The organism is Kribbella sp. NPDC055110, assembly GCF_053607525.1.
The window spans coordinates 112,432-158,737 of the sequence record NZ_JBSGTS010000017.1; the positions used below are offsets into that span (position 1 = coordinate 112,432).

Here is a 46,306-nt window from a genome sequence, read left to right on the forward strand (position 1 = left end):
CAACCAGAATGTGTCGAATGAATGAGGAACGGCGGGGGGTCTACCCGTTCTGTGCACCATGTACGGCGTCCTCGCAGGCCTGGGCAGCCGAGACAGCAGGGCCGATGGGCAGCCGGTTCTACGGCCACCGCGACGTGTGCGAGAACTGCGGGTCGTCGGTGCGGACGCTCTACAACACCGTGCTGTGGTTGCCGGTCTCGAAGGTCGGCCAGTTCCGGATCATCCCGACCGGCGGGCGCACGTACGTCGGCCGGAAGGTGGTCACGCTGCCCGTGCAAACCGTCGTACGGCGGGAGCCGCTGTCGGCGATCGCCGGTCATCCGGAGCTCGACGCGGACCCGGCGTACAAGCAGGCCGAGGCGTTCTGGGACGAGCACGAGCCGGGCCAGGCGCTGCCGTTCTACCAGTCGGCTCTGACCGAGCGCGAGAAGGTGCTGGCGGCCGACGACCCGGCCACGTTGCGGGTTCGGCTCCGCGTGGCGCAAGGGTTGCTGGCTACCAGGAACTACGGGCGCGCGATCGCGTGGTTCGAGCTGCTGACGCCGCAGCTGACGGAGGTGTTCGGGACTCATCACGAGCTGACCCGGGCGGCGACCGAGGCCGCGACCGGTGCGCGGCTGATGGTCGGCGGACCGCGGTCAGAGGCACAACTGCTCGCGGACATCGTTGCCGTCGACGAGGACAGCCTCCTGGCCCGGGATCCGCAGGTGGTGCGCGACCGTGCCGCGTTGGGCCGGGCGTTGCTCGCGTGCGGCGACATCTCGGAGGCGCTCGAAGCGCTGACGCAGGTGGTTCGCGACGCGACGCCCGGGCATCCGGACACAGCGGTCTATCGCGCGGCGCTGGCGGAGGCGTGCGAGCTCGCCGAAGGGCGCGGGAAGAAGCGCGAGGTGCAACTCGCCCAGGTGGCACGCCGGGTGCTCACCGGCGAAGGCGCACCGACAAGCATGTGACGCATCCTTCGAGCTTCTCGAACTCACTGATGTCCACGACGACGGGCGTGTAGCCGAGCTCCGCGAACAACTCCGCGGACCTGGGCGCCGACGCGGCCATCAGCAACTGATCCTCTCCCAGCAGTACGACGTGCGCGCCGGCCTCCTCGGGCACGGGCCGGAAGCTGTCGAATGCCGACGGGTCGTCGACGAGCGGTTCGTACCCGATCACCGTCCCGTCGGGCAGCGCCGTGACAGCCGACTTCAGGTGCAGCACCTTCCGCACCGGCACAGCGCGTACGTCGGCGCCGAGTGGAGCGAACGCGTCGCGCAGTTGCTCGATGCCGTGGGCGTTCGTCCGTCCGCCCTGTCCGACATAGATCGTCGAGCCGATCTTGAGTACGTCGCCGCCGTCGAGCGTGCCGGGATCGGTGACGTGAGCGATCCGGTAGCCCTGCTTCGCAACGGTCTCCTCGGCGGCCGCGGCCTCGGGGCGCCGTTCGTCGGCGCCGGCGCGGGCGATCACCGCGAGGTCGCCGTACACCACCATCGTGTCCTCGACGAAAACGCTGTCCGGGCACTCGTCGATCGGCGGTACCTCGACCGTGGACCAGCCGCTGCGGTGCAGCGCGTCGACGTACTGCTGCCACTGCGTCGCGGCGAGCTCGAGGTCGACCGGCGTGCGTTCGATGTGTGTGACGAGGCCCTCGGCCAGGCGCGGGCTCGGACGGCGGATGAGGGCGGTCAGCGACCTCACGCGAACGGCTGGTTCGTCGGCACGATGTGCTTGCCGAGCGGCACCAGCGAGACCGGGATCAGCTTGAAGTTCGCGACGCCGAGCGGGATGCCGATCACCGTCAGGCACAACGCGATACCGGTGCTCAGGTGGCCGAGCGCCAGCCACCAGCCCGCGACCACGATCCAGATCAGGTTGCCGAGCAGCGCGCCCGCGCCGGCGCTGCGCTTGTCCACGATGGTCCGCCCGAACGGCCACAGCGTGTACGCCGCGATCCGGAACGACGCGATCCCGAACGGGATCGTGACGATCAGCACGCAGCAGATGATCCCGGCGACCGCGTAACCGACCGCCAGCCAGAACCCGGCCAGTACGAGCCAGATCAGGTTGAGGAGCGTCTTCATGTCTCCCAGCGTGCCACCTGGCCGGTGTGTTCCAGCACCAACTGGGCGACAAGTCCGGGATCGTTCCGGGGCATCCAGTGGCCACCCCTGATCACCTTGACCGTGAGGTTCGGGGCCCAGCGTGCGACGTCGGTCTGTAGCGGCGTGGTGACGAACGGGTCGGCATCTGGTGACACCGCCAGCACGGGTACGTCGGTACGCCGTTGCGCCGGGCGGAGGAGCCGTGGGAGGACGTTCGCGCGGTACAGCTTGATGCCGTTCACGTAGTCGCCGAGAGAGCGGTTGTCGTCCGCGTGCTGCTTCTCGAGGCGGTTGAACGCGCGGTGCGCCCAGCCCTTGCGCCAGCCGAGCTCGGGGAGCCACGGGATGTGGAAGTAGAAGATGTACCAGGAGTGCAGCAACTGCCTGAGAGAGGCGAGAGAGCGTTTTCTGAGGAAGAAACCGGCGTGATCGAGTGACGGTCCGGAAATGGACGTGAAGGAGGCGATGCGGGGTTGCAGGTCCGGGGCGGTGACGAAATGCCAGGCCTGGATGGAGCCCCAGTCGTGGGCCAGGACATGCACCGGCTGGTCAGGCGATACCTGGTCGATGACCGCACGGAAGTCCTCTTGCAGGCGATCCAGTGCGTACGCCGCCGTGCTGGTCGGATGGTCCGAGTCGCCGGCGCCACGAACGTCGTACGCAACCACCTGGAATTCGTCGGCCAGCAACTCGGCCACCGGCTCCCAGAGCGACGCATTGTCCGGGTACCCGTGCACGCAGATCAGCACCGGTCCGCCGCGGTTGGCGTAGTTGTAGACGGCGAGGGTGGTGCCGTCGGGGCTAGTAGCTGTCGACTTCGAGGGTGGCAAAGGTCAGCCCCGCTTTCACCAGACGCTCGCGCAGAGCGGGGCCCATGGCCGCGGCCGTCGTGGTTTGGCCGGCGGTTTCCGGCAGGTCGTCGAGCGCCAGACACAGCGCGCTCTCTCCGAGCATCTTCGCGGTCTCGTCGTACCCGGGGTCCCGGCCTGCGACCTCCGTGATCACCTGCTTGCCGCCGCCGCGTCCGACGAACCGCACGTTGAACCAGGACTGCGCCCGCCGTTCCGCGCTCGGTCCGTCACCAGGCAGGAGCCGGCTCAGCAAGGCGTTCCGAACCGGCGGGATCTGGGCGGCCGCGATCAGCAGACCGACCCCACCGATGCCTGCGGCAACAGTCGGGAGATGCTTCACGGCGGCGTAGTGCGAGTAGCGGAAGTCCGGCCCGTAGCGCTCGAGCAGCCGGCCCGAGTACCCGACGATCTGCGGATCGATCGTCGGCAACGGAACCGCCCAGAACCCTTGCTGGCGGTGGATCCTGCCGGCAACCCCTCGCGCCCTCCGGTCCGCCGGCCGAGGCTCGGCCGCGCGCCGCGCGCGATGTGCGTCCAGGTTCTGCTTCGGCCGCGAGAACGCGGTGATCGCGGTGTGGAACGTGCCACCGGACGGCCGTCCACCGGCGCGGAGCAGCCCGTCGACCTGGATGAGCACGTTCTCCGGAAGTTGCTCGACCGTGTACTGCACGCCGAGGTCGTAAGGGATCGAGTCGAAGCCGCACGCGTGGATGATCCGCGCGCCGGTCTGCGTCGCGCGCTCGTGGTACCGCACGTACACCCGATCCAGGAACTCCGGCTCACCGGTGAGATCGAGATACCCGGTCCCGGCCTCCGCGCACGCGGCGACGAGCAGCTCGCCGTACTCGACGTACGGGCCGACCGTGGTGGCGACGACCTTGGTGGACTCGGCGAGTTCCCGCAGCGAGTTCGGGTCGGTGACGTCCGCGACCAGGATGTCCCGGCCGAACCGCTCGAGCTTCTGTTTGTTGCGTCCGGCAACAGCCCAGCGCAGCCCTTCCGGCGCGTTCTTCTCCAGATACTCTGCAGTGAGCGCTCCCGTGAACCCGCTCGCGCCCAGCAGAACAACGTCGTACTCGCGGCTCATCTCGGCGTTCACTTCTGCGCTCACTTTTGCGCAGCCTCAGCGTCCGCGAGCCCGCCAGCGCCGCTCGGTCGCGAGGACTCCGCGGCACCACGCGCCTGGACGTCGGCCAACGCGGCCGCGTCCGCTTTCGGCACACTGAACCGCGAACCGGCCTCGATGACGTGCGGGATCACCCAGCGGAACACCTTGAGCGCGCCGATCCAGCCCGGCACGTGAACGGTACGAGAGCGTTTTCTGATGCCCTCGACGAACTTGTCCACAGCGAACTCCAGCGAGTACGTCTTGCCCACTCCCGGGATCCCGGTCCGGACCTTGCCGAACACCGGGTGCGCGTCGACCCCGCGCACCATGTCGGTATCGACGAACGTCATGTGCGCGACGCCGACCCGGACGCCGAGGTGCTTCAGCTCCGGCCGCAGCGTGTCGCCCATCGCCTCGACCCCGGCCTTGGACACGTTGTACGACGCGAGGCCCGGGATGTGCACGATCGCGGCGAGGGACGAGACGAGCAGCAGATAACCCTTGCTCTCCAGCAGGTACGGCAGCGTCAGGTGAACTGTGCGCCAGACGCCGATCAGGTCGACGTCCAGAACGCGCTCCCAGACCTTCGGGTCCATGCTCCGGCTGAAGCCCGGCGCGGCGATCCCGGCGTTCGCCATCACCACGTCGATCCGGCCGTAGCGCTCGGCGATCGCCTCGACCGCAGCCTGCAGCGAGTCGGTGTCGGTGACGTCCGCCTCCCACCAGCCGGCGTCCGGCCCGCAGTCCTCCGCGACCTTCTTCAGCTCGTCCGGCTCCAGACCGACCAGCGCGAGCTTCGAGCCGTCCTGCGCCAGCTTCCGGGCGACCGCGGCGCCGATCCCCCGGGAGGCGCCGGTGATGAGCACGACTTGACCGGCCAACGGACGCATCGGGAACCTCCAGCTTGTTGAGTGGATACTCAACAGTAAGTGCTTATTGACCGAATACTCAATAGACTGGCCGCATGAGCCAGACCACCTCCTCCGGTGCCCGGCTGCGGCCCGACGAGCGGCGCGCGCAGATCCTCGCGGCCGCGCGCCGGGTGCTGCTCGCCGACCCGCACCGCGAACTCACGGTCGAGCTCGTCGCCGTCGAGGCCGGCGTCTCCCCCGCCCTGCTGTTCCACTACTTCGGCTCGAAGAAGAAGTTCCAGTACGCCGTGATCGAGGAGGCCGCGGCCGAGGTCATGCTGCGCACCGCTCCGGACCCGTCGCTACCTCCCGACGAGCAACTGCGCGCCGGGATCCGCGCGTTCGTCCGCGCCGTACTCGAAGCTCCTCAGCTGTACCGGGCGACGCTGCTGATGTCGGCCGCCGGCGACCCCGACGTCAGAGCGCTGCACTCCGATCTCCGCCGGGTCTTCAGCCAGTGGGTGATCAAGGCGGTCGCTGAGCGCGGCATCGAGATCACCCCCGTCGTCGAGCTCGCATGTCACGGCTGGCAGGGTTACGTCGAACAGACCCTGCTGGTGTGGATCGACAACCCGACCGTCTCGCCGGAAGCCCTTGAGCATCTGTGCGAGCAGTCCCTGGACGCGATCCTCACGACAACGTCCGATTGAGAGCTATGAACAAGTTCTTCCTGACGGTCCATGTCCTCGCTGCGATCCTCTGCGTCGGTCCGGTGACCATCGCGGCCGGCATGTTCCCGCCGATCGCGCGCAAGCTGCTCACCGCGGAGACGCCGGCCACGGGCGGGCTCGACGTGCTGCACCGGATCACCCGGGTGTACGCGTGGGCCGGCCTCGCCGTTCCGGTCTTCGGGTTCGCGGTCGCGGGTGGCATGCAGGTGATGGACGAGGCCTGGCTGATCATCTCCATCGTCCTGACGCTGGCCGCCGCACTCGTGCTCGCGTTCTTGGTGGTGCCGGGGCAGACGGCCGTACTCGCGGCTGCTGACGCATCGGCCGAGGCGCGGAGCGAGGTGCTCCCGAAGGCGAAGCTGTTGTCGATGACGAGCGGGATCTTCAGTCTGCTCTGGGTGGTCGTCCTGGTGCTGATGGTCGTCAAGCCAGGGCACACAGGAGGGTAAGGTTCCGCCCGTGCTGACGGTTGCCACGGTGAATGTGAACGGGATCAGGGCCGCCTTCCGGCGCGGGATGCAGCCGTGGCTGGACGGCACGGACCCCGACTTGTTGCTGATGCAGGAAGTCCGCGCGTCCGACGACGTACTGCGGGAACTCCTCGGCGGCGACTGGAACATCGCGCACGCGGAGCCGGCCATCGACGGGCACAAGGGACGCGCAGGCGTCGCGGTCGCGAGCCGGCGTCCGATCAAGGACGAGCGCGGCGAGATCGGTCCCGAGCGGTTCGCCGGGACCGGGCGCTGGGCCGAGGCGGACGTGGTGCTGGACGACGGTACGACGTTGACCGCGATCAGCACGTACGTGTTCACGGGCGAGTTCGAGACACCGCCGCGGCAGGAGGAGAAGTACGCGTTCCTGGACGCGATCACCGCGCGGCTGACCGAACTGCGGGCGGACGGGAGGCACGTACTCATGTGCGGCGACCTCAACATCGCGCACCGCGAGGAGGACCTGAAGGCCTGGAAGGCGAACCGCAAGAAGAGCGGTTTCCTGCCCGAGGAACGCGCCTGGCTGGACCGCCTGTTCGAGGCCGGCTGGGTAGACCTCGGCCGCCGCTTCGGCGGCGAAGGACCCGGCCCGTACTCCTGGTGGTCCTGGCGGGGCAAGGCCTTCGACAACGACGCCGGCTGGCGCATCGACTACCAGATCGCCTCGCCGGAGTTGGCCGCGGCCGCCACCACCTGCGTCGTCCACCGAGCCCCGACGTACGCCGAACGCTGGAGCGACCACGCCCCGGTCGTCGCGACGTACAACCTCTGACCCGGACACACCCCGGCCGCTGCCACTGCCGTCGGAAGACCGGCTTCATCCCCGGGCCACCACATGAGGGGTTCTCCCCTGGTCTTGTGGGTTCTCCCTTTGCATACCAACGGAGAACCCCCAACACGAGGAAATAACCCACCACGAACGACCCACCCCGGGGGAACCCCCGCGGGTATCACTTCCGTCGGCGGTTGAGCGCCCCGGCCCGGCTCGGGCTGACTATGTGCACCGGATCCGCCCGTTCAGCACCCAACGGCACGGATCCCGTGCACAAAGCCACACGCGAGGCGACCACCCCAACTCCACCCCGCACGGCACATATCTCACCCACACACGTCACAGCAGCGCCGGATAACCGGTCCTTGTGCGCGTGGGTCATCGACGCGTACAGCGTCCCGCCGGTGCTCTACCTGTCGAGCTCGCACACCATCCGGCCGCACCGCACCCACACCGGTACCCGTCACGACCCGCTGCCCCTTCGGCCCGGGCGGCTTGCTGGAGAGTTTCGAGTACGTCAGTGGAGAGATTCTGGCGCTATCGCAGGAAAACCCTCCCACCAACCTCCGGCGTGCGGGGCGCGGGTAGTCTCGCGGCATGTCTGAGAGTTCTGCTTCCCCGACGCCGCCGGTGGCGGCGCGGAAGCCTGTCGAGCGGACCCATCACGGCGACACGTTCGTGGACGACTACGAATGGTTGCGGGACAAGACCGACGACGAGGTACTGGGGTACCTGCGCGCGGAGAACGCGTACACCGAGGCGCGGACCGCGCACCTGGAATCGTTGCGTGAGGCAATCTTCAAGGAGATCTCGGACCGGACGCTGCAGACCGATCTGAGCGTCCCGGCGCGGTACGGCGGGTACTGGTACTACTCGCGCACGATCGAGGGCCGGCAGTACTCGCTGCACTGCCGGGTCAAGGTGGACGGCGACGAGCCGCCCGCGACCGACGGCGAGATCGCCGGCGAAGAGATCATGCTGGACGGGAACGAGGTGGCGGGCGACTCCGAGTTCTTCTCGCTCGGCACCGTCGACGTCTCCCCCGACGGACGGCTGCTGGCGTACTCGGTCGACCTCAAGGGCGACGAGCGGTTCACCCTGCGGATCAAGGACCTGAGCACCGGTGAGCTGCTGCCCGACGAGCTCCCCGAGGTGCACTACGGCTCCGCGTGGTCGGCCGACGGTACGACGATCTTCTACACGAAGGTCGACGACGCCTGGCGTCCGTACCAGGTCTGGCGGCACACGCTCGGCGCCACGGACGACGTCCTGGTCATGGAAGAGCCGGACGAGCGGTTCTGGGTCGGCGTCGACCTGACCCGCAACGAGCAGGCGATCATGATCGCGCTCGGCAGCAAGCTGACCAGCGAGGTCTGGCTGCTCGACGCCCAGGACCCGACGGGTGACCCGGTCGTCGTCGCGCCCCGCCGCGAGGGCGTGGAGTACGACGTGGAGCACGCGGGCGACCAGCTCCTGATCACGCACAACGCGGACGCGGCCAACTTCTCGCTCGCCTCCGCGCCGCTCGACTCCCCCGGCGACTGGACCACCCTGATCGAGGGCGACGAAACCAGCCGCCTGCTCGGCGCGGACGCGTTCGCCGACCACGTGATCCTCTACCGGCGCCGCAACGCGCTCACCGAGCTGGCGATCATGCGGCGCACGGACGATGGGTTCGGGGATCCTGAAGTACTGGAGTTCGACGAGCCGATCTACACGGTCTCCCCCGGCCGCAACGACGAGTGGCACGACACCCGGTACCGCTTCGGCTACACCTCCCTCGTCACGCCGGGTTCGACGTACGACGTGGATGTCGCAACCGGTGAGCGGCGACTGCTCAAGCAGCAGCCCGTGCTCGGCGACGTGGACCTGACCGCGTACACGCAGTACCGCGAGTGGGCGACCGCGCCGGACGGGACGCAGGTACCGATCTCGATGGTCGCGCGCAAGGACGTCGCGAAGGACGGGAACGCGCCGGTCGTGCTGTACGGGTACGGCTCGTACGAGACGTCGGTCGACCCGTGGTTCTCGATCCCGCGGCTGTCGTTGCTCGACCGCGGCGTGGTGTTCGCGATCGCGCACATCCGCGGCGGCGGCGAGCTCGGCCGGCACTGGTACGACGACGGCAAGATGCTCACCAAGCGGAACACGTTCACCGACTTCGTCGCAGCCGCGGAACACCTGGTCAAGGCCGGCTGGACCAGGCCGGAGCGGATCGTCGCGCAGGGTGGCAGCGCCGGCGGGCTGCTGATGGGCGCGGTCGCGAACCTGGCTCCGCAGGCATTCGGCGGAATCGTCGCGGAAGTCCCGTTCGTGGACGCGTTGACGACGATTCTGGACCCGTCGCTGCCGCTCACCGTGATCGAGTGGGAGGAATGGGGTAATCCGCTCGAAGACGCGGGCGTCTACGAGTACATGAAGTCCTACTCGCCGTACGAAAACGTCACCGCGCAGCACTATCCGCGCATCCTCGCGATCACCAGCCTGAACGACACCCGGGTGTTCTTCGTCGAGCCGGCGAAGTGGGTCGCGAAACTCCGGGCGACCGCGAGCGGCGACACCGACGTACTGCTCAAGACCGAGATGGACGCCGGGCACGGCGGCCGCAGCGGGCGGTACGACGCCTGGCGCGAGGTCGCGTTCTCGCTGTCCTGGGAGCTCGACACGCTCGGCCTGAGCTGACTCGCGGGAATATCCGCCCCCGGGCGTGTGTTGTGCAACACATCCGGGGGCACCGGAACACGATGATTCTGGACGAATTCTCAGCTTCCGCAGCGCGTGTTGTGCCGAATTGTCCCGTCAGCCTGACGGACACCGGTTTCCAGCGCGATTTCGCTGCCAGGAACTCTCAGGGAACGTTCAGGGTGTTTACACACTCGTCCTGGAATCTTGAACCCTACTCGAGCGTTGCTCTCCATGTAACGACGAAGGGAGTTTCGGTGGCTCGCATGGCTCGTGTCCGGTCCACGGACGACGGTATCGACGGCAAGGACAGCGTCGGTCTCTACCTCGAGGAGATCGCTCGCACTCCTCTGCTGACAGCTGAGGAAGAAGTCGAGCTCGCTGAGACGGTCGAAGCAGGACTCCTCGCGGAGCAACTGCTGGCCGAGGGGCGGGTTGGACGTAAGAAGGGCGGAGCGCCCAAATATGCCACGGAGGAGGAGCTGGAGTGGCTGGCCGACGAGGGCCGGCGTGCACAGCAGCGGTTCGTGACCGCGAACCTCCGGCTCGTGGTGTCGATCGCCCGCCGCTACGGGCGTTCCCAGATGCCTTTGCTGGACCTGGTCCAGGAGGGCAACACGGGACTGATCCGGGCGGTGGAGAAGTTCGACTATCGGAAGGGTTTCAAGTTCTCGACGTACGCGACCTGGTGGGTGCGGCAGGCCATCACCCGCGGTATCGCGCAGCAGGCCCGGGTGGTCCGGCTGCCGGTGCACGTGGTGGAGCAGCTGAACCAGATCGGGTCGGCACGGCGCACGCTGGAGCGCAAGCTCGGGCGGGAGCCGGAGATCGACGAGATCGCGGCCGAGCTGGGCCTGGACCCGGAGCGGGTGACAGAACTGATCCGCATCGGCCGGGACCACATCAGCCTGAACAGCCCGGTCGACGACGAGGGTGAGACCTCGCTGGGTGACCTGATCGCGGCCGAGACCGCGCCGGGTCCGGACCAGCTGGTCGCCGACGCGTCGGACCGTTCGGGGCTGTTCAGTCTGGTCGACCAGCTCGACCCGCGGTCCGCGGACGTGATCCGGCGCCGCTACGGTCTGCACGACGGCCGCCAGGCCAAGCTGGCCGACATCGGCGCGGTGCACGGCATCTCCGCCGAGCGGGTCCGCCAGATCGAGCGCGAGGCGCTGGGCCGCCTCCGCCTGATGGCAGACCCGACGCTGGCTGCGTAACACCCACCCCGAAACCCCTCAGGACCCCCGAGTCACGATCTGGCTCGGGGGTCCTTCGGTTGCCGGCCCAAATCAGCGTCGCTAGCCGCAGCGCGTCGCCGACGTGACGTTAAGCTGCCGCTTCGTTCCAGGAGTCGATCAGCAGGGGCAGCTCGGACAGGCGCTGGACGGTCGCGTCCGGCGTACCTTCCGTGTGCCCGATCTGCTCGGTCGGGATCGCGCTGTGCGGCAGGTGCGCCGCCCGCATCCCAACGTTCTGCGCGCCCCAGACGTCGTCGAACAGCCGGTCGCCGACGAACAGACACTGGGACGGCTCGGACACCCCGACCGCCTGCATCGCGGCCAGGAACGCCTCCGGGTGCGGCTTGGTGTGCGCGATCTCGCTGGTGTAGACGGCACCGTCGAGCAGGTCGAGTACGCCGTCGCGCGCGAATACCTCCTCGTGCCGCCGACGCGGCCAGATCGTGTTCGACAGGACGCCCACCTTGAGACCGCGGGCCCGAAGCGCCTGGAGCGTGTCGACCGCGTCCGGCTCCAGCTCCGTGTGCGCGTCCCACTGCCGCTCGTACTCCGTCAGCGCCTCCGGTGTCATCACCACACCGGCCAGATCGCACACCTCCTCGAAGGTGCTGCTGCGGTGCTCGTCGCGTGAACGCCGCCACACAGAACCCTCAGCCGCGACCAGCCGGGCCGCCACCTCGTCGGCGTTCTTGACGTCGAGCAGCGCGGCCACAGCCCGCCAGGTCTCGTACAGAGAAATGTCGTGCCAGGTTGCCAGCGTGCCGCCCCAGTCGAACAGGACGGCTTCGATCTTCGCGTTCGTCACCTGGCAAAGCCTGCCAGAGCGGACCGACAGTTTTCGCCCGCTTTTCAGCTCAGTCGGCTGAGCTCCTGCCGGCGCGCCAGCCAGGTGACGGCAATCGCGTAGAACGCCAGGCACGGGATGTCAGCGACGAGGAACGTCCACGGAGCGCCACCCTGCACGTTCCACTGATCCCCACGGCCTGTTGCCGCCGGCAACAGGAACGCGATCAGGTTGTTCAGCACGTGCAGAGCGATCGCGGCCTCCAGTCCCCCGGTCCGGACGGTCAGCCAGCCGACGACCGCCGCGAACAGGAAGACGTCGGCCATCGCCCAGCCGGTGTACCCGTGAGCCAACGCGAAAGCGACGCCGCTGACGACGATCCCAGGCCACGGCGAGCGGAAGAGTGTCCGCAACCAACGCGCCCGCCCGTTCGGATCGTCCGGCCCGTAGGCGCCGACCGCCTGGATCAACCAGCCGCGGAACACGAACTCCTCGGCCGCCGACTGGAACGGCACGAGGAACAGGATCACCAGCGCCGGTACGACGAACGCGCTCAGACCGATCCAGTCTCCGCTGGTGGTCCCGACCGCGTCTGCGGGCGGAAACACCGCGTCGACCAGCATCCCCATCGCGAACGAGAGTGCGACGTACCCGGACGCCGGCAGGCAGCACCACAGCAGCCAGCGCCAGCGGATCCGGTTCAGCACCGAGGCAACACTCCAGAACGGCCGGCGCTGGACCATCCACGCGACGAGGCCGACGAGCGGGGTCAGGACGCCGAGCATCACGAGGGTCAGGGCCAGGTTCTCGGTGTCGCTCGGGAAGATGTTCGCGCCGCTCGGGGTCGGGAACGGTCCGGCCAGAGCGCGGTGCGCGATCACCCAGACCACCACGATGAGCGATGTCAGGACGAAGGCGAAGAGGCCGAGCACGACGGTTCCGACAAAGGGCCGCCACCACGCGTGCTTCGGCGTACGGGCGAGCCGGTGGTACGGCGTACCTGCGGGTGCGGCGACCGTCCGCGGCTCGCGGGACGCGTAGGGCGCGGGGTACGCGCCGTACTGACCCGGATACGGCGCTGGGTACTGCTCTGGATATGGGCCGGCGTGGGGCGGCGGTGGCGGCGGCTGCCCCGGCTGGGAGTATGGGCCCGGTTGCGGAGAGGGTCCGGGCTGCTGCGGGTCCATGACTGGACTCTAGAAGATCGGGCCAACTGGACGGAGGGAGAACGCGGTGGTTACAGAACCGGATCGGGAGACGGACGCCTTGCCGCAGTCCGTACTGATGCCGTTGAGCGGTTCCGCCATCTTCCTGGTGATCCAGGTCGAGCCGGGCGGCGAGAGCCGGACCCGCGACCTGCTGGAGCGATTGAGCGGCCTCGTGCGCTCGGTCGGATTCCGCGTGCCGGCCGGCAACCTCTCCTGTGTCACCAGCATCGGCTCGGACGTCTGGGACCGTTTGTTCAGCGGTCCGCGCCCGGCCGAGCTGCATCCGTTCGTCGAGCTCAAGGGCGCCACCCACCACGCGCCGTCGACCGCCGGCGATCTGCTCTTCCACATCCGGGCCGCCCACCAGGACCAGTGCTTCGAGCTGGCCAGCCAGATCATGAACGCGCTCGACGGCGCCGCCACGGTCGTCGACGAGGTGCACGGCTTCAAGTACTTCGAGATGCGCGACCTGCTCGGCTTCGTCGACGGCACCGAGAACCCGACCGGCAGCGAGGCACAGGCCGCCGTCCTGATCGGCGACGAGGACCCCGACTTCCGCGGCGGCAGCTACGTGATCGTGCAGAAGTACCTGCACGACCTGAAGGCGTGGAACGCGCTGACCGTCGAGCAGCAGGAGCTCGCCGTCGGCCGGACCAAGCTCGACGACATCGAACTCGCCGACGCCAAGAAGCCCGGCAACGCGCACATCGTGCTCAACGTGATCGAGGACGAGGACGGCAACGAGCTGCAGATCCTGCGCGACAACATGCCGTTCGGAACCGTCGGCACGCAGGAGTTCGGCACCTACTTCATCGGATACGCGAAGACGCCGGCGGTGACCGAGCTGATGCTCCGGCGGATGTTCATCGGGGTGCCCGAGGGCAACCACGACCGCCTGCTCGACTTCTCCACCGCGGTCACCGGCTGCCTGTTCTTCACACCGCCCGCGGACTTCCTGGACGACCTGCCGCAGTCGCCCTGACCGTCATTCCCCGAACAGCGGTGCGTCGACAACGCTGCCCCAATTGAAGTCGACCTGGTCGCCGGCACCTTGCCGAGCGAGTCGATCACGGCGGCGGTCCCGTTGGCGTGCCCAACGGCGTACAGATAACCGGCGCCCGTCTTGGTCCGCACGGGCTTCACGACCGGCTTCATCGGCGACGTCAACGGGATGTGGATCGTGTAGAGCGCGCCGCACCCACCTCCCACCCGCGGCACCCGGCGGGGCCTGTGAACAAGCAATTGCTTGTCGCCACCCCCCATCCCCCGTCCCCGGTGCGATCCACACCGGCTTTCCGGAACATTTCCGCCCCCAGCTGCAACAAATGTTCCGCAAACCCCCGCCCAGCCGCCCGCAGCCGAGCGCCACGCCCCGCCCGCCAACCACCCACGCCCTTCACCACACCCCGCGCACCGGCGAAGCCGACCAACAAACAGCCGCGCCCCATCTACATCCCGCACCACCAGGACCTCCCGCCGAGCGCGCCAGCCCCACACCACCGCTCGCGCACCGGCCAACTCGTCCCAGCCGACGGGGACTGGGAACAAGCAATGGCTTGTCACCACACACCATGGCTAGTGCCCAGTCCGATCCACTCCGGCTTTCCGGAACATTTCTGCCACCAGCTGCAACAAATGTTCCGCAAAACAGCCCACCCGGGCCCCCGGAGCCGAGCGCACATGCACCCAACCAATCGCCCGCGCCCCTCACCACGACCCCGCGCCCTCACCACACCCCCGCGCCCCTCACCACACCCCCGCGCCCCTCACCACACCCCCGCGAACCGGCCACACCGCCGAGGAGCGCGCCGAGCGAACTAAGCCGACGCACAACCAGCCGCGCCGAAGGCGTGACCGCCATGGCTAGCGCTGCTAGCGCTGCTAGCGCTGCTAGCGAACGACGCATCTCGACTCCTCTGGACGTGGTCCATTCGCGGCCGATCTATTGACCTCGAAGCGTGCTCGCGGCGGAAAGTTGCGTGCCCGGAACTGTCTGTGGGGTGAGTAACACTTGGAGCATGTTGCTCACCGAGGTGGTCGAGACGTCGGCCGCGCTGGCCGGGACCCGGTCGCGGCTGAAGAAGGCCGAGTTCATCGCCGGGTTGTTGTCCAAGGCCACCGAACCGGTCGAGATCGAGCTCGTCGTGACGTACCTGTCGGGCGAGCTGCGGCAGCGGCGCACCGGGGTGGGCTGGCGGACGTTGATGGAGGCGCCGGAGCCGGCCGTCGAGCCGACGGTCACGGTCGAGGAGGTCGACGCCACGTTCGCGGAGCTGGCAGAGATGTCAGGCACCGGCGTACAGGCTCGCCGACGGGCCGCCGTGGACGGGTTGTTCGGGCGGGCAACGGCGGACGAGCAGCGGTTCCTGCGGCTGCTCGTCGGCGGTGAGCTGCGCCAGGGTGCGCTCGACGGCGTGATGGCGGATGCGGTCGCGCGGGCGACGGGCATTCCGCTCGACAAGATCCGGGCCGCAGCGATGTTGCGCGGGGCGGCCGCTCCGGTCGCGGTCGCCGTACTGACCGAGGGCGAGGCGGGGCTCGCGCAGTTCGGGCTCGAGGTCAGCCGCGGCGTACAGCCGATGCTCGCGCAGTCCGCGACGAGTGTGGCGGAGGCGTTGGAGAAGACCGGTACGCCGGCCGCGCTGGAGTGGAAGCTCGACGGGATCCGGATCCAGGCGCACCGGGACGGCGACAAGGTCGTCGTCTACACACGGACGCTCGACGACATCACTGAGCGCGTGCCTGAGGTGGTGACCGCGGTGCTCGCGCTGGACGCACAACAGGTTGTGCTCGACGGCGAACTCATCGCGTTGCGGACCGATGGGCGACCGGAGCCGTTCCAGGTCACCGGATCGCGGACTGCGACGCGGGCGGCGACGGGGCCCGAGTCCGTGCCGCTGACGCCGTACTTCTTCGACATCCTGCATCAGGACGGTGAGGATCTGCTCGGGCTCGACGGGGCCACGCGACAGGAGTGGCTGGCCAAGCTCGTGCCTGAGGAGCGGCGGGTGCCCCGGCTCGTGACCGATGACGCGGAGGCCGGTCACGCGTTCTTCACGGAGGCACTGCGCCGCGGGCACGAGGGGGTGGTGGTGAAGTCGTTGACCGTGCCGTACGAGGCCGGTCGGCGCGGGTCGGGATGGGTCAAGGTCAAGCAGACGCACACGCTCGACTTGCTCGTGCTCGCGGCGGAGTGGGGTCACGGGCGGCGGACGGGCTGGTTGTCGAACCTGCATCTGGGCGCGCGGGACGACGAGACCGGCGAGTTCGTGATGCTCGGGAAGACGTTCAAAGGGCTGACGGACGAGCTGCTCCGGTGGCAGACAGAGCGGTTCCAGGAACTCGCCGTACAGCGGGACGACTGGGCCGTCTACCTCCGGCCGGAGGTGGTGGTGGAGATCGCGTTCGACGGCGTACAGACCTCGCCGCGGTATCCGGCCGGGATGGCGCTGCGGTTCGCCCGGGTGATCCGGTATCGCGAGGACAAGCGGCCTGCCGACGTTGATACCGTGCAGACGGTGCGCGAGATCCATACCGGCTCGGACGGGGTGAGAGATGACTGAGGATCCCGATGTGGTGTCGCGGCGGATCGCGCGCGAATCGCTCGACCGCGACGACCCGACCGGCTGGTTCGAGAACCTGTACGCCGCGGCCGCCGATGGCTCCGCAGTCGTCCCCTGGGACCGCGGTACGGCGCACCAGTTGCTGCTCGAGTGGATCCAGGAATCCGAGCCGGACGGTGCGGACAAGACAGCACTGATCGTCGGCGCGGGCACCGGGTGGGACGCCGAACTGGTCGCGGACCGCGGGTACGACACGACCGCGTTCGACATCTCCCCCAGCGCGATCGAGACCGCGCACCGCAACCACCCCGACTCGAAGGCGCACTATCGCGTCGCCGATCTACTCGCGCCACCGCCTGACTGGCACCACGCGTTCGACCTCGTCGTCGAGATCTACACCGTGCAAGCGCTACCGATCGCGCTGCAACCCGAGGCCGTCAAGCACGTCACCTCATTCGTGGCGCCTGGTGGCACGTTGCTGGTCATCGCCGCCGCCCGACCCGACGACCAGGCTGACGAGGACATCCAAGGTCCGCCGTGGCCGCTCACCCGCGCGACCATCCAGTCGTTCGCGACCGCAGATCTCCGACTCATCCAACTCACCAAGTCCCCCAGCCCAGCAGACGCAACCGTCCAGCGGTGGCGAGCCGAGTACCTGCGCGACTAACCGGCGCGGTTGTCTGGCGCGGATGTCTGGCGAAGCTGACTGGCGAAGCCGATCGGCGCGACTGACCGGCGAAGCTGATCGGCGCGACTGACCGGCGCGGCTGAGAGCTCGTGCCCGTCCTGCCCGCGCTCGTGCAGCGCGCCCAGGACGCGGCCATCGCGGTGGGGAAGCCGCTTCGGCGGGAGGCAACCGGACCGGCCTGCGGCGCACCAGACATGGGCCGATTTCTGGCCGTACTGGCGGCGGGGTCCACCGGCGGACGCCAGGCTCGGGATGTACCCGGCGATCGCGCCGATCCACGACTGATCGGGGAGGCGCGACCCGGTGTCGGCTACGACGCAGCCTGGATGGCGTCGGCGATGCCGGCCGACTGCCAGTGCGGCGCCGGTGAGGTCGGCGAGGGCGTCTGGTGACGGTGGCGCTCGACGTGCGCGGGTGGCTGCGGCTCGGAGCGTCTTGGCGGATATGCCGCAGGTTGAGGTCGTGCACGTGGACTCGTTCGACGACCTGGCGGCGCGGGCGCCGTTCGATCTGCTCTTCGCGGACGGCGGCCGCCACCCCGCCGCGATCGTCGACCTGCTCCGGATCGGCGGGCGACTGGCGAACGACGACCTCACGCCCGTGGACGTGCTGCCGGCCGATTCGCCGTACCGCGAACGCGATCCGAAGCGGTCGTTCTTCTTCAGCGATCCAAGGCTTGTGGCAGCCGAGGTAGTGCTCCCCGACCGTCGGAACTCGCTCCTCATGGTCACCCCAGATGTGTCACCGATGTCCTGATGCAGAACCGTCACCGATGTCCTGCGACATGACAGTGGGCACCCGAGTAGGACGAGATCGCATGGGAACATTTGTTCGATAATGATGTAGACTCGGGTTATGGCGGGGCGAGGTGTGGTGGGGCCGACGGCGTTGCGGATGATGCTCGGAGGGCATCTGCGGGAGCTGCGTGAGCGCGCCGGCGTCACCCGCACCGATGCTGGCTGGGCGATCCGCGCGTCGGAGTCGAAGATCAGCCGCTTGGAGCTCGGCCGCGTCGGGTTCAAGGAGCGGGATGTCTCCGACCTGCTGACGTTGTACGGCGTGCAGGACGCTCGCGAGCGCGACCGGCTGCTGCAGCTCGCCCGCGAGGCCAACGATCCCGGCTGGTGGCATCGGTACGGCGACGTCACACCCGAGTGGTTCGACTCGTATCTCGGGCTCGAAGCGACCGCCGAACTGATCCGCACGTACGAGATCCAGTTCGTCCCCGGCCTCCTGCAGACCGCCGACTACGCACGCGCCGTCGCGCAACTCACGCCCAGCGGCGCCCGCACCGACAGCGAGATCGAGCGGGTCGTCGCCCTGCGCACCCGACGTCAACGGGTGCTCGACCGCGAACCGCCACTCAAACTCTGGGCAGTCATCGAGGAGTCCGTGCTGCACCGTCCGATCGGCGGCACCGACGTACTGCGAAGTCAGCTCGGCGCCCTCCGCGAGGCCATCACCCGCCCGAACGTAACCATCCAGATCATCCCCCTCGAAAGCCCCGGCCACCCCGCCACCGGAGGCGCCTTCAGCCTGCTCCGCTTCCCACAACGCGACCTACCCGACATCGTGTACCTGGAACACCTGACCAGCGCCCTGTACCTGGACAAACGCGACGACGTGGAGTCCTACACCCAAGCGCTGGACCTATTAGCCTCCACCAGCCCCTCCCCCCAACAAACCGAACAAAAACTAACCCACCTACTAGCCCGCCTCCCCTAATCCCGCAAGCCCCACCACCCCAGGCGCCCCACGAGCCACCGCCCGCTCCACCGGAGTTGACCCCTCACCGGCCCACGCCTAACGAACCCCCCGCGCCCGCTCCGCGTGTCGGACGCCGGCAACCCCACCCCCAACCCGTGCGCCTGGCGCAGCAAGCCCCCGCACCGCTCCCGCCCGCCCGACGCCAGCACTGCCCCGCACCACACCCGCCCGCCCGACGCGCCTGCCTGACTTGGCAATCCCGCGCACCGCACCCGTGCGTCCGCGGACTACGAGCCGGAGATCACCGACAAGGTAATCGACCTCAGCACCGCCCCACGCCTGCCGCACCAAGCCCCGCGCCGGCCAGTCCTTGCGGCCAGCAGCCCCTCGCACCACCCCGCCCCGGCCCGTCGCAAGCCCCACGCCGGCCAGTGCCTGAGGCCAGCAAGCCCCACCCCGCACCGCTCCCGCCCGGCCGCACGCCGTGCCTGACGGAGCAGCCCCGCCCCTGCCCCGTCCTCGCCCGCCGCGGGCCTGCCGCAAGCTCCAACACCAGGGGATAACCCATGCCGTTGTGCCTTCTCCCTTGGTGTACGAGGGGAGAACCCACAACACGAGGGGATATCCCCCCGGAATGGTTGTCACCTCGGGCGAGCCGGCGCCGGGCCCCCGCACCCGCCCCCGTCCTCGGTCCGCCGCCGGCCCTCCGCAAGCTCCAACACCAAGGGATAACCCTTGCCGTTGTGCCTTCTCCCCTGGTGTACGAGGGGAGAACCCACAACACGAGGGGATATCCCCCCCGGGAATGGTTGTCACCCTCGGGTAGGCGCGGCGCCGTACGCCTCAGGCTCTTGGCCAGCACGTCGTGTGGCCGCCGACCGGTTGTGCGCTCGTCGGCGCGTTGTGCGACTGCTAGCGGGCTGTGCACCCGCCGGCGCATTGTGCGACCGCTGCCGGGTTGTGCGAACGCTGCCGGGTTGTGCACCCGCCGGCGGGTTGTGCGACTGCTGGCGGGTTGTGCGACCGCTGCCGGGTTGTGCGAGCGCTGGCGGGTTGTGCGACTGCTGGCGGGTTGTGTGGCCCGTGGCGGGTTTGTAGCGGGGCAGCGGGGAAGTAGCCCGCTATCCGCGTACGAGCCCAACAGGTGCAGCGCGCGGGCCGGTGCCTGGCGCAGGGGGCGGTGGGTTAGAGCTCTATCTCTTGGGTGTGGTCGGTGATGGCTAGGTCTGGGTGGTGTAGGTCGAAGGCTGGGGATTCGGAGCGGATTCGGGGTAGTTTCACGAAGTTGTGGCGGGGTGGGGGGCAGCTGGTTGCCCACTCGAGTGAGCGGCCCCAGCCCCATGGGTCGTCGACCTCGACGCGTGGGGTGCGGCGGGACTTGTAGATGTTGTAGAGGAACGGCAGTGTCGAGATCCCGAGGAGGAACGCGCCGACGGTCGACACCTGGTGGAGGGCTGTGAAGCCGTCGCTTGCCCGGTAGTCGGCGTACCGTCGCGGCATCCCCTCGACCCCGAGCCAGTGCTGTACCAGGAACGTCGTGTGGAATCCGATGAACAGCATCCAGAAGTGCAGCTTGCCGAGCTTCTCGTCGAGCATTCGCCCGGTCAGTTTGGGCCACCAGAAGTAGAACCCGGCGAACATCGCGAACACCACGGTGCCGAAGACGACGTAGTGGAAGTGCGCGACCACGAAGTACGTGTCCGACAGCTGATAGTCCAATGCCGGCGACGCCAGGATGATCCCGGTCAGGCCGCCGAACAAGAAGGTCACGAGGAAGCCGACCGACCACAGCATCGGGGTGTCGAACGACAGGGACCCGCCCCACATCGTCCCGATCCAGTTGAAGAACTTCACGCCGGTCGGGACCGCGATCAGGAAGGTCATGAACGAGAAGAACGGCAGGTTCACGCTGCCTGTCACGAACATGTGGTGGGCCCAGACCGCGATGGACAACGCTCCGATGCCGAGGGTGGCCGCGACGAGACCGTAGTACCCGAAGATCGGTTTGCGGCTGAATACCGGCAGGATCTCGGTGATGATGCCGAAGAACGGCAGCGCGATGATGTACACCTCTGGATGCCCGAAGAACCAGAACAGGTGTTGCCAAAGGATCGCCCCGCCGTTAGCGGCATCGAACACGTGCGCGCCCAGCGAGCGGTCCGCCTCCAGTACCAGTAGCGCCGCCGCCAGGATCGGGAACGCGATCAGGACCAGGATCGACGTGACCAGGATGTTCCAGCAGAAGATCGGCATCCGGAACATCGTCATACCGGGCGCGCGCATGGTGATGATCGTGGTGACGAAGTTGACGCCGCCGAGGATGGTGCCGAGACCGGCCATCCACAGACCCATGATCCACAGGTCTCCCCCGACGCCCGGCGACCGCGTGCCGCCCGACAACGGCGAGTACGCCGTCCAGCCGAAGTCCGCTGCCCCGCCCGGGCTCAGGAACGCACCCAGCGTGATCAACCCGCCGAACAGGAACAGCCAGTAGCTGAACATGTTCAGTCGCGGGAACGCCACGTCCGGCGATCCGATCTGCACCGGCATGATGACGTTGGCGAACCCGACGAACAGCGGGGTCGCGAACAGCAGCAGCATGATCGTGCCGTGCATCGTGAAGAGCTGGTTGTACACCTCTTCGTTCACGATCTGCAGACCCGGCTCGGCAAGTTCGGCGCGGATGATCAGCGCCATCACGCCGGCGATCAGGAAGAACGCGAACGACGTGACGAGGTACAGCTGGCCGATCACCTTGTGGTCGGTCGTCGACAGCAGCCGGCCGATCACCTGCCCCAGCGGCCGCCGTCCTACGTTCGTAGCGGCCGAGGTGCGCTCGGTGACTCCGGGATGCCCACTGACAGTGACCATGCGACCTCCCTAGTCCGCATCCCTTCGATTAGACACCTCTGGATCGTCGTCAGCTAGCTCTGAGGACCGGCCGCGATCATCGCGCGTACGTCGGCCAGCCGCAGCGTCGCAGGATCGACGTCCATCAGGCACCACGTCGCGCCCGCCTCGGCGTACGGGCGTGGATCGGCCGACGGCTCCAGGGCCACCGCGATGTCGTAGTCGTCCAGGTTGCCGCGCAGTTCCCGCAGTACGGCGGCAGGCTCGGCCACCTGATCGGGTGAGGTGAGGTTGACCGGGAAGAAGCCGTCGTACCGCGCTGCTCGCCGGATCGGCTTCGCGTTGCCCGGGAACCCGGCGAGCCACACCGGCACTCGGCCGGCCACCGGGCGCGGCAGGAACTGTACGTCGTCGACGAGGTAGTGCTTCCCGTGGTGGTTCACCGGCTCCCCCGTCCACCCGGCGGTCAGGATCTCGAGCGTCTCGTCCATCTTCTCGGCGCGCGCCCGGTCGTCCACCTCCTCGCCGGTCTTCGAGTACTCCTGCGCGAACCGGTCGCTGCCCAGCCCGACCCCGAGAATCAGCCGCCCGCCCGAGAGCCGGTCGAGGGTCGTTGTCTCACGCAACAACTTGGTCGGCCGCCGGCGCGCGATCGGCGAAACCATCGGACCGATCAGCAGCTCTTCCGTCGCGGTCGCCATCGCGCTCATCGTGATCCACGGATCCGACACCTCGCGGATCGGTTCCCGCCACCACAGCTGGTCCCAGAGGAAGAACCCGTCCCACCCGGCCTCCTCGGCCGCAGCCGCGAGCCGCGCAACCTCCACCGGATCGGACAACTCGTCGAACAACGGCAGCCAGATCGCGTACTTCATCGTCGCCCCCCCAGCCTGCGAAGTGTGGTCTACAAGCTCGTCGACAAAGGTCCTCCAGTACGGCGCCGACAGCCCGTGCCCCATGCCCGCTAGCACTGCTAGCCGAGCGCCCGGCACCGCGTCACGAACCGCTTCGCCATGCGGCAACGGAAACAACGGATCCGCGTCACCGTGCAGTACGAGAACCGGCATCGCCAGGTCGCCGAACCCACCGTTCCGCGGCCCGTCGAAGGTCATCGCGAAGTGGTTCGTCAACGAGCCCTCGAAGTTCCGCGCCCGCGCCATGTCCTCCCGCACCAGCGCGCGGGCCTCAGCCTCGTCGAAATGTCCAGCCGCCTCAGCTTCGATTGACCGTACGACGTACTCCTCGACGGCAGCGTCGTCGGCGAAGTCCGGCCAACCCAACCGTGGCATGTCGGCCGATGGCGGCGGGAGGCCCTCGTCGCCGGTGCTGGTCGACACGAACGTCAGCGACGCGACTCGCGACGGGTGGTCGACGCCCAGGATCAGCGCCGTACCGCCGGACATCGACTGCGCCACCACGTGCGCCCGCTCGATGCCGAGTGCATCGAGCAGACAGACAGCGTCCGCGGCCAGGTCGCTCATCGCGTAGCCCGGCGCGCCGGTCGGGAAGGACGTCGAGCGGCCGGTGTCGCGCTGGTCGTACCGGATCACGAAGCGCCCGCTCCCGGCGAGCTCGGTGCACAGCCTGGCATCCCACCAGAGCATCGAGGCACCGGCGCCGTGGATCAGCAGGACCGCGGGGTCGGCCGGGTCGCCGTACGTCTCCGCGCAGAGTTCGACGTCGTTCACTGGATAAGTTGTCATGCTTCGACCGTAGAAGCGGACGATCATCGTGAAAAGCGATTGATTCTTATCAAAGCGATCGCCACAAGCGATAGAGTGTCAGGCATGTACGAGTTACGTCATCTCGCGACGCTGGCCGCGGTCGCCGACGAGGGGTCGTTCGGCCGCGCCGCGAGCAGGCTCAGGTACACCCAGTCGAGTGTCAGCCAGCAGATCGCGATTCTGGAGAAGGCGGCCGGCGGCCCGCTGTTCGATCGTCCCGGCGGTCCGAAGCCGGTCCGGATCACCCCGCTCGGCACTGTCGTCCTGCAGCACGGCCGCGACCTGCTGCGCCGCGCGGACGAGATGCGCGACGGCATCGAGCGCTTCCGGGCGGGCGACAGCCGGATCGACATCGGCACGTTCCAGACCGTGTCGAACACGCTGCTCCCGCAGGTGATTCGCGAACTCCGCGACGCGCACCCGGGCTGCGACATCCGGCTGTTCGAGGAGGAGACCGACGATCCCGACCTCACCGGACTCGACCTGATGTTCTTCGACGGCCCGGCCGGCGACGGCATCGAGGACCTCAAACTGCTGGACGACCCGTACGTTCTCGTCACGCGGCCCGGCGACTTCCCAGCCGGGCCGGTGCCACTCGAGACGCTCGACGGCCTGTCCCTGGTCGCGCATCCGGCCATCTGCCACCAGGCAGTCGTCGAAGACTTCCTGACCGCGCGCGATATCCGCCCGCAGTTCGTGTTCCGCACCGAGGGCAACGAGGCGCTGCTCGCGATGGTCCGGGCCGGCCTCGGCGCAGCACTGATGCCGCGCCTCGCCGTACTGCGGGACGACGAGAGTCTGGCGCGGCATCAGCTCACGCCAGAACTCCCGCCGCGGGAGATCTTCTTGCTGTGGCAGGCCGGCCGCACACACTCACCGCTTGCGGCACACGCGATCGAGCTCACGCGGAGTGCGGCGGCCGCCCTGATTTAGCTCACCGTCAGCACCTTCGACGCCGTCTGCGTGCCCTGGTGGTCGGCGTCCGCGAGCCACACCACCCGGTACGTGTACGTGCCGCGAGCGGCCGGCTTGATGCTGAACGCGTACTTGCCGTTCGTCGTCAGCTTCCCGGTCGTCACGGCCGCCCACGACGTACCGGAACGACGCTGCAGGTACGCCGTCGTACCGGCATGGGCCGGGTTCAGGTAGCCGTACAACAAGGTCGATCCGCCGAGCCTGATCGCCGCCGGAGTCAGGTACGCCGACATCGCCGGATGGACCTGTACCAGCGCCGTCGCGCTCCGCGTCCCGAGCACGCCGGCGGCACCGTTGTAGCCCCACATGTAGTACGTCGACACCGCCGGCTTCTGCGATGTCTTCGCCACACCATTGGCGTCCGACGTGAACGTGCCGACCGTCGCCCACTTGCTGCCGTTCTTCGCCTTCGAGTACAGCACCACGGGTACGCCGGCCAGCTTGGCGCCGTCGAGCCGGGTCACGGCCGTCGACAGCGTCACCGCGCCGGTGTACATGATCGACGCCGCGCTCGCCCCGAGCGTCGCCTTCGAACCGACCAGCCGTACGTCGACGCCCGGCCCGATCTTGCCCTTGCTGTCCTTCACCCACACGCGATACGCATAGCTGGCCGAGTTCGCCAGCCCGGTGTGGGTGAACATGCTCGCGGCGCCGTTGTAGATCGGCGTACCCGACGTCGGCAGCGGCGGCGGTGTCGAACCAGACGCGGCACGAACCGTGATCTGCCCGAGCGTCGTGCTGGCCGGCGCCGTCCAGCGCAGCGTGGCGGCCGCGACCCCACCCGACACAGTGAAGCTGCTCACCGGCGGCGGCGGAGCAGTCAGGTTCAGATAGTTCTTGTCGATGGACATCGTCACGCCACCGTTGGTCTCGCTGACGTCACCCGCGAACTGGTGCACGCGCTGATGGTTGCTCCAGTAGGTCGAGTTGATGAAGCGGCTCGTCCCGACAGCAGATCCCCAGTGCGCGAACCAGATGTTGTCCGGTCGCGTGTACGCCGTACTCGTGTAGACGCTGTTCAGATCGGCACCACCGGAGGCCGCGCCGACATACGCGCCGCCGAGGTAACCGCGCGAGTTCAGCTCCTGCGTCCACCCGGTCAGGTACGACAGCACGGCCGCCTTGCAGGCAGCGGTCGACGTGTACGCCTCGATGTCGCTGTAGATCGCACTGCGCTGCGCGAACCCGAGCGCCTGCGCCGCGGCGACCGCGTTGATCGCGGCGTTCTTGCCCTGGACGAGAGCAGTCGACGCGACCGACGACATCCGGCTGTTGTACGTCGTGCACGGCGCCTGCAAACCGACGTCGACGAGCAGGAACTGCCAGCCCTTGCTCGCGTTCGCCGCGACCCAGTCCGCGGTCAGGTTCGGCTGCGCGCACGCCCGCAACCCGCCGCTGATGTAGATGCCGACCCCTTGGTACGTCGGCCGCCAGGCATCCATCGCGTCCTGCGACGGCGCGGCGCAGGTGTCGAACCCGTTGCCGGCGTAGTTGCCCGTCGCAACGATCGTCGGCGCGACCGCGGCCTGCTCGGCAACACGCGCCGACGACGTCGTGGTCACCACCTTGCCGGTCGCGAGTACGTCGTTCGCCGTGGCCTCGGCACCCGGTGCGTAGTACGCCGTCGCCAGCACGCCCGCGTCGGCGATCGCGCGACGGAGCAGTCCGTCCGTCGACGGCTGTGCGGTGGTCAGCGGCTCCAGAACGAGGCCGGAACTGCGGCCGACGAGGTGTGCCGGGCAGTTGGCCTGTGCCGTGCTGCGGCCCAGGTACACGGCCGGTTGATCGAGCCGCACGCAGGCGGTCGGGTTCGCGGCCAGGTCGACGACCGGCCAACTGGCCGGGACCGTCACCTGGTAGCCGCGGTACGAAACGGTCTTGGTGTCTTCAGCGGTGGCCGGTCCACTCACAGCGATTCCGGCGACCAGGCCAAGGGCAAGAGCGAGCCCCCCAGGTCTGAACAGCCTCACATTGCTCCCCAGTTCATCGTTGGACGGTGCCCCCAAGTGAAGGCGAGCGCCTGCGCTCCTGTCGAAGAGCTTCCGGCACTCGCCTCGATGCCCAGATGCTATCGGCGCACGAAGTTCACCCGTCGTGCAGCGTGTTTTGGACCGATCAGTCCATAACGTGTTATGCTCGGCGGCATGCCGAGACCGAGGACCTTCGACGAAGACCGTGCCGTGGATGCGGCGATGCGGGTGTTCTGGACGTCGGGCTACGAGGCCACCTCGACACAGGACCTCTGCGCGGCGACCGGGCTCGGCCGGAGCAGCATCTACAACACCTTCACCAGCAAGCGCGACCTGTTCGACCGTGCGCTGCGGCGGTACGCCGACCGCTTCACCGCCGCGCAGCTCGAGGTCATCCAGGACGCGACGCTGCCGATCCGCGAGCGGATCCGGCAGATCCTGTGGACCGCGGTAGAGCCGGATCCCGACGAACCGGCCGGCTGCTTCGTGATCAACACGATCGTGGAGCTCGGCCCGAAGGACGCCGAGGTCGTCGAGCTCCTCGATCGCGACCACGAGTCCAAGCTCGCCGCGCTGACGACCGCCATCCAGGCGGCGCAGGCGGCCGGCGAGGTCGACCCGGAGCAGGACGCGACCGGGCTCGCGACGTACGTCTTCACCGTTCTCGGCGGCCTGCGCGTGGCCGCCCGCCGCGGCGCGACACCCGAGAGTCAGCGGATCGTCGTCGAGGCAACCCTGCGCAGCTTCTGAATCCCACCAGCCCTCGGTTCGGCACGCCCGCGTTGTGAACCGATCGATCTAATACTGAGAGGCCCTCATGCCCCGCGCTGTCTATCTGCTCGGCCTGGCGATCTTCGCCCAGGGCACGTCCGAGCTGATGCTCGCCGGTCTGCTCCCCGAGATCGCGACCGATCTGGACGTCTCCATCCCCGCGGCCGGTCTGCTGATCTCCGCGTTCGCCGTCGGCATGCTCATCGGCGCACCGATCCTGGCGGTCACGACGCTGCGCTTCTCCCTGCGCGCGGCGATGCTCGCGTTTCTCACGATCTTCGCGCTCACCCACGTGGCCGGCGCCCTCACGTCGTCGTACGGCGTGCTGCTCGCGACCCGAGTCGCGGGCGCCTTCGTGTACGCCGGGTTCTGGGCGGTCGCTTCGGTGACCGCGATCGAGCTCGCCGGGCCGGAAGCGCGTGCGAAGGCGATGAGCGTCCTGGCGAGCGGTCTCACCGTGGCCACGATCGTCGGGCTGCCTGCCGGGACGTTGCTCGGCCAGCACCTCGGTTGGCGATCGGCGTTCTGGGCGGTGGCTCTGCTGTCGGTCCTGGCGATCGGCGGTGTGGTCGCGACGATTCCCAAGGGACGCTCAGAGAGCGTTCCCCGGCTGCGTCTCGAGTTGCGCAGCATGGCGAATCCGCAGCTCTGGCTCGCGTACGGGACGACCGCCCTGTCGACCGGCGCGATCTTGGTGATCTTCAGCTACCTCGCTCCCCTGCTCACCGAGACCACCGGACTGTCCGCGGCCTGGGTGCCGGTGATCCTGGCGCTGTACGGCGTCGGCGCGCTGGCCGGTATCACGATCAGCGGACGCACCGCGGATCAGCGACCGTTCAGCACGCTCGCGATCAGCCTGGCCGGAGTGATCGCCGCAGCGATCGTGCTCGCGCTCGCGACCGGCACGCCGTGGCTCGCGATCCCGGCGATCATCGGGGTCGGAACGTTCGGCTTCGCGACCAACCCGGCGGTGAACTCGCGGGTGTTCAGCGTCGCCGGATCCGCACCGACGCTCGCCGCCGCCTTCAACATCTCGGCGTTCAACGTCGGCATTACGGTCGGTCCCTGGCTCGGCGGCCTGGCGCTCGACGGAGGCGCAGGCTATTCGTCGGTCGGCTGGATCGGCGCGGCCCTCGGAGTGCTTGCCTTCGGCACCATTCCGCTCGCCGTCCGGGCCGCGGGCCGCGCGACTCAACCGGCGTACGAGACCGCAAGCTCGATGACCGGCGCGTAGGCCCCGCGGCGAGCGTCCGTCCAGGTCGGGGCGCCGCCCGCGAGGTCGTCGGTCGTCATGCGGTAGATCAGCGCGCGCACGAGCATCTGGCCCCACTCGGGTAGGTGGGCCCAGCGCGCCGCGAGTTCCGGTTGGGCGCCGTACCAGCACAGTGCATCGGCGACCGCGACAGCCGCCGCCCACGACGGCGGTCGCCAATAGACGGGCCAGTCGATGATCGCCGGCGGGAGACCGTCGGCGAACATCACGTTCCCCGGCAGGTCCCCGTGCACCACCTGCGACACCAGTTCCACCGGCCGCCACGCGTCGACGAGCGGCCCGACAAGTTCGACGTACGCCGGACTTCCGTCGACGGACTGTTCGCGCCAGGCGACCCGGTCGCCGTCCGCCCACGGATCCTGGCGGGTGTCGATGAACTGCGGCCGAGACAACCCGGCGACGGCCTCATGGAACGCGGCCGCTGCGGTCAGTACCTCGTCCTGCCGCCGAACATCCGTCGCACCAACCAGCAGCTCACTGGCCTCCCACCCGAACGCGACCCACGCACCATCCCGAGCCCGCACCGGCCGAGCCACCCGAAACTCCCCCGACTCCGGCAACGCGTTCAACACCTCGGCCCGCCAGGCGGCCTCGGCATCCGCACGCTTGATCACCACACCCCCGGAGCACCAGGTCTCCCCCTGCCCACCCGGCAGCCGTACCACAGGCTCAGCCAACCCAAAGGCGTCCAGAACCTCATCCGATGGACCGCGCATGCCTGCACCTTCTCATTAAGAGCGCGTCGGAGTGCGCTTGTCGGGTGGGGGCGCTCTAGGATTCCGCGGTGACTGATCTTGATCTGTTCGGCGACCTCGACATCGGGGCGCTTCCGGAGCGGCAGCAGCGCATTCTGGTGGTGATCCGGGACTGGGTGATGCGGTACGGGTACCCGCCGAGCAGCCGGCAGATCGGTGACGCGGTCGGGCTGCGCTCCTCGTCGTCGGTGTCGAAGCACCTGGCCAGTCTGGAGGAGAAGGGGTTCCTCCGCCGGAGCCCGTCGGTGTCGCGGCCGATCGACGTCCGGATGTTCCTCCAGGAGCCGGGCGCCGGGGCGACGAGTGACGACAACGTGCCGGTGCCGGTGGTCGGCGACATCGCGGCCGGTACGCCGATCTCCGCGGTCGAGCACGTGGACGACGTACTGCAACTCCCCCGCGGGCTGACCGGCCGCGGCACCGTGTTCGGCCTGCGCGTCCGCGGCGAGTCGATGATCGACGCCGCGATCTGCGACGGCGACATCGTCGTCGTCCGCCAGCAGTCCGAGGCCCACTCCGGCCAGATCGTCGCCGCGATGCTCGACGACGAAGCCACGGTCAAGGTCTACCGCCGCCGCAACAACCACGTGTACCTGGAACCCCGCAACCCCGCCTACGAAGTCATCGACGGCGACAACGCAACAATCCTCGGCGTAGTCGTCTCAGTCCTCCGCAGCGTCTGACCGTCCGCTGTGTGAGCGGGCCGTTGGACAGGTTCCGGTGGGGTCGCACCTGATATCCGGCGCTCCGGTCAGATGTGTGGGCGTCAGCGGCGGCATCCGGAGACTCACGACAGACCGTGGAGACCCGAAACCCGACATTTCCCGCCTCCGCCCACCAGCTCCTGTCTCCAGTCCCACCGCCCGCCCGCACCACGGCCCCGCACCACCGCTCGCACCACGGCCCGCACCACCGCTCGCACCGCACCACGGCTCGCACCGCACCACGGCTCGCACCGCACCACCGCCCGCACCACCGCACGCACCGCACCACCGCCCGCACCGCACCACCGCATGCACCGCCTGCACTGCCCGGTCCATCCCGTCGGCCGGCCCCGAGGTCGGGCGCGACAAGAGCCCTCGCACACGAGTGGATATCCGTCCGTGTTGTGGCTTCTCCGTTGGTGTTAGAGGGGAGAACCCACAACGCCAGGGGATATCCGTTCTTGTGCTGGATGGGTGGATGTTGTCTTGCCGGCTGGGTGATGGGGTTGGTGGTGGGACGGCTGCTCGCGGCCGGGGTGATATGCACGCTCGACAGGTAGTGCACCGGTGAGACGGTGTACGCGCGGGCGCGTTTACGCTCAGGTGCACTACCCGGCCACCCGACACCTCCTGTCGAGCGTGCACATCACATCAAGCCCGGGACCGCCCTGGCACCCGTCGACCACCCACACGTCAGGCACAAGAGCCTGACATTCCCTGTCCGCACGACCCGGAAGGTGTCTCCCCCGCGGATGGCCGACCGTGCTCACGGGTGTCTCAGCGGGTCGGGGTCGCCCGTTTGACGCCGAGGAGTTGGTTGACTGCTGGGGTGGATGACAGGAGCCAGGCCAGGAGGGCTGAGGCGGTGAAGGCGGTGGGGAGGAGTACGGCGTACTTGAGCCAGAGGGTCGTGTTCCAGGTGACGATGAAGTAGGCCAGTGCGAGGATGATCGGCTGGTGGACGATGAAGTACGGCATTGCGGCTCGGGCCAGGCGCGGGGGTAGTGGGCGTTGGAGTGCGGGCGCGCGGAGGCCGAAGCCCAGGACCGCGACGAGCCAGCCCCACACGGCGAGGGTGATGAGTGGCGAGTACCAGATGTACTGCCACGAGTAGCCCGGGTCCGGCCACCAGCCGTCGAGGAAGTCGATGATGCCGGTGACGACCCCAAGCACAAACGCGCCGGCGCCGAGCGCGAGCCCCGCTCGAGCGTCCCGTCGTACCGCGGCCAGCAGTCGCTCGTCGGACATCACCAGATACCCGACGACGAAGAAGTCGAAGAAGAACACGAACTCGCCCCACCCGTGCTCCGGACCGGGCGCCGCGAGCAGCAGAAGATGAACCGGCACCAGCGGTACGACGAGCAACAGGATCGACCCGCGCCGCTGACACCGGCGCGCGATCCAAGCCGTCCAATCAGACTTGCCCCGCAGCAACAGGAATACCGGCAGACCGAGTACGGCGAACTGGATCAGGTAGACGAGGAACCACAGGTGGTACGTGTCGCGCAACCACAGCGGCGCATCGCCGGCGAGATCGCTGAAGAACGTCCTCACATCACCGAAGAACGAGTCCGTCGACCGGCCCTTGTGGTGCTCCTCGATGAAGTACTGCAGCGGTGACAGCAGCACGTACGCGACGAAGAACGGGACGAGCAACCTCAGCGAGCGCTCTCTGAGGAACTCGGCCGCGCTCCGCCACCGCAGCGCCAGCCACGCGGCGGAACCGGAAATCATGAAGAAGAACGCCAGCCCCCACAACCCCAGGAACGCGATCGCGATCGAGATCCCCGCACTGGTCTGCGCGTTCTTCACGTGCCAGTCGCCGTCGTCGAACGGCCGCAGGGTGTGGAACACGAACACCCCGAACACCGCGATCACGCGCAACCAGTCGAGAAACCACAGCCGTTCGCCCCGTCCCTCCGCACCCATGGAGCAAGGATGGTGGCTCAGCGGGCCAGGCGCTCCTTGAGCAGCCCGAGCTGTGCCGGATTGGCGGTCAACTCGGCTGCGCGCTCGTCCGCGTCATGGGCCTCGGCGAGGCGGCCGAGGTCGCGGAGGAGTTGCGCGCGGGTCGCGTGGAACAAGGAGTACTGCTGAAGGTCGGTGGCCATTCCGTCGAGTTCTGCGAGAGCAGCGGCAGGTCCGCGTACATAGGACAGTGCGATGGATCGGTGCAGTCCGGTGACTGGGGTTGGCTGCAGGGTGAGGAGCATGTCGTACAGGACGAGGATCTGTGGCCAGTCCGTCTCGGGCCAGGTGGGTGCCTCGCTGTGGCAGGCGGCGATCGCGGCCTGGAGTTGGTACGGGCCGGGTGCGTGGTGCCGTCGGGCGGTGCGGGTCAGGAGAGCCGTTGCGTCCGCGATCGCCGCGTGGTCCCACGACGTACGGTCCTGGTCCTCGAGGAGGACGAGGTCGCCGGCCGGCGTGAAGCGGGCCGCCGTACGGGCTCGATGCAGTCTGATCAGGGCGAGCAGGCCGGCTACCTCGGGTTCGTTGGGCAGGAGTCCGTGGAGCAGCGCGGTCAGCCATTCGGCGTCGTCGACGAGATCGCGGGAGTGCGCGCGTTCCGCCGTACTCGACAGGTAGCCCTCGTTGAAGAGCAGATAGATGACTGTCAGTACTTCGTTGAGGCGCTCGGCGAGCTCGTCGTCGCGCGGGATCCGGTACGGGATGCCGGCGTCGGTGATCTTGCGCTTCGCCCGTGTGATCCGCTGCGCGACGGCGGACTCGGACGCCAGGAACGCGGCCGCGATCTGGGCGGTCGTCAGCCCGCACACCACCCGGAGAGTCAGCGCCACCTGAGCCTCACGCGCCAACGCCGGGTGGCAGCAGGTGAAGATCAATCGCAGCCGATCATCCGGCGGCGACTGCTCCAACGGTTGCAGGAGCGCGAGTTTGGAGCGGTAGTTCTGCTGTCGACGCAGTATGTCGAGACCGCGGCGCTTCGCGACCGTGAACAGCCACGCGTCCGGCCGCTCCGGAATACCTTCGACCGGCCAGCGCCTCAGCGCGATCTCGACCGCGTCCTGCACCAGGTCCTCGGCCGCGGAGAAGTCACCGAGCATCGACACCAACGCGCCCGCCAGCCGCCCTGCGTGGTCACGCACCACGCGGGCCAGTTCGTCGTCGGTGCTCACATCTCCGCGACCGGCCGGATCTCGATCACCGGGCAGGCCGGCCAGGTCTTCACCATCCGCAGGGCCTCGTCGAGGTCCTCGACCTCGATCTCGGTGAACCCGGACACGACCTCCTTACCCTCGATGAACGGTCCGTCCGTCGTCAGCTGCCCGCCGTCCAGCCGGACCGTCGTCGCGGTCTCCCGGCCTTGCAGCTTGCTGCCCCGGTTGGTGATCTTGTCCGCATGGTCGTCGAACCACTGGTACACCCGCCGGTACGCCTCCTCCTTCTCGGCCGGACCCATCGCCGCGAACTCCGTCGCGAATTCCTCGGTCTCGATGAACATCAGCACGTACTTCACCCGCCACCTCCTTGATGACAGTCTCGCTCAGGAGACGATCGACCCGGGCCGCGATCCGACAGTCTGCGAGGGTGAGTTCATGAGACGGCCGGCCCGCACATTCTCGGCTGGGCGCGGCTCAAAACGTTCAGGGCATGAGGTCCATCGCGGCACTGCCGTCCTCGAAGTTCGACGGGACGGAGACCTGGTCGTGCACGATCAGCCATTGGCCGTCGATCTTCTGCCAGGCGGCCGTCCAGCGCAGCCAGTAGTCGATCTTGCCGCCTGTCTTCAGCACGGCGTTCATGTGGTTGAGTGAGTACACGACAGCGAGGTCGCCGTCGACGAGGACGGTCAGGTCGCGGACCTCGTACTCGAGCGGCAGCTCGAACGCCTCGAACACGAACTCCCAGTTCGCCCACTTCGTCTCGGCGCCGAGGTGCCGCAGCGGCGGCTGGATGTCGAACGAGACGATGTTCGGGGCGAAGATCGTCCTGACGGCGGCCCGGTCGCCGGTGCGGATCGCGTCGAGCAGGATGTCGACGCCTTCCCGGATGTCGACTTCGGCGACAGCATTCTGTGTGGTCATGATCGGTACGACGAGACACCGGCGCGGACTGTGAGACCTCACAGTCCGGCGGCCTGTTCCGTCGTACCAGGTATGAACGAGGAGAGGACCGCCATGAGTGACCCCGGCCTGAGCGCGATCATGAGCGAGCGGCGGCAGCTGATCAATCTCGCGTACCGGCTGCTGGGGTCGCTGGCCGACGCCGAGGACGTGGTCCAGGAAACGTATGCGCGCTGGTACGCGATGACCCCGGACGGCCAGCAGGCGATCGACAACCCGGCGGCGTGGCTGACGAAGGTCGCGAGCCGGATCTGCCTCGACCTGCTGCGGTCGGCCCGCGCCCGGCGGGAGCGGTACGTCGGTGAGTGGATCCCGGAGCCGTTGCCGGAGACTACCGAGTGGCAGGCCGGATCCGCCGACCCGGCCGACCGGGTGACGCTGGACGAGTCCGTGAACATGGCGTTCCTCGTCGTACTCGACGCGATGACGCCGGCCGAACGGGTCGCGTTCATCCTGCACGACGTGTTCCGGTACCCGTTCCCGGAGGTCGCCGAGATCGTCGGCCGTACGCCGGCCGCGTGTCGCCAACTGGCCTCGTCGGCCCGCCGCCGGATCCGGGACGCCGAGCACCCGGCGGCACCGTCGGCTCGGCGGGCGGAGCTGGTCCGCGAGTTCAAGGCGGCCTGGGAGGCGACCGACATCGCGGCCCTCGTCAACCTGCTCGATCCGGAGGTCACTGCGGTCGCCGACGGCGGTGGCATCGTGACGGCCTCGCTCGCGCCGGTGCACGGCGGCACCGACGTCGCGCAGTACTTCGCCCGGCTCCCGGTGTTCACCCTCGGCCGCACCATCATCGAGCGCACGGTCAACGGGCAGCCCGGGCTGGTGATCGAGTTCGAGGGTGTCGTCGAGACCGTGATCGCGTTCGATGTGGACGGCGATCACATCACGAACATCTGGGCGATCAGGAACCCGGAGAAGCTGCAGCCCTGGAAGAGCTGACCAGCGTCGTCACGGTCTCCTGGGCGCAGGCCTTGTTCACGCCGATCCCGCCGCGAGCGCCGCGTTTGATCCAGCCCGCCACGTAGTGACCGGGCCGGCCGACGACGGCGCCGCGGACGTTCGGGACGATCCCGCGGTCCGCGTCGAACGGCAGCCCGTCGATCGGCCGTCCCTCGAACCCGATCGCGGTGAACAGGTTGCCTGCGGCGATCGTCTCGCCGGTGTCGAGTGTCAGTCCGTCGGACGTCCAGCTCGTCGGCCGCGCGTGGTACCGGAGCTCGACCCGGTCGCCGGCCGCGGCGAGCAACTCCTGCAACGCCGTTTCCGTGTACGCCGCCGCTTCGGGCCCGCGCCGGCCGAGCAGCACGACTTCCTTGATCCCGCTGGCCGCGAGCGTACGACGTACCGCCGGGGTGACGTCCATCGAGCGCAGCCGTTCCTCGTCGCTCAGCAGGATCCGCGCGAGGTCGATCGCGACGTTCCCGTTCCCGATCACGACGGCTCGCGGTCCGGTCAAGGCGACCGGCAACGACGCACCGGGCCGCCCGTTGCACCAGGCAACGAAGTCTTCGGCGGTGCAGGCCGCCGGCTCGCCGGTGATCCCGAGCCGTCGGCTGCGGCGCGCTCCGACCGCGTGGATCACCGCGTCGTACCCGCTGGTCATCGAGGCGGCGTCGGTGCCCGGCAGCCAGCGCACCCGCGAGTGGCCGACGATCCGCTCGAAGGTGTCGATGATCTGCTTGGTCTGCGGATGATCCGGCGCGACGCCGAACCGCACCAGGCCGCCGATCCGGTCGCTCCGATCGACGAGCGTCACCTCGGCCGTTGTCCGCAGCAACAACTCGCGCGTCGCGTACATCCCGGCCGGTCCGGCGCCGACGACCAGCACCCGGCGCGGCCCGTCGCCCCAGGTCTGGTACGACGGCGGCTCCCAGCTGTCCAGATCCGTGGCCTCGAGCGGCTCTCGCTCCGCGAAGTACGCGGTGTTCCGTTCGACATCCTCAGGCGCCGCCTGGTCGGCCGGTTGCGCCGCGTCGACAGGGCAGATGTCGGCGCACGCACCGCAGTCGATGCAGGTCCGCGGATCGATGAACAGACTCACGCCCGCGCCGAACCCGGGCTCGCCGGGCGACGGGTGGATGCTGTTCATCGGGCAGACCGCGACACAGCTCGCGTCCGAGCAGCACTCCCCCGAGATCACGTAACTCACAGCAGACCGGTCCGCCGATACACCCGGGACGCGGCGGGCGTCAGCAGCCCGACCGATCCGAGGAAGTCCATCAGGTTCGCGCAGCTTGTCCGCAGCAACGACCGGTGATGCTCGTTGCGCTGCGCCTCCCGTACGGCGCGTTCGACGTCCAGCCCGACGTTCGCGTAGACCTCGCGGCTCACCATGCTCGACACGATCATGTCGGCGGCGATCGCGATCACGAGCGCACTCACCCAGCGCCGCCCGCGCCCCGCACCGGCCAGCCGCTCGCGGGTCTCCTCGCGCGCGAACACCATGTGCCGCGACTCCTCCACCACGTGGATGTGGTTCACGGTCCGCACCAGCGGCTCGACCCGGCGGTCCCGCATCCAGTCGCGCTGCATGACGTCCAGCACCTCTTCCGCCACCAGAATCGCGGCGTACGCCGTCTCACCGGTCGCGACCGTCTTGAACATCCGGCCGAGTTCGCGCGCGAGCAGCCGCGGGCGGTACGTCGGCTCGGCGAGGCGGCCGGACGCCTTCGCGAACATGATCGAGTGCCGGCACTCGTCGGCGATCTCGGTCAGCGCCCACTGGAACTCGGCGCTGCGCGGCGGCTTGTCGTACACGTCCCGAAGGATCATCTGCTGCAGGATCATCTCGAACCAGATCCCGGTCGAGGCCACCGACGCGGACTCGTGCCGGGTCAGCTCCCGCTGCTTCGCCTCGTTCAGCTCGTCCCAGTACGGCGTCGCGTAGAGCGTGCTCCACTCCGGCGACATCCCGTACCCGTCGCCGACCGGCGCGTCCCAGTCGATCTCGGTCTCCGGGTCCCGGGACAACGTGCCCGCCGACCCCAGCAACCGCTCAGCAGTCTCGTCCATCGGGTGCACCTCCGAGTCGATATGACATCGTCTATGTAACATAACTGATGGTTCAAATCCTGTCGAGGGCTACAGTCCTCCTGTGACAGATCGAGCGGTACGGATGTGGCCGCTCTACGCGGCCGGTTTCACGACCGCGTTCGGCGCGCACGCGGTCGCGGCGAACCTCGGCGGATCCTCCCCCGACGCCGTCACCTCGCTCCTCACCCTCGGCCTCTTGCTCGCTTTGTACGACGGCGCGGAGGTGCTGCTGAAGCCGGTGTTCGGCACGATTGCGGATCGGATCGGCGCCCGCCCGATGCTGCTGTTCGGCCTCGCCGGGTTCGCCGTTGCCTCAGGCACCTATGTACTCGTGGACCGGCCCGGATGGCTGTGGGTCGCGCGCCTCGGGCAGGGCGCCGCCGCTTCGGCCTTCTCCCCCGCCGCCTCGGCGTTGGTCGCCCGGTTGAACCCGTCGGCGAAACACGGGCGGGCCTTCGGTAGCTACGGGTTCTACAAGAGCATCGGGTACACGGCCGGGCCGTTGCTCGGCGGTGGGCTGGTGTGGCTCGGCGGATTCCGGCTGCTGTTCGGGGTGATGACTGTTCTCGCCGCGGCCGTTGCCGTCTGGGCGTTCATCGCCGTACCTGATGTGCCGCCGCTGCCTCGGACCCGGCAGACCGTGCTCGATCTGGCGCGACGGATCACCGACCCGGTCTTCCTGCGCCCGACCGCGGCGCTTGCGGCTGCGACGGCGGCATTGTCGGTCGGCGTCGGGTTCCTGCCGGTCACCGGCGCGTCGGACGGGCTCGGCACGATCGCGACCGGCGCGGCTGTATCACTGCTAGCGGCGACAGCGGCGGTCGTGCAACCGCGGACCGGTCGCGCGCTCGACGCCGGCAAGCTGACGACGCGCACCGGCATCGCGCTAGGGCTGGGTCTAGCAGCGCTAGGTTTCGTAGCCGCCGCGCTGCCCGGCGTCGCGTTCCTGCTCATCGCATCCGCGCTCATCGGCGCGGGCACGGGCGTGATCACGCCGCTCGGGTTCGCGGCGCTGGCTGCGAGTACGCCGCCCGAGCGACTCGGCCAGACCATGGGCACCGCAGAACTCGGACGCGAGCTCGGCGACGCAGGCGGTCCGCTACTCGTCGCCGCGATCGCGACAGTCGCCGTACTGGACGCCGGCTACCTCGCCCTCGCCGCACTCCTCGCGCTGGCGTTACTCATACTCCGCCCACCACGAAACTGAACAGACTCTGCCCCGTCACCAGCGACTCCGGTACGCCGGTGAAGCGGTGCACACCGACGCCGAAACCAACCTCCGGACCGGACACCCACACCCGCTCGAAGCCGCGTGCCTCGAACCAGTCGCAGATCCTCGGCACCAGATCCGGCTCCCCACGATGACGGGTCCAGATAACCGTCGCGCCCGTACGGCAGAGCTGCGGGCTCGTCGCGATCGTGCGCTCGATGTCCGCGGACGTGATGTTGCCGAAGATCCCGCACAGCAGCACCAGCTCGGCCGGCGCGAGGCCGACGTACTGATCGGTCAGCGACGCGTCGCCCGTGACCACCTCGACCTGATCGAGACCACTCGCCCGCTCCCGCGCGAACGCCGCCAACTCCGGATCAAGCTCGACCAACCGCGCCCGTACGTCGGCACGCCGCGGGTGATCCTCCAGTACGTCGATGAGGTCACGGCCCTGCCCCGCGCAGAGGCTGATCACCGGTACCGGGCCGGCCGGAGCCCGATCGAGCGCCGCGCGTACCTGCTCCTGCACCGCCTCCAACCGCCGCGACAGTCCGGATCCGGGATCGTCATACTCCGCATGCCAAGCCTGCCAGTCCATGTCCCGCAGCCTAGGCGGAGGTGGGGGAGGGTTTCCTGCCCGATCCGGGAAGGGAACCTGCCCAAGGCCGGTGATCGGGTGTGCGATCTGTAATGTCTCGGTGACGGAGAGGTAGGAACTTCCGGGGGCGATGGATAGTTGTCCTTCAGGAGCCTGCGCGCGATCAGAGGAGAGTCATGGCACGGCGTGTCGAACAGAAGGCTGCGGCCCGCGAGCGCATCGCGGCGCAGCTGGCCGCCCAGCAACAGGCGGAGCGGCGGCGGCGCCTGCTGCTCGCGGTCGGTGCGGTCGTCCTGGTCGTGGTGATCGTCGGCGGCCTCGTCACGATCCGGCTCGTCGGCGGTGGCAAGAAGACCGCGACCGGCCCCAGCGGCGCGGCCGACACGGGCCTCGTCACCGCACTCTCCTCGATCCCGGACTCGACCTTCGCCACGGTCGGCACCGCCGACGTCAAGGCCGCGCCGTCCGCGATCAACGGCGCGCCGGCCCTGACCGCGGGCGGGAAGCCGAAGGTGCTCTACATCGGCGCCGAGTTCTGCCCGTACTGCGCCGCGGAGCGATGGCCCGTCACGGTCGCGCTGTCCCGGTTCGGCACGTTCAGCAACCTCGGTACGACGCATTCGGCGTCCGAGGACGTGTTCCCGAACACGCCGACGCTGTCGTTCCACGGGGCGACGTACACGAGCCAGTACCTCGCGTTCACGGGCGTCGAGACGACCACGAACGAGATGGTCGGGAACGGGTACAAGCCGCTCGACACGCCGACGGCCGAGGACCAGAAGACGTTCGACACGTACAACAAGCCGCCGTACGTCGGCAGCGACGGCTCCATCCCGTTCATCGATCTCGGCGGCAAGTACGTCGGGTCCGGGGCGACGTACAGCCCGGATCTGCTCGCCGGTAAGACCCAGGCCCAGATCGCGGACGCGCTGAAGGACCCGTCGAGCCCGATCGCGAAGGCGGTCGACGGCTCGGCCAACGTCTACACGGCAGCGATCTGCAAGCTGACGAACAACCAGCCGGCGAAGGTCTGCTCGACGGACGCGGTGGTTGCGGCGGCATCGAAGCTCGGTGCGGCGAAGGGCTGAGCGTGACCGCAACTGCACAGCACCCGTCCCGGACCTCGTTGGGCTGGATCCCGTGGGCCACCTTGGTGGTGTCGGTGGCCGGCCTCGCGGTGGCGGCGTACCTCACCTATGAGCACTTCACCGCCGGTACGACGCTCGCCTGCCCGGACACCGGGGTCGTCAACTGCGCGAAGGTCACGAGCAGCCAGTACTCGAAGGTCTTCGGAATCCCGGTCGCACTGCTCGGGCTGGCGTTCTTCGTCGGCATGACCGCGCTGTCGGTGCCGCCGATGTGGCGTACGTCGTCCCCGTGGCCGGGGCGCCTGCGCGTGGTCGGCGTACTGACCGGGGTCGTGTTCGTCTGCTACCTGATCTGGGCCGAACTGTTCCAGATCAACGCGATCTGCCTGTGGTGCACAGTCGTCCACGCCCTCACACTGATCCTCTTCGCCCTCGTCATCATCCGCCTGGCCCTGATCCCACCCCACTCATGAAATAGCCCACACCGGGAACTGGAACCTTGATGAGGAAACACCCAGGAGCCGACAAGTGGGTGCCGCAGACCGGCGGCATGCGGAAGGTACGCGCGGAGCTCGGCAACTGCCGTGGCTGCGACCTGTGGGAGGACGCTGAGCGGGCTGTGGCGGGTGAAGGGCCGGTGCGGGCGCGGATGATGTTCGTCGGCGAGACGCCCGGGGATCACGAGGACAAGGAAGGGCACGTCTTCGTCGGGCCGGCCGGGCATCTGCTCGACAGGGCGCTGGCCGAGGCGGGGATCGAGCGGTCGGAGGTGTACCTCACCAATGCGGTGAAGCACTTCCGGTTCGAGCTACGCGGGAAGCGGCGGATCCACAAGACGCCGTCGGCCGGTCAGATCACCGCCTGCCGTCCGTGGCTGGTGCGCGAACTCGAGATCGTGAAGCCGTCGGTGGTCGTCGTGATGGGGTCGGTCGCGGCCAAGGCCCTCCTGGGCGCCTCGTTCCGGGTCACGCAGGAGCGTGGCAAGCGGGTGGAGTTGCCGGGCGGCGTGCCCGCTGTGGCGACCGTGCATCCGTCAGCCGTGGTCCGGTCCGAGGAGTTCCGGCGGGACCTCGGTCTCTTCGTCGACGACCTCCGCGTCGCGGTCGAGCTGCTCGGTCAGGAGGTGTAGTCGACCACCACGACGGATTCCACGATCTGCCCGTCGGTCCGGGTCAGCTGCTGGATCGGCATCCCCGGCAGGCTGGTCGCGAACCAGAAGATCTCGTCGGTCCCGCCGTCCCGCACGGTGTAGCGCAGGCAGTCCAGCGCGCCGATCGCGGTCTCCAGCCGTTCCGGCTCGATCGTCGTGTCGCCGGCCGCGAACGAGGCGTGCCGCTGCAGGTCGAGCCAGGTCGCCTTCATCACCTGCGGCTCGCCGAGCAGAGCGCCGTCGAGCGACCGCCGCGAACGTTCCAGCGTGACACCGGCGTCGTCGCACTCGACGTACGTGCTGATCAGCAGGTACGGCGCCGCGCCCACCGACTCGACGCGGCGCGTGATCGACTTCCCCACCCGCGTCGCGTTCCGGATCTCGGCGGCGGTGAACGGCGTCGGAGCGCGCCCGGCCTCCAGCACATGCGAATCCGCTGTCATCGGGCCTCCAGAGCTACCACTGTAGATGTGTTCCCGGCTGATACCCGGTGCCGGTCTGCAACATTCGGGAGAGTGCGGGTAGCATGGGATCTCGATCGCGCACACAGGAGCGGTGCATTCTGAGCCGTGTTCCTGGGGGACTCTCTCGACGGCCCTCTGCACGTCATTGGGCAGGTCACGGGGCCGCGCCTCGTCGGCGGTTTCGGTCCTCGCGTGGTCCGGTATTCCGTCACGGCTCCGCCGTGGCACGACACAGGAGGAAATGTTGGCCCGACGAGGTCAGCGCCAGCCCGGCGCTACCCGTTCCGCTCCCCGTCGCCGGCGTCGCGTCCGTGACGGCGAGTCCGACGGTTTGATCCAGGTCCTCGCACAGGCCGTGCGAGAGGTCGAGGCCGCGGTCACCCGTGGCGCGATCAAGCCTTCGACCCGGACGAAGTTCCAGGTCGTCGCCCTGCTGGTCCGCGAGGAGCGGTCCCGGGTGAACGGCGCCGAGTCCGCCACCGAGGCGTACCGCACCGAGCAACTCCGGCGGCTCGACGGGATCGCGACGATCCTGGCGAAGACCGCCGCGCTCGAGCCCTCGCTGCTCGGCCTGCTGGCCGAGGACGCGGTGATGTCCGAGGCCGCGGTCGCACTCAAGCGGCAGATGCTGGAGGACGCCGGATTGGAGGCGCCTGAGGAGCCGGAGCCGGCTCAGCAGGTCGCTCCCCCGGAGACGCAGACCCGGCGAGTGGTGCCGCAAGCAGTCGTGGCCCGGCAGCTCGCGAACCCGTTCCTGCCCCCGGACTTCTCCAACGCCCCGTCCCGCGCGGCCAAGCCGAGCCGGCTGGGCGGCTGGGAGCTGATCGGACCGCTCCTGCGCTCCTTCGAGCACGCAGCCGCCTCGGCCACTATGCACCTGCCCGACCCGAAGGGGCTCCGGCTCACCGGCGGCATCGACGCGCTCCGCCTCCGCGGCCTCGAGCTGATGCCGCACCAAGCCGGGGTGATCGAAGCCGCGGCGGAGGGCCACCGGACGTTCCTGCTCGCCGACGAGCCCGGTCTGGGCAAGACCGCCCAGGCGCTGCTCGCCGCGCAGGCCGCCGACGCCTATCCCCTGCTGGCCGTCGTGCCGAACGTCGTCAAGACGAACTGGGCGCGGGAGGCCGGCCTCTGGACACCCCGCCGTACGCCGACCGTCATCCACGGCGACGGTGACACGATCGACGGTTTCGCGGACATTGTGGTGGTGAACTACGAGATCCTCGACCGGCACGTCGGCTGGCTCGGCGACCTCGGGTTCCGCAGCATGGTCGTCGACGAGGCGCACTTCATCAAGAACAAGAAGTCGCAGCGGTCCCGGAACGTCCTCGATCTGGCCAACCGGATCCGCAGCCGGACCGCCCGGCCGCTGCTGATGGCCCTCACCGGTACGCCGCTGATCAACTCGATCGAGGACTTCACCGCGATCTGGGAGTTCCTCGGCTGGATCGACGAGAAGGCGCCGCGGGCCGAGCTGATGGAGAAGCTCGACGCGACCGACCTGACCCCGGCCGACCCCGGGTTCAACGCGGCCGCACGGGCCAGCGTGATCGACATGGGCATCGTCCGGCGCCGCAAGGTCGACGTCGCCGCCGACATCCCGGCCCGCCGGATCGCCGACCTCCCGGTCGAGCTCGACGGCGCCGCCGGCCGCTCGATCCGGGCCGCGGAGCGGGAGCTCGCGGACCGTCTCGTCGACCGGTACCGGACCGCGCTCGAGACCCGCCGCTCGGGGGTCGTCGTGGACGGTATCGACCACGACCTGGTCCGCCAGGTGGCCGGCTGGGAGCGCGCCGAGATGGCGACCAAGAAGACCGGCGACAACGTGTTCAGCCTGTTCCGCCGGATCGGTCAGGCGAAGGCAGGCCTGGCCGCCGACTACGCGGCGCAGCTCGCGCAGAACGTCGGCAAGGTGGTGTTCTTCGCCCGCCACATCGAGGTGATGGACACCGCCGAGGAGCTGTTCGCCGAGCGCGGCATCCAGTACGCGTCCATCCGCGGCGACCAGACGGCGCGCACCCGGCAGAAGAACATCGATGCCTTCGTCAACGACCCCGACGTGTCCATCGCGGTCTGCTCGCTGCTGACCGCGGGCGTCGGCCTCAACCTGCAGGTCTCGTCGAACGTCGTGCTCGCCGAGCTGTCGTGGACCAACGCCGAGCAGACCCAGGCCATCGACCGGGTCCACCGGATCGGCCAGGACGAGCCGGTCACCGCGTGGCGGATCATCGCCGCGCAGACCATCGACACCCGGGTCGCCGACCTGATCGACGCCAAGGCCGGCCTGGCCGCCAAGGCGCTCGACGGCTCCGACGAAGAGGTCGGCTCCTCGGCCGACTTCCAGCTCGAAGCCCTGGCCGCCCTTCTCACCCAGGCTCTAGAAGCTTCAGCCTGACAACTCGCCCACCGGCAGCTCGACACTCAACGTGTTGGCTGCCGGTGCCAGCGGGCAGGTCCATTCCGGGCTGTACGCGCACGACGGGTTGTACGCGAAGTTCAGGTCGACGACGAACTCGCGAAGGTCGCCCCCGAGATCCGCACCCTTCACCGTGTCGATCAGGTAGCGGCCGCCGCCGTACGTCGAGCTGCTGGTGTCCTTGACCGGTACGAAGAGGCCGCCGCCGTACGACTCCAGCCACCACACGTCGAGATCCCCCACCGGCAACTGCAGTACGCCGACCCGCGAGAACGGGATCACGCCGTCGGTCGCGGACTGGAACTCCCAGCTCGACGGCTTCACGTCCGTCTCGATGGTCGCCTCGAAACGGAACTCCGGGCGGTACGGCGCGACGGGCGCACCGGCGTACGTCGCGCGCTGTTCGGGCGGGACCGGTGAGGCGGGGTGATTCGTCAGCAGCTCGTTGCGACTGGCCTGCCAGTGGGCGTGGGCGGCGGCTGGATCTGGTTCGGCGCGGATGTCTCGGTAGAGCGCGAAGACTTGCCGGCGCCAGTCGGCGACGGCCAGTGCGGGTGCCCCGAACTTCCCTCGGTTCACAGCGTCTCCTGTCAGCTCTTGATCGCTTCGGCGGATTTCGCCCAGTTGTCGTGCAGACGGTCGACGTACGACTGGGCCTGCGAACCGGCCTTACGTCCACGCGCGAAGATCCGCATGTTGCCACCGCCCGCGTTGTAGCCGAGGGCAAGCAACTCGTCCTTGGTGTAGAGGTCGGCGCGTTTGCTCGGCAGCCGTTTCGCCAGGTCGTGCAGATGCCAGGCCGCGGCCTCGATCGCCAGCGCGGGGTTGTCGGGCAGCTCTTCCCATTTCCGCTTCGCGAAATCCCGGCCGCGTTTGGTCTCGTCGAACGCGGGCTTGTGCATGTTCGCGATCCCGAACGCCGGATCCGAATCCACCTCGGCCCATTGCCGTTCGAACTTCGGGTCGTGCGGTTTGTACGACTCGTTGTACAAGATTGCCATCAGCAACTGCGGGTTGATCCCGGCCTGCTTGGCGTACCGCCGTACGTCGGCGGCGAAATGCGCCGGATCGTAGTCGTCGTACCACGGCTTCGTGCTCTTCGCGGTCGGCTTTGCTGTGGTTGTCGCCGTGGTTGTCGCAGTTGGTTTGGTGGCGGTTGGCTTGGGGTCTGTTTTGGTGGTGGTGTCCTTGTCGGAACAGGCGGCCCAGACGCCTACGAGCAGGACTCCGACCGCCACCCACGACCAGCGTTTCGCCACCCCACCACCGTAGTCAGTCCGCGCAACGCGCCGACCCACGACACTTGCGGAAAGCGCTTGCTACGGTGGTTGGGTGATCTACGAACTGAACCATGTCGGTGGTCGGGTACAGGATCTCGAGGCGAGCCTGTCGTTCTACGGCGAGCTCGGGGCGGAGGTGGTCGACCGGCTGTTCATGCCCGGTCCGCGCGTCAACCGGGTACACATCCAGCTCGCGACCGGCCTCGTCGAACTCCTCCACCACGAGGAGCCCGACCCGCAAGCGACGTACGGACTGAACCACATCGGGTTCATGACCGACGACCTCGACGGCGACTACGCCCGGCTGATCTCCCTCGGGTACGCCGAACTCTCGCCACCCCGCGTAGCCGGAAGCGGCCAAGGCCGACTCGCCTTCCTCTCCGACCCGAATGGCGTCCGCGTCGAACTCCTCCAGCGCTCCGAGGACTTCCGCATCCCACCGATCACGGCTGGCCCGGTGGTCGCGTTCACGCACGTCGCGGTCGCAGCACCCGATCCGGACGCGGCGGCCGAGTTCTACGGCACCCACCTCGGCATGGAACGCGTCACGGACGACACGTTCCGCCTGGGCCCTGACATCCTCAAACTCACACCCCCACCCGCCGCGACGATCGCCCACCTAGCCTTCACCACCACCTCCCCCACCCCACCCACCCAAGACCCCGACGGCACCCCCGTCACCTTCGTCGCCGCCTAACCCCGGATCCCCAGCACTCACCAACGCGCCCACACCACGTCGACCGACGCAACCCTCCGCCTGAACCCACACGGCGCCCCGAGGTTGATGAGTGGCGCACGTCCACCCACCACAAATCCCCACCAGCCGACCCAGCCCTCCTGCCCGACGCACAGCTGGCCAGCCACCACCCAGCCGTGAACACGGGATACCTCATGGTGCGCCGGCACCCGACAATTCCCATCTCCACTCACCGGCGCCCATCTCCAGTCACCAGCCCCCATCTCCAGTCACCAGCTCCGGTCACCACCCTCGCCGCGCCGTCGGCACCGATGGGCGGGCCGCGCCGATCCCACGCCGGCCACCGGCGAGTACATGAACGGTTATCCCCCCGTGTTGGGGGTTCTCTGCTGGTACGCGAGGGGAGAACCCCCAACGCGAGGGGATATCCGGCTCTGGTGTCGGATGTGTGGGTGAGTTGCGGGCCGTGAGACAGGTTCTGGTGGGCCGGGAC

45 protein-coding genes (1 of these 45 cut by a window edge) are annotated in these 46,306 nt (G+C 68.6%); 24 read left to right on the forward strand and 21 right to left on the reverse strand.

The features are described from left to right. On the forward strand, positions 1-25 hold the end of the coding sequence (locus ACWF0M_RS25205; RefSeq protein ID WP_452238162.1) for a DNA polymerase IV. 1,331 nt of this gene lie to the left of the window's left edge; 25 of the gene's 1,356 nt are visible here — the last part of the coding sequence; the start codon falls outside the window, past its left edge; its stop codon occupies positions 23-25. Beyond that, the gene (locus tag ACWF0M_RS25210) at positions 18-953 is read left to right on the forward strand and encodes a hypothetical protein (RefSeq protein ID WP_452238163.1); all 936 of its coding nucleotides are present in this window, start codon (positions 18-20) and stop codon (positions 951-953) included. The genes ACWF0M_RS25205 and ACWF0M_RS25210 overlap by 8 nt, the downstream gene beginning before the upstream one ends. Here ACWF0M_RS25210 and ddaH read toward each other — a convergent pair. The 5 genes from ddaH to ACWF0M_RS25235 are packed head-to-tail and all read right to left on the reverse strand — an operon-like array spanning position 922 to position 4,942. Beyond that, the gene (ddaH, locus tag ACWF0M_RS25215; RefSeq protein ID WP_452238164.1) at positions 922-1,689 is read right to left on the reverse strand and encodes a dimethylargininase; all 768 of its coding nucleotides are present in this window, start codon (positions 1,687-1,689) and stop codon (positions 922-924) included. The two genes, ACWF0M_RS25210 and ddaH, sit on opposite strands and share 32 nt — an antisense overlap. Further along, entirely contained in the window at positions 1,686-2,072 is a 387-nt protein-coding gene (locus ACWF0M_RS25220) for a YccF domain-containing protein (RefSeq protein WP_452238165.1), read from the reverse strand. The genes ddaH and ACWF0M_RS25220 overlap by 4 nt, the downstream gene beginning before the upstream one ends. Continuing rightward, complete coding sequence (locus ACWF0M_RS25225) at positions 2,069-2,923, reverse strand: alpha/beta fold hydrolase (protein WP_452238166.1); 855 nt, start codon at positions 2,921-2,923, stop codon at positions 2,069-2,071. The genes ACWF0M_RS25220 and ACWF0M_RS25225 overlap by 4 nt, the downstream gene beginning before the upstream one ends. After that, positions 2,895-4,055: a saccharopine dehydrogenase family protein gene (locus ACWF0M_RS25230; RefSeq protein WP_452238167.1), complete on the reverse strand. Its 1,161-nt coding sequence runs from the start codon at positions 4,053-4,055 to the stop codon at positions 2,895-2,897. The genes ACWF0M_RS25225 and ACWF0M_RS25230 overlap by 29 nt, the downstream gene beginning before the upstream one ends. Further along, a complete protein-coding gene (locus tag ACWF0M_RS25235; protein ID WP_452238168.1) occupies positions 4,052-4,942 on the reverse strand; it encodes an SDR family oxidoreductase in 891 nt (296 codons plus the stop codon). The genes ACWF0M_RS25230 and ACWF0M_RS25235 overlap by 4 nt, the downstream gene beginning before the upstream one ends. 74 nt (positions 4,943-5,016) lie before the next feature. On the opposite strand from ACWF0M_RS25235, the gene ACWF0M_RS25240 reads away from it, so the two are divergent. The 5 genes from ACWF0M_RS25240 to ACWF0M_RS25260 all read left to right on the forward strand — a co-directional run bounded on the left by ACWF0M_RS25240 (position 5,017) and on the right by ACWF0M_RS25260 (position 10,796). Next, positions 5,017-5,613, forward strand: coding sequence for a TetR/AcrR family transcriptional regulator (locus ACWF0M_RS25240; protein ID WP_452238169.1), 597 nt, complete (start codon positions 5,017-5,019; stop codon positions 5,611-5,613). Positions 5,614-5,618: 5 nt separating this feature from the next. Next, a complete protein-coding gene (locus ACWF0M_RS25245) occupies positions 5,619-6,083 on the forward strand; it encodes a DUF2269 family protein (RefSeq protein WP_452238170.1) in 465 nt (154 codons plus the stop codon). Between the two features lie 10 nt (positions 6,084-6,093). After that, positions 6,094-6,897, forward strand: a complete 804-nt coding sequence (locus ACWF0M_RS25250) for an exodeoxyribonuclease III (protein ID WP_452238171.1) — start codon at positions 6,094-6,096, stop codon at positions 6,895-6,897. Positions 6,898-7,494: 597 nt separating this feature from the next. Further along, positions 7,495-9,579 carry a S9 family peptidase gene (locus tag ACWF0M_RS25255; RefSeq protein WP_452238172.1) on the forward strand — a complete coding sequence of 695 codons (2,085 nt, stop codon included), beginning with the start codon at positions 7,495-7,497 and terminating at the stop codon, positions 9,577-9,579. A 257-nt stretch (positions 9,580-9,836) separates the two neighbouring features. Continuing rightward, positions 9,837-10,796 carry a sigma-70 family RNA polymerase sigma factor gene (locus ACWF0M_RS25260; protein ID WP_452238173.1) on the forward strand — a complete coding sequence of 320 codons (960 nt, stop codon included), beginning with the start codon at positions 9,837-9,839 and terminating at the stop codon, positions 10,794-10,796. Between the two features lie 109 nt (positions 10,797-10,905). Here ACWF0M_RS25260 and ACWF0M_RS25265 read toward each other — a convergent pair whose 3' ends face one another. Next, complete coding sequence (locus ACWF0M_RS25265) at positions 10,906-11,622, reverse strand: HAD family hydrolase (protein ID WP_452238174.1); 717 nt, start codon at positions 11,620-11,622, stop codon at positions 10,906-10,908. A gap of 44 nt (positions 11,623-11,666) precedes the next feature. After that, complete coding sequence (locus tag ACWF0M_RS25270) at positions 11,667-12,788, reverse strand: CPBP family intramembrane glutamic endopeptidase (protein WP_452238175.1); 1,122 nt, start codon at positions 12,786-12,788, stop codon at positions 11,667-11,669. A gap of 46 nt (positions 12,789-12,834) precedes the next feature. Between ACWF0M_RS25270 and ACWF0M_RS25275 the strand changes: the two genes are divergently transcribed. From ACWF0M_RS25275 to ACWF0M_RS25300, 6 genes are all read left to right on the forward strand, one after another. Then, positions 12,835-13,791, forward strand: a complete 957-nt coding sequence (locus ACWF0M_RS25275; RefSeq protein ID WP_452238176.1) for a Dyp-type peroxidase — start codon at positions 12,835-12,837, stop codon at positions 13,789-13,791. Between the two features lie 1,036 nt (positions 13,792-14,827). Continuing rightward, positions 14,828-16,372 (forward strand): ATP-dependent DNA ligase, encoded by a 1,545-nt coding sequence (locus ACWF0M_RS25280; protein ID WP_452238177.1) that lies wholly within the window; start codon positions 14,828-14,830, stop codon positions 16,370-16,372. Further along, positions 16,365-17,039, forward strand: a complete 675-nt coding sequence (locus ACWF0M_RS25285) for a class I SAM-dependent methyltransferase (RefSeq protein WP_452238178.1) — start codon at positions 16,365-16,367, stop codon at positions 17,037-17,039. The genes ACWF0M_RS25280 and ACWF0M_RS25285 overlap by 8 nt, the downstream gene beginning before the upstream one ends. A gap of 110 nt (positions 17,040-17,149) precedes the next feature. After that, positions 17,150-17,452: a hypothetical protein gene (locus ACWF0M_RS25290; protein WP_452238179.1), complete on the forward strand. Its 303-nt coding sequence runs from the start codon at positions 17,150-17,152 to the stop codon at positions 17,450-17,452. A 52-nt stretch (positions 17,453-17,504) separates the two neighbouring features. Further along, on the forward strand, positions 17,505-17,816 hold the full coding sequence (locus tag ACWF0M_RS25295) for a hypothetical protein (RefSeq protein ID WP_452238180.1): 312 nt from the start codon (positions 17,505-17,507) through the stop codon (positions 17,814-17,816). 99 nt (positions 17,817-17,915) lie between these two features. Next, the gene (locus tag ACWF0M_RS25300) at positions 17,916-18,785 is read left to right on the forward strand and encodes a helix-turn-helix domain-containing protein (protein ID WP_452238181.1); all 870 of its coding nucleotides are present in this window, start codon (positions 17,916-17,918) and stop codon (positions 18,783-18,785) included. Positions 18,786-19,952: 1,167 nt separating this feature from the next. Here ACWF0M_RS25300 and ctaD read toward each other — a convergent pair. Further along, positions 19,953-21,638 carry an aa3-type cytochrome oxidase subunit I gene (ctaD, locus tag ACWF0M_RS25305; protein ID WP_452238182.1) on the reverse strand — a complete coding sequence of 562 codons (1,686 nt, stop codon included), beginning with the start codon at positions 21,636-21,638 and terminating at the stop codon, positions 19,953-19,955. 53 nt (positions 21,639-21,691) lie between these two features. Next, entirely contained in the window at positions 21,692-23,320 is a 1,629-nt protein-coding gene (locus tag ACWF0M_RS25310) for an LLM class flavin-dependent oxidoreductase (RefSeq protein ID WP_452238183.1), read from the reverse strand. 84 nt (positions 23,321-23,404) lie between these two features. On the opposite strand from ACWF0M_RS25310, the gene ACWF0M_RS25315 reads away from it, so the two are divergent. After that, on the forward strand, positions 23,405-24,274 hold the full coding sequence (locus ACWF0M_RS25315) for a LysR family transcriptional regulator (protein ID WP_452238184.1): 870 nt from the start codon (positions 23,405-23,407) through the stop codon (positions 24,272-24,274). Here the strand turns inward: ACWF0M_RS25315 and ACWF0M_RS25320 are convergent. Next, positions 24,271-26,226, reverse strand: coding sequence for a glycoside hydrolase domain-containing protein (locus tag ACWF0M_RS25320; RefSeq protein ID WP_452238185.1), 1,956 nt, complete (start codon positions 26,224-26,226; stop codon positions 24,271-24,273). The genes ACWF0M_RS25315 and ACWF0M_RS25320 overlap by 4 nt on opposite strands. Before the next feature lie 234 nt (positions 26,227-26,460). On the opposite strand from ACWF0M_RS25320, the gene ACWF0M_RS25325 reads away from it, so the two are divergent. After that, a complete protein-coding gene (locus ACWF0M_RS25325) occupies positions 26,461-27,036 on the forward strand; it encodes a TetR/AcrR family transcriptional regulator (RefSeq protein ID WP_452238186.1) in 576 nt (191 codons plus the stop codon). A gap of 67 nt (positions 27,037-27,103) precedes the next feature. After that, a complete protein-coding gene (locus ACWF0M_RS25330; RefSeq protein ID WP_452238187.1) occupies positions 27,104-28,291 on the forward strand; it encodes a Cmx/CmrA family chloramphenicol efflux MFS transporter in 1,188 nt (395 codons plus the stop codon). Here ACWF0M_RS25330 and ACWF0M_RS25335 read toward each other — a convergent pair. Then, entirely contained in the window at positions 28,249-29,046 is a 798-nt protein-coding gene (locus ACWF0M_RS25335; protein WP_452238188.1) for a TIGR02569 family protein, read from the reverse strand. The genes ACWF0M_RS25330 and ACWF0M_RS25335 overlap by 43 nt on opposite strands. A gap of 68 nt (positions 29,047-29,114) precedes the next feature. Here ACWF0M_RS25335 and lexA point away from each other — a divergent pair, with 68 nt between their 5' ends. Next, on the forward strand, positions 29,115-29,768 hold the full coding sequence (gene lexA, locus ACWF0M_RS25340) for a transcriptional repressor LexA (RefSeq protein ID WP_452238189.1): 654 nt from the start codon (positions 29,115-29,117) through the stop codon (positions 29,766-29,768). A 798-nt stretch (positions 29,769-30,566) separates the two neighbouring features. On the opposite strand, the gene ACWF0M_RS25345 is transcribed toward lexA, so the two are convergent. The 4 genes from ACWF0M_RS25345 to ACWF0M_RS25360 form a co-directional block, all read right to left on the reverse strand. Next, positions 30,567-31,718 carry an acyltransferase family protein gene (locus tag ACWF0M_RS25345; protein WP_452238190.1) on the reverse strand — a complete coding sequence of 384 codons (1,152 nt, stop codon included), beginning with the start codon at positions 31,716-31,718 and terminating at the stop codon, positions 30,567-30,569. A 17-nt stretch (positions 31,719-31,735) separates the two neighbouring features. Continuing rightward, entirely contained in the window at positions 31,736-32,926 is a 1,191-nt protein-coding gene (locus tag ACWF0M_RS25350) for an RNA polymerase sigma factor (RefSeq protein WP_452238191.1), read from the reverse strand. After that, complete coding sequence (locus ACWF0M_RS25355; RefSeq protein ID WP_452238192.1) at positions 32,923-33,267, reverse strand: YciI family protein; 345 nt, start codon at positions 33,265-33,267, stop codon at positions 32,923-32,925. The genes ACWF0M_RS25350 and ACWF0M_RS25355 overlap by 4 nt, the downstream gene beginning before the upstream one ends. A 127-nt stretch (positions 33,268-33,394) precedes the next feature. Continuing rightward, positions 33,395-33,835, reverse strand: coding sequence for a YybH family protein (locus ACWF0M_RS25360; RefSeq protein WP_452238193.1), 441 nt, complete (start codon positions 33,833-33,835; stop codon positions 33,395-33,397). Positions 33,836-33,928: 93 nt separating this feature from the next. Here ACWF0M_RS25360 and sigJ point away from each other — a divergent pair, with 93 nt between their 5' ends. After that, positions 33,929-34,816 carry an RNA polymerase sigma factor SigJ gene (gene sigJ / locus ACWF0M_RS25365; RefSeq protein ID WP_452238194.1) on the forward strand — a complete coding sequence of 296 codons (888 nt, stop codon included), beginning with the start codon at positions 33,929-33,931 and terminating at the stop codon, positions 34,814-34,816. On the opposite strand, the gene ACWF0M_RS25370 is transcribed toward sigJ, so the two are convergent. Both ACWF0M_RS25370 and ACWF0M_RS25375 read right to left on the reverse strand, forming a co-directional pair. After that, positions 34,779-36,026, reverse strand: a complete 1,248-nt coding sequence (locus ACWF0M_RS25370; RefSeq protein WP_452238195.1) for an FAD-dependent oxidoreductase — start codon at positions 36,024-36,026, stop codon at positions 34,779-34,781. The genes sigJ and ACWF0M_RS25370 overlap by 38 nt on opposite strands. Beyond that, complete coding sequence (locus ACWF0M_RS25375) at positions 36,023-36,889, reverse strand: AurF N-oxygenase family protein (RefSeq protein WP_452238196.1); 867 nt, start codon at positions 36,887-36,889, stop codon at positions 36,023-36,025. Before ACWF0M_RS25375 ends, ACWF0M_RS25370 begins: the two co-directional genes overlap by 4 nt. An 82-nt stretch (positions 36,890-36,971) precedes the next feature. Here ACWF0M_RS25375 and ACWF0M_RS25380 point away from each other — a divergent pair, with 82 nt between their 5' ends. After that, entirely contained in the window at positions 36,972-38,117 is a 1,146-nt protein-coding gene (locus ACWF0M_RS25380) for an MFS transporter (protein ID WP_452238197.1), read from the forward strand. Here ACWF0M_RS25380 and ACWF0M_RS25385 read toward each other — a convergent pair. Continuing rightward, positions 38,092-38,718: an SAM-dependent methyltransferase gene (locus ACWF0M_RS25385; protein WP_452238198.1), complete on the reverse strand. Its 627-nt coding sequence runs from the start codon at positions 38,716-38,718 to the stop codon at positions 38,092-38,094. The genes ACWF0M_RS25380 and ACWF0M_RS25385 overlap by 26 nt on opposite strands. 176 nt (positions 38,719-38,894) lie before the next feature. Here ACWF0M_RS25385 and ACWF0M_RS25390 point away from each other — a divergent pair, with 176 nt between their 5' ends. From ACWF0M_RS25390 to ACWF0M_RS25400, 3 genes are read left to right on the forward strand one after another with little or no spacing between them, the layout of a single operon-like run. Further along, positions 38,895-39,806, forward strand: coding sequence for a DUF929 family protein (locus tag ACWF0M_RS25390; protein ID WP_452238199.1), 912 nt, complete (start codon positions 38,895-38,897; stop codon positions 39,804-39,806). A gap of 2 nt (positions 39,807-39,808) precedes the next feature. Next, positions 39,809-40,279, forward strand: coding sequence for a vitamin K epoxide reductase family protein (locus ACWF0M_RS25395; protein ID WP_452238200.1), 471 nt, complete (start codon positions 39,809-39,811; stop codon positions 40,277-40,279). A gap of 29 nt (positions 40,280-40,308) precedes the next feature. Beyond that, positions 40,309-40,935, forward strand: a complete 627-nt coding sequence (locus ACWF0M_RS25400; RefSeq protein WP_452238201.1) for a UdgX family uracil-DNA binding protein — start codon at positions 40,309-40,311, stop codon at positions 40,933-40,935. On the opposite strand, the gene ACWF0M_RS25405 is transcribed toward ACWF0M_RS25400, so the two are convergent. After that, entirely contained in the window at positions 40,923-41,399 is a 477-nt protein-coding gene (locus tag ACWF0M_RS25405; protein WP_452238202.1) for a hypothetical protein, read from the reverse strand. The two genes, ACWF0M_RS25400 and ACWF0M_RS25405, sit on opposite strands and share 13 nt — an antisense overlap. Positions 41,400-41,661: 262 nt before the next feature. Here ACWF0M_RS25405 and ACWF0M_RS25410 point away from each other — a divergent pair, with 262 nt between their 5' ends. Continuing rightward, positions 41,662-43,815, forward strand: coding sequence for a DEAD/DEAH box helicase (locus ACWF0M_RS25410; protein WP_452238203.1), 2,154 nt, complete (start codon positions 41,662-41,664; stop codon positions 43,813-43,815). Here ACWF0M_RS25410 and ACWF0M_RS25415 read toward each other — a convergent pair. Next, a complete protein-coding gene (locus ACWF0M_RS25415) occupies positions 43,807-44,415 on the reverse strand; it encodes a DUF1684 domain-containing protein (RefSeq protein WP_452238204.1) in 609 nt (202 codons plus the stop codon). The two genes, ACWF0M_RS25410 and ACWF0M_RS25415, sit on opposite strands and share 9 nt — an antisense overlap. A gap of 11 nt (positions 44,416-44,426) precedes the next feature. Beyond that, positions 44,427-45,095, reverse strand: a complete 669-nt coding sequence (locus ACWF0M_RS25420) for a transglycosylase SLT domain-containing protein (protein WP_452238205.1) — start codon at positions 45,093-45,095, stop codon at positions 44,427-44,429. A gap of 73 nt (positions 45,096-45,168) precedes the next feature. Between ACWF0M_RS25420 and ACWF0M_RS25425 the strand changes: the two genes are divergently transcribed. Beyond that, positions 45,169-45,813 (forward strand): VOC family protein, encoded by a 645-nt coding sequence (locus ACWF0M_RS25425; protein ID WP_452238206.1) that lies wholly within the window; start codon positions 45,169-45,171, stop codon positions 45,811-45,813. Positions 45,814-46,306 lie beyond the last annotated feature (493 nt).

Bases quoted from the DNA above. Each gene is read 5' to 3' on its own strand.
- ACWF0M_RS25210 (WP_452238163.1), top strand. From the start codon at position 18: ATGAATGAGGAACGGCGGGGGGTCTACCCGTTCTGTGCACCATGTACG.
- ACWF0M_RS25220 (WP_452238165.1), bottom strand. From the start codon at position 2,072: ATGAAGACGCTCCTCAACCTGATCTGGCTCGTACTGGCCGGGTTCTGG.
- ACWF0M_RS25235 (WP_452238168.1), bottom strand. From the start codon at position 4,942: ATGCGTCCGTTGGCCGGTCAAGTCGTGCTCATCACCGGCGCCTCCCGG.
- ACWF0M_RS25240 (WP_452238169.1), top strand. From the start codon at position 5,017: ATGAGCCAGACCACCTCCTCCGGTGCCCGGCTGCGGCCCGACGAGCGG.
- ACWF0M_RS25245 (WP_452238170.1), top strand. From the start codon at position 5,619: ATGAACAAGTTCTTCCTGACGGTCCATGTCCTCGCTGCGATCCTCTGC.
- ACWF0M_RS25255 (WP_452238172.1), top strand. From the start codon at position 7,495: ATGTCTGAGAGTTCTGCTTCCCCGACGCCGCCGGTGGCGGCGCGGAAG.
- ACWF0M_RS25270 (WP_452238175.1), bottom strand. From the start codon at position 12,788: ATGGACCCGCAGCAGCCCGGACCCTCTCCGCAACCGGGCCCATACTCC.
- ACWF0M_RS25280 (WP_452238177.1), top strand. From the start codon at position 14,828: ATGTTGCTCACCGAGGTGGTCGAGACGTCGGCCGCGCTGGCCGGGACC.
- ACWF0M_RS25285 (WP_452238178.1), top strand. From the start codon at position 16,365: ATGACTGAGGATCCCGATGTGGTGTCGCGGCGGATCGCGCGCGAATCG.
- ACWF0M_RS25295 (WP_452238180.1), top strand. From the start codon at position 17,505: ATGCCGCAGGTTGAGGTCGTGCACGTGGACTCGTTCGACGACCTGGCG.
- ACWF0M_RS25300 (WP_452238181.1), top strand. From the start codon at position 17,916: ATGGCGGGGCGAGGTGTGGTGGGGCCGACGGCGTTGCGGATGATGCTC.
- ctaD (WP_452238182.1), bottom strand. From the start codon at position 21,638: ATGGTCACTGTCAGTGGGCATCCCGGAGTCACCGAGCGCACCTCGGCC.
- ACWF0M_RS25310 (WP_452238183.1), bottom strand. From the start codon at position 23,320: ATGACAACTTATCCAGTGAACGACGTCGAACTCTGCGCGGAGACGTAC.
- ACWF0M_RS25315 (WP_452238184.1), top strand. From the start codon at position 23,405: ATGTACGAGTTACGTCATCTCGCGACGCTGGCCGCGGTCGCCGACGAG.
- ACWF0M_RS25325 (WP_452238186.1), top strand. From the start codon at position 26,461: ATGCCGAGACCGAGGACCTTCGACGAAGACCGTGCCGTGGATGCGGCG.
- ACWF0M_RS25330 (WP_452238187.1), top strand. From the start codon at position 27,104: ATGCCCCGCGCTGTCTATCTGCTCGGCCTGGCGATCTTCGCCCAGGGC.
- ACWF0M_RS25335 (WP_452238188.1), bottom strand. From the start codon at position 29,046: ATGCGCGGTCCATCGGATGAGGTTCTGGACGCCTTTGGGTTGGCTGAG.
- ACWF0M_RS25345 (WP_452238190.1), bottom strand. From the start codon at position 31,718: ATGGGTGCGGAGGGACGGGGCGAACGGCTGTGGTTTCTCGACTGGTTG.
- ACWF0M_RS25360 (WP_452238193.1), bottom strand. From the start codon at position 33,835: ATGACCACACAGAATGCTGTCGCCGAAGTCGACATCCGGGAAGGCGTC.
- sigJ (WP_452238194.1), top strand. From the start codon at position 33,929: ATGAGTGACCCCGGCCTGAGCGCGATCATGAGCGAGCGGCGGCAGCTG.
- ACWF0M_RS25375 (WP_452238196.1), bottom strand. From the start codon at position 36,889: ATGGACGAGACTGCTGAGCGGTTGCTGGGGTCGGCGGGCACGTTGTCC.
- ACWF0M_RS25385 (WP_452238198.1), bottom strand. From the start codon at position 38,718: ATGGACTGGCAGGCTTGGCATGCGGAGTATGACGATCCCGGATCCGGA.
- ACWF0M_RS25390 (WP_452238199.1), top strand. From the start codon at position 38,895: ATGGCACGGCGTGTCGAACAGAAGGCTGCGGCCCGCGAGCGCATCGCG.
- ACWF0M_RS25400 (WP_452238201.1), top strand. From the start codon at position 40,309: ATGAGGAAACACCCAGGAGCCGACAAGTGGGTGCCGCAGACCGGCGGC.
- ACWF0M_RS25405 (WP_452238202.1), bottom strand. From the start codon at position 41,399: ATGACAGCGGATTCGCATGTGCTGGAGGCCGGGCGCGCTCCGACGCCG.
- ACWF0M_RS25410 (WP_452238203.1), top strand. From the start codon at position 41,662: ATGTTGGCCCGACGAGGTCAGCGCCAGCCCGGCGCTACCCGTTCCGCT.